Raw genomic sequence first — 57,552 nt, forward strand, 5'->3', positions numbered from 1 at the left:
TTAACGATTCAGATAAATCAGAAGTGCGCTAATATCTGCTGGAGAAACTCCACTAATTCTTGAAGCTTGTCCAATGGAACGAGGGTTCCGATAACCCAGTTTCTCTCTTGCTTCGTATGATAGAGCTACGATTCTTCCATAATCAAAATTATCTGGAATCCCAATGTTTTCAAGACGTGAAATTTTAGCGGCCATGTTCTTTTCACGTTCTATATAGCCTTTATATTTAATTTGGATAGACACTTGCTCAAGTTCTTCTTCGTTTATAGAATGCAAATTTCTATAATCTTGGAAAATAGAAAGATGATAAAAGTCTTTTATGGAAATTTCTGGTCTTGAAAGTAATGAAGATAATCGAATAGGTTGAGAAAGTAGTGTACTTCCTTTTTTTTCTAAAATTAGATTTCCGACATCAGGATGTAAATTTGTCTCGTACAGAAAATTCACGCAATCTTTTATCAATTTTAACTTTTTTTTAAGTTTTTTAATCCTATCTTCTTTAGATAATCCTAATTTATACCCGTAGTGGGTAAGCCGTTCGTCTGCATTATCTTGCCTTAGCAATATTCGATGCTCAGCCCTAGAAGTAAACATTCTATAAGGTTCTTCAGTCCCTTTAGTTACTAAATCATCAATTAATACTCCTATATAAGCTTCATGTCTATGTAAAATAAATGGTTCTTTTTTATTTATTTTTAAATGGGCATTTATCCCAGCTATAATCCCTTGTGCTGCTGCCTCTTCATAACCTGTAGTTCCGTTAATTTGTCCAGCAAAGAATAAATTTTTTATAAGTTTCGTTTCTAGAGAATGATTTAATTGTATTGGTGGAAAGTAATCATATTCTATAGCATAACCTAATTTTAATATCTTTACACGTTCAAATCCAGGAATTTTTCTCAATGCTTGGAACTGAATCTCTTGAGGTAGAGAAGTAGAAAACCCATTAACATACATTTCTGTTGTATTCCAACCTTCTGGTTCTACAAATATTTGATGATGATGACGTTCAGAAAACCGATAAATTTTATCTTCAATAGAAGGACAATAACGAGGTCCTATTCCGTGGATAGATCTATTGAATATAGGTGAACGTTTAAAACCTGAACGTAATATATCATGAACTACATCAGTGGTATGAGTAATATAACAACTACGTTGCTTTTTTAAAGCAGGAGTATTGATATAAGAAAATTTTTTAGGGTTTTCATCACCTATTTGTTCATTCATCTTTGAATAATCCAATGACCTTCCATCTACTCTAGGAGAAGTGCCTGTTTTCATTCGTCCTGTTAAAAAACCTAAATATCTGAGTTGTTCAGTTAGTCCGGTAGAAAATTTATCCGAGATTCGTCCCCCCCGATATTGTTTTTCTCCTATATAAATCATCCCGTTAAGGAATGTACCGCTAGCAAGTATTACGGCCCTACTTGGAATCTCTATTCCGAGTGCTGTTTTAACACCTCGGATACTTTTTTTTTGGATCAAAAGTTCTGTAACAGAATCTTGAAGAAAGTCGACTTTTGGGAAACTCTCTAATTTTAAACGCCATGTTTCAGAAAAACGCATCCTATCTAACTGTGCTCTTGGGCTCCACATAGCAGGACCTTTTGATCGGTTAAGCATTCTGAATTGAATCATGGTTTCGTCTGTAATAATACCAGAATAACCACCTAAGGCATCTATTTCACGAATCATTTGTCCTTTAGCTATACCTCCCATAGCTGGATTACAGGATAGATATCCAATGGTTTGTAGATTCATGGTAATCAAAAGAACAGAAGATCCCATTCGTGATGCCGCAGCAGTTGCTTCAGCACCAGCATGGCCGCCACCTATTATAATAATATCATAAATAGTGGAAAACACTCTTTGTATAATTAAAACCTATAAGTAGAGTAAATTTAAATAAAAGTCTTCTTTTGCATGAAGAATCAACCTCTCTTTATACAGATTATCTTTGTAACCTAATAAATGCAAAATAGCATGAGCCATTACCCTATAAAGCTCTATATAAAAATATTGCTTCCATTTTAAAGCATTATATTTGACTCTTTCTATACTAATGAATATATCTCCGTATATTTTTTTTTTTTTAACGAAATCGAATGTAATAACATCAGTGTAAAAATCTTTATTCAGATAACTGTTATTTATTTTTAATAAATATTGATCATTGCAAAATATAAAATTTATATTTCCAATATATGCATTTTCCTTTTGGATTATATTTTTTACCCATTTTTTTATTTTTTTTCTATTATAAATCTTAAAATTGGTCTCCGAAAAATAATGGATCATCGTAGTATAGCGACTTTACTAATAGAAAGAAAAAGAAATCCTTACGACTGAACTCAATGAAGGATATATAAAGGAGTTAGGATAATCATTTCTATTGATTGTGGTATTAAGGATATCGATAAAGCAAAGACCTTATTATCTGTCGTTCAAAATTCTTCCAAGGGTGTGTTTTAAGCTTATTCAAGCTAATTAAACTACTATCCCAGAAGACAAGAGGCTTCAATCGAAAGCAGAAGGGAATAAAGGATTGAATTTATATAAAGCACTGCAAAGATGTATATTATCACCTGTACCTATTTTTTTATAAAATTTAGATGAACGGTACACTATAACGCTTGTTATTGAGGCACAGAGCGGGATCGAACCGCTATAAAAGGTTTTGCAGACCTTTGCCTAGCCATTCGGCCACAGTGCCTGGGCAGTTATAAGGATAATATAACATTATATTTTACAATGTAAATCTCCACTAAGCAGGATGTCCAGTGACATAGGATGGTTCTTCTGTGCAAGAGAAATTTGATCATGAAATAGCATGTCATAAGTAGGACGTTCTTCTTTATAAAAGACACCAAAAGGACGAGGAAATTTTTCATATCCTGGGGTACCAAAGAATCTCGTTAAAATCTCTGCTTTCGTACGATCATTTTCATCATGTGTCCAAATATCTGAAAAACTATAAGAACTTTCTTGTAGTGAAATTACCTTCGGATATATCCCGTCTAGACGTATGCCATATTGTTTTTTCGACCCGAATCTCATCAATTCACCTTGCTTTAGGTAAAGTGTCTGATTAACTTTTTTACTTTTTTCAGTAAAATTTTCAAAAACTCCATCATTAAAGACATTGCAATTTTGATATATTTCTAAAAAAGAGGTTCCTCTGTGCTCTTGTGCTCTTAGTAACATCTCACGTAAATGTTTAGGATCTCTATCCGTAGTTCTTGCTATAAAGCTAGCTCCTGCTCCTAATACCAAACTCAACGGATTGAATGGATTATCAATGGTACCTAATGGAGAAGATTTTGTCTTAAACCCTAACTTTGAAGTAGGTGAATGTTGTCCCTTAGTTAGACCATAAATCTCATTATTAAATAACAGAATATTTACATCTAAATTCCGACGAAGTAGATGAATCAGGTGATTTCCTCCTATAGAAAGTCCATCCCCATCTCCTGTAATAATCCACACATTTAAATCAGGATTTGCTAGTTTAATACCTGTAGCTAAAGCAGGCGCTCGTCCATGAATACCATGAAGACCAAAAGTATCCATATAGTATGGAAAACGTGAAGAACAACCTATCCCTGATACAAAAACTATTTTTTCCTTAGGAAAGCCTATTTCAGGTAAAATAGTTTGGACCTGTTTTAAAATCGAGTAGTTTCCACAGCCAGGACACCATTTAATATCTTGGTCCGAAGAAAAATTTTTTTTATTATATGAATCCACTTTTTTTTATGATTTGCACGTGACAAGCATTATAACGAACTAGGGCTAGGCTAAGTTAAGCTAAGCGCGTAGTTGCTCCAGTAAATTCGTACTTATCTAGCTATATTGTTATTTTGATCATCACAAGATAAATACTACATTTGTAAGAGAGAATTAAGTATCTTCAGTAGCTCAGTTGGTTAGAGCACCTGACTGTTAATCAGGTAGTCGCTGGTTCGAGTCCAGCCTGGAGAGCGATTAAGAACCGTACGGGGTGTAGCTCAGTTTGGGTAGAGTGCGCGCCTGGGAGGTGTGTGGTCGCTGGTTCGAATCCAGTCACCCCGACTTACAGACTACATAAACGCTCTTTATCAAAAAGCTTTAAAGGTCTATCCCATTGTTTTTGTCGTTAGCATGGATAGCCGCCTTGTCTCTTTATTATTCATAGGCTAATTTTTTAACGAATATTCTTATAGTTTCTCCCTCAAAATCTACCATGTCTCCTAAGTTATAATCTAAGGATAGAGAGACGGAAAGAGTTTCTTCGCAAATATACTCTCTGTGTAATTTTATAACTTTTTCTAGTTCAGGAGAAGCTCCAATAGATAAAATCATTTTATCAGTTATCCCTAACTCTTTCTTTTTACGGATATTCTGTATTCTATTGATCAATTCTCTAGCTATTCCCTCATAACGTAAGACGTTATCTATTTCTAGGTCTAGAACAACAGTTATCTCCTTGTCGGAGGCTATTAACCAATTTTTAGATGTCTTTATTACAATATTCACCTCTTTTAGAGTGATCTTTTCTTTAAGACCTTCTATTTCTATAATAGAATGGCCATCTTTTTCCATATGATCAATTTGCTGTGGAGTAAATTTTTTAAGAATATCATAAATAATCCGTGTCCGTTTCCCAAATCTAGGACCTAACATCTTAAAATTAGGCTTGATTTCACGAATAAAAAATTTACTGTAAGCTTTGTGGGTTAAAAATTGAATTTCCTTAACATTTACTTCCTGTTTAATAATCTCGGATAGACTAAAAATCTCTTTTTCAAAAGAAGAAACAAAAATAATTAATTTTCTAAGAGGTTGTCTAACCTTTATGTTCTTTTTTTTTCTAAAAGAGAGAACTATTGAAGTGACGCGTTGTGCCAAATGCATACAATTTTTTATCCGGTTGTCGATAATTTTTTCATCATATTTAGGAAAATAAGCCAAATGTACACTTTCAAAAAAAGATTTTTGAGTTGTATATACTAAATTCATGTAAAGTTGATCAGAAAAAAAAGGTGCTATAGGAGAACTCATTATGGATATTGTAAGCAAACAATCGTATAACGTCTGATAAGCAGACACTTTATCTTTAGAATATTTTTCCTTCCAAAATCTCCGACGACTAATCCGAATGTACCAATTACTCAAATCGTCAATTACAAATTGAGAGATAATTCTAGTAGCACGAGTAGTATTATAGGTATCATAATAAATTTCTACCTTCTTAATTAACTGGTGTAATTCTGAAAGAACCCATCTGTCCATCTCAGGACGTTCTTCTATAGGAAGAAAATTTTCTTTATAACAAAATCCATCGATATTGGCATACATTGCAAAGAATGCATAAGTATTATAAAGAGTTCCAAAAAATTTTCTACGTACTTCATCAATCCCGTATATATCGAATTTAAGATTTTCCCAAGGTTGTACCTTTGAAAGCATATACCAACGGGTAGCATCAGGACCATACAAGTCTAAGACTTCAAAAGGATTCACAGTGTTTCCCTTGCTTTTGGACATTTTATGTCCGTTTTTATCGAGTACTAAACCAATAGCCACTACATTTTTATAAGCTACTGACTTCAAAAGCATAGAAGAAATAGCATGTAAAGTGTAAAACCAACCCCGAGTCTGGTCAACCCCTTCCGCTATAAAATTTGCCGGAAAAAACTTTCCTTTATCTATTTTTTCCTTATTTTCAAAAGGATAATGCCATTGTGCAAATGGCATAGCTCCTGAATCAAACCACACATCAATTAAGTCAGACTCTCTTCGCATAGGAGTACCCCTAGTAGAAACTAAAATAATATCATCCACCCATGGTTTATGCACATCAACTTTTTGGTAATTTTCATTGCTCATATCTCCAGGGACAAAATCTTTGAGAGGATTTTCTTTCATGAATCCAGCCTTAATTGATTTTTCTATTTCAACCCTCAATTCTTCAAACGATCCTATAATTCTTTCTTCTTTATGTGTACGCCATATCGGTAGCGGAACTCCCCAATATCTTGTACGGGAAAGATTCCAATCGTTAAGGTTTTCAAGCCAGTGATTGAACCGACTAGTTCCAGTAGAAGTAGGAACCCAATGAATATTCTTATTGAGGTAAATCATATCATATTTAGCGGCAGTAGTTTTAATACACCAAGTATCTAAAGGATAATAAAGTATAGGTTTGTCTGTACGCCAACAATGTGGATAATAGTGTTGATATTTCTCAATTTTAAAAACTTTCCCTTCCTTTTGCAATAAGGCAGACAATTCTACGTCAACTGAAAATTCAGGAAATTTTTCCGTATTGTAGTATTCATTGCGAACATATTTTCCAGCAAATGGTTTAGGTAGACGTTGAATAAAACGTCCTTGTACATCTACCAAGGGTAGAGCTTGTTTTTTTACAGAATCCCATACTAACATAGGAGGTATTTCATTTTTCTTAGCTACTTCAGCGTCATCAACACCAAAAGTGGGCGCAATATGTACAAGACCAGTACCGGTATCAGTAGTAACAAAATCTCCGGAAATAACTTTAAAGGCATTTTTTTTCCTTTCGGAGGGAATTACCCAAGGTAATAACTGTTCGTAACGGCTTCCTACAATACTTTTTCCTGAAAAAGTATTTATTATTTTATAGGGTATTTTATGATCTCCTTTTTGAAAGACTTCTAATGAAACGTTGTCTGATACCGGAAAGTATTTATCAGAAAGTATTTGACTAATCAAAACCTTGGCTAATATAACATACATCCTTTCAAAGGAATAGGAATTAAATGTATCTATCACTAAATATTCTATATACGGACCAATAGTCAGAGCAGTATTTGAAGGAAGAGTCCAAGGGGTAGTAGTCCATGCTAAGAAATAGACATTTCTTGGAAGTACTTTGAAAAAAGTAGGAAGACTCTCTTTTATAGCTTTAAACTGTACCACAATCGTGGTATCAGTTATTTCTTTATAAGTACCAGGGAGATTAAGTTCATGTGTGCTCAATCCAGTTCCTGCAGCCGGAGAATATGGTTGTACAGTGTATCCCTTATATAATAATTTTTTTTTATAGAATTGCTTCAAAATCCACCATAGACTTTCTATATATTTTGAGTGATAAGTCATATACGGAGTTTTATGATCTATCCAATATCCTATTTTCTCAGTAAATTTTTTCCAAATCCTCGTGTAACGCATCACATATATAAGACAAGTCTGATTATATTCTTCTACACTAATTTTTTTACCGATATCTTCTTTTGTAATATTAAGTTCTTTTTCTACGCTAAGTTCAATGGGTAATCCATGTGCGTCCCAACCGGATTTCCGGTATACTTTTTCTCCTTTTAAAGTATGATATCTACAAAATACGTCTTTTATAGTTCGAACCATTACATGGTGAATACCAGGATATCCGTTAGCTGAGGGTGGCCCTTCATAAAAGACATAGACATTTCTTCCCTCACGGGATATAATGCTTTTCTCAAAAATATTGTTTTTTTTCCATAAATTGGCTATTTCGGAAGCCCATTGATTCAGATTAAATTTATTATATTCTTTAAATGTTTTATACATAACAAAAAAGATCATTATTGAAATGAAGAATAATAATTCTATTAGGGATACATCTATTTAGATCTGGCGAATCGCTAAAACATCATTCGCTCACGGACTTTATAGTATTTATTAGCCAGCAGCTACCTATGGCTCCTGTAACCCGATAGCTATAGACAATCTTATCTTGCTTACTAAAAACAGGTTCTCTGATGGCGATTATACTTAATATCGAAACTGCAACTAGAAATTGTTCTGTATCTATAGTTAAGAATGGCATTTTCCAAATTTTAGTTGAAGAAAATTCTAAATTTTATTCGCATTCTGAAAATATCCATAAATTTATTGATTATGTCTTTAAAAAGTCTGCTATAAGTATTTATGAACTCAATGCTGTTTCTGTTAGTAAAGGTCCTGGTTCTTATACTGGTCTTAGAACAGGAGTTTCCGCGGCTAAAGGTTTGTGTTATGGTTTAAATATTCCCCTAATAGCTATAGATACTTTAACGATTATGGTACATGGGTTCAATGCTAATCAAGGAATATTGATTCCTATGATAGATTCACAAAGAAACGAGGTTTACACTGCAATTTTTAATAAAAAAAAGATGACAACTATTGAGGCGAAAATTCTTGATGAGGACAGCTTTATAGAATATACAAAAAATAAAATTTATATATTTGGAGACGGCGCACAAAAAGCTAGAAAGTTGTTAAAAATATCGGCGTATTATAGGCCAGAATTTTTTCCATCTGCAAAATACATGAGCTCTCTTTCCGAAGACCGTTTTCAGCAACATAAATTTGAGAATATTGAATCTTTTGAACCTTTTTATTTAAAAGATTTTTTGGTAAAACCTATAAAAGTAGAGTAACTATTCTATTTCATCGTCGTCACGAAAGAAGGATCTTCAATATACTTTTATTCCATCCAATTTAACACCTTTAGCGTTTTCATTATCAATAAAGTATACTTGGAAACGCACATCATGAATAGAAGCAACTTTTATTATAAGCGGTTAAGACATATTTTTCATAAATAAATTAATGGGGGTTCATTAACGAGCATGAGGACATCATTTACTAGAGACTGCATAGGAGGATGAAAAGCCTATATAGATACAGAAGTTCTATTCGTGGAGGGAATTAATTACGAATATATAAAATATGAGGATCAAAATTCTAGAAGGACTCTAAAACCATCGGGTTCTGCTTTTGTAGAACGTAAAAAATAACTTTTTTTAGGAACACTTAAATTAGAATGAAAAATGTGGATAGCGGATAAAAAGTCATCACATGTAGACATATATATTCCTTAAAAAAATATTAATAGAGCGAAACCCGTTTGTTAAGTCATCGTTAGATTATTAAATTGGTATACGAAATATTAGGATGATAAGAAAACTGAATAGACGGTTGTTTGACTAAAAAAATTCCTTTGGAAAGAACGGAGAAAAGATCTGCGTAACAACTTTTACTATTGATCCTCTCAAGATTTTTAGAAACACTGTTAAATTGGGATACATATTGCTTACGTTTCTTATTATATAAAAGAAGGTAGTCTTCTTGATAAAGAAGCTTAGAATCGCGCTATATCAGTTTATTTAGTAGACCTATGCGTCCTCAGTGATTGGAAAAACAGTTATTTGTTATGATTATCGTTTTACTTATGAAGAAGTTAAAAAATGTATTTCGTTTTCTATAGGAATTTTTTATAAAGAAATTACTAAACTTCACCGATTAGCTAAAAGATTAAGAAATGAACGTGTCAAAAATGGTTTTATCAATTGTAAATAGAATTTCTAAACTTAAATAAACAAAGTAAAAAATTATTAATCAATTTATAAAACCTTTAGGCTATAAGCTTAATTGAAAAAAATAGGAATTCTATAATTATGCGTATTATGAGTAAAGCAAAATATTCGACTCAGAATATTGGAGGAGGTATTATGATATAATTTCTCATCGTCGGAGACAAATGTGTTTCTGTTAGTAATAGAGAATATTTAGCTACTGAAGCAGAACGTGATTCAATAAAGTATATGCAAATAAAATACATCGAACAGTTTATTGGTTGAAGTTTTTATAGGATGATATCTGGAGTTCCTAAATGGGAATTTATGTAGAATTACCTCTTTGAAGGATGATGTATATGTTTTTAAAGAAGAAAAGTATTGCATAGAAGGAAAAAAGACACAACGGAGATATTGCATTGTGTCAAAGTAAAAATATTCTCTATAGAGAGAAAACATTTTATTTTTATATTAGAAAAATTCTATCTGATAATGTCAAACAAATCTATAATGTCAAACAAATCGATTTTGTTCTCTACAAGAAACAGTAAAGATTTATCTAAGAAAATTTCTTCATTATATGGTGAATCATTAGGAGATATTAATTTGATTGAGTTTGAAGACGGGGAGTATGAGCCATCGTTAGTACAATCAGTTCGGGGAATGCGCGTTTTTCTTATTGGTTCAACGGTGCCTCCGGCAGATAATTTAATGGAACTTCTCTTAATGTGCGATGCCGCTAATCGTGCATTAGCTAAGGAGATTATATTAGTAATTCCTTATTTCGGTTGGGCTCGTCAAGACCGGAAAAACAAATCTCGTTCTCCTATAGGAGCTAAACTCGTTACTAATCTTATAGAAGCCTCAGGAGCTACACGAGTAATAACTATGGATTTACATGCCGAGCAAATCCTTGGTTTTTTTAAAATTCCTATAGATCATTTATATGCCTCTAAGATTTTTCTTAAATATGTCAAAGATCTTAATTTACAAAATATTACTATAGCTACTCCAGATATAGGAGGAGCTAATAGAATAAAAAACTATGCGAATGATTTGAATGCTGACCGGGTAATCTGTTATAAGGAAAGAACAAAGTCCAATAAGATTGCCAGCATCCACCTCATTGGGGAGGTGAAAGGTAGACATGTCATATTAATTGATGATATAGTAGATACGGCAGAAACTATAACTATGGCAGCTGACTTGATAAAAGAACAAGGTGCAAATAGCGTACGTGCTCTAGCTACTCATCCAGTCCTTTCAGGAAATTCTTATGAAAGAATAATCTCTTCTTGTCTTGAAGAGTTAGTAGTTACTGATAGTCTCTCTATTAAGAGAATTTCTTCATGTAAGATAAAAGTTCTATCTTGCGCTGCTCTTTTTGCCGATGCAATATCTTATACACAATAAATAATCTATTATTTTTCATATGAAATCTATAACCATCCAAGGTGAAAAAAGAAACAACGTAGGAAAAAAATTCACTAGATCCTTACGTAAGATTGGTAAGGTTCCTTGTGTTGTGTATAGTAATGGAGAAACTTTTCATTTTTCCACTCCTCTATCCATATTAAAACATATTGTTAATACACCTGATACATATACAGTAATCATTGAATGGAAAGAGGGAGGAAGAATTGAAACAATTCTTCAGGATGTTCAATTTCATCCGATATCCGATATGATCTTACATGCAGATTTTCTTAAACTACAAGAGAACAAACCTATCGTTGTAGAGATACCAGTAAAAATCATAGGAAGATCTATAGCACAAGGTGGACAACTGTATATAACTATGAGAAAACTTAAGATCAGAACTCTTTTAAAAAATTTGACTGATTATATAGAAATTGACATTACCTCTATAGGTATAGGGGGAAAAATATTGGTGAAAGACATCCTAACAGATAGGTATAGGATTCAACATCCTAATGATACGCTAATATTATCTATAAAATCCTCACGGGAAGCCGAAAAGATTTCTAAGACTGAGGAAACAAAATCAAATAATGAATGAGGCACAGTAGTGGGAAGTAACTAGATATCACTGCGCATATGGCTCTACATTAGACGTTAACCTTGCGCCTAAAAAAATATTCTCCAAACCTTTCTTTAATGACTAATTTTTTTTATATAATTTGTTGGTTAGGGAACATTCCGAATGTTCTATTTATAATAATAGCTTTCTCTATGTTAATTTTTTGGCTATACCAAATCGCAAAATTTGGACAAGAAGATAAAAAAATGGAATATTAAATCTCTGTATATGCATCCTATTATTGCTATAGTAGGTCGGACTAATGTTGGAAAATCTACTCTTTTCAACCGGTTTTTAGGAAGTCGTGACGCCATTATAGATTCTATTAGTGGGGTAACACGAGATAGACATTATGGGATTTTAGAATGGAACGGACGTCTATTTACTGTTATAGACACGGGGGGTTATATTACTGATTCTAAAAATAAATTTTTAGAAGAAATACAAAAACAGGTCGTTATAGCTGTAAAAGAATCTGATATAGTTCTTTTTATGGTAGATGTTAAATCAGGGATTATGAACGAAGATTATCAGTTAGCTCAATTATTACGTGAATCTCATAAACCAATTCTTTTAGTTGTTAATAAAGTAGATAGCGTTAAATATATCCCGAAGACTCTAGAGTTTTATGCTCTTGGATTCGAATGTTATTATTGTATTTCAGCGATTAGTGGTAGTGGTAGTGGTGAACTCTTAGATAAACTTGGAACTATGCTTCAAAAAAGCTATACAAAGGAATCCTGTTTGGAAACACTCCCAAAAATAGCTATAGTAGGACGACCTAACGTTGGAAAATCTACTCTTATTAATACCTTATTAGGAGAGGAACGTCATGTGGTTACCGAGATTTCTGGAACAACACGTGATGCTATCCAAGTTCACTATTCCCGTTTTGGTATCAAATGCATATTAATAGATACTGCTGGGATTCGTAAAAAATCTAAAGTTAGAGAAAATATAGAATTTTATTCTGTAATACGGGCTATCCGTGCGATCGAAAATTCTGATGTTTGTTTCCTGATGATAGATGCTCAAAGAGGATGGGAAGTACAGGATATGAATATTTTTCGTTTTATTGAAAAAAATAAAAAGGGAATAGTTATTCTAGTAAATAAATGGGATATGATCGAAAAAGATCATTATACACTGAGTGTGTATGAAAAGATAATTAAAAACAAAATTGCCCCGTTTAATGATGTCCCTATTTTATTTATTTCATCTATTACAAAACAAAGAATTTCAAAAACTCTTGAAACCGCGTTGAAAGTATATAAGAATCGGGGTAAAAAAATAAAAACCAAATGTTTAAACGAATTAATATTACCCATCATTCATGCTACGCCTCCCTCTACCATTCGAGGTAAACATCTAAATATAAAGTATTGTACTCAGTTACCTACTAAGACCCCGAAATTTTATTTTTTCACTAATAAACCAAAAGATATAAAAGAAAATTATAAACGTTTTATAGAAAATAAGTTACGACAACAAATTGATTTTAAAGGAGTTCCCTTGACTATTTATTTTAGAAATAATTAAGGGTTAAGTTTCGATTAGTCTAAGACTTAAAATCATTATATGATTGAAAACAAATATAGGCAATGTAAAAGAGCTGTTCTCATCGGTCTTATTACTACAGAACAAGGAAAAAATAAATCTAAAGAATATTTGGATGAACTTAACTTATTGGCAGAAACGGCAAAGATAGAGGTTTGTGCTATTTTCTTTCAAAGAGTATGTAGGTCAGATACAAAAACATTTAGGTCAGATACAAAAACATTTAGGTCAGATACAAAAACATTTAGGTCAGATACAAAAACATTTATAGGGTATGGAAAATTGCAAGACATCGTTGTATACGTAAAAACACATTCCATAGATACTATCATTTTTGATGATGAACTCTCTCCTAGACAACTAAAAAATATTAGAAAATATATTGAATGTACTATTATTGATCGTACACAACTCATTCTAGATATTTTTTATAACCGTGCAAAGACTTACTATGCTCGTACTCAAGTCGAAATGGCACAATATCAATATCTTTTACCTCGGTTGACACGAATGTGGACTCATCTAGAAAGACAGCGTGGTGGTATAGGATTTCGTGGTCCAGGAGAAACCGAACTAGAAACTGATAGGAGAATCCTACGTGATCGTATAGGATCCCTTAGGAGAAGACTCCTTAGTATTGACACCCAAATGTCTATTCAAAGAAAACATAGGAATAAATTTATTAGGGTAGCTATTATAGGATATACTAATGTTGGAAAATCTACCTTAATGAATATTCTGAGTAAGTCTACTGTTTTCATTGAAAATAAACTTTTTGCCACAGTAGATACTACTGTAAGAAAAACAGTAATTGGGAATATTCCCCTTTTAATAACCGATACAGTAGGTTTCATACGAAAATTACCCACCCTACTTATAAAATCTTTCAAATCGACACTAGATGAAGTAAGAGAATCCGATATTTTACTTCATGTTATAGATATTTCTCATGAGAGTTTCGAAGAACATATCCATATAGTACGAGATACCTTATCTGAAATAGGAATAATTGATAAACCAGTTCTAATGGTCTTTAACAAGATTGATACTGTAAATAATCTTACATTCCAAGAGTGGAAACATAATTCCTGTATGAAATATTCTAATAAAACTGTATTTCTTTCTGCTAAGATGGGGATAGGTATTTCAGAATTGAAACAGATGCTTTTTAATCAGATAAAAATATTGCATCAGAAACGCTAGATATTACTAGTAATATTATAATGTTATCTAATCGATGTTTTCACTGTAATAAAGAAGTTGTCGACAAAATCAAAGTTGATGAGAAAGTTTTCTGTTGTAAGGGGTGTAAAAGCGTATACGAAATTTTACATAAATACAGATTAGAGAAATTCTATGAACTTAATCAGTCTCCAGGAATTTCTCCTGATGAAAAAAATATTTATAATTTTTATTTTCTTGATACCCATCAAATTAGAGAAAAATTAGTCGATTTTGATGATGATAAAAATACATCAGTCCGATTTTTTATTCCGACAATTCATTGTAGTTCTTGTATATGGCTTTTGGAAAATCTTCCTAAAGTCCAACCGAATATTATTCATTCAACAGTAGATTTTGGTACACGTACCATACAAGTAATTTTTAAAAAGAAAAAACTCAAATTAAGTGAATTAGCCTATTTTCTCAACAGTATGGGATATAAGCCAATACTCTCTCTTGAGAGTGTTGAAAAAAAAGAAACTTTTTATTCCCGTCACTTTTTTTGTAAAGTGGTGGTATCTTTTTTTTGCTTTGCTAACACAATGTTATTAGCTTTTCCAGAATATTTGTGGTCAAATGAAGACCTTTGGCTTGAAAAAAAGCAGCATTTTTTTCATTTATTAATGTTCTTTCTTTCTTTCCCGGTAATATTCTATTCAGCTACGGATTTTTTCAAAACTGCCTATCATGCTGTTGTCCTACAAAAAAAAATACATATCGATCTTCCTATTTCCTTGGGCATACTATCGCTTTTTTTTAGAAGTATTTATGAAGTATTGACAGGTTTTGGTTCGGGATATTTCGACAGTCTGAGTGGACTGGTATTTTTCATGTTGCTTGGACGTGTTTTTCAGATGATAACTTATCGTTATCTAGCTTTTGACAGAGATTATAAATCATTTTATCCGATTGCTGTTATCCGATGTCATAATGGTAAAGAAGAAAACATTTTGCTCTCCAATTTAAAAATAGGAGATAGAATTCTTATCCGTAATGAGGAAATTGTCCCAGCAGATTCCATACTTATAAGAGGTTCAGCTATCATAGATAACAGTTTTATTACTGGAGAAACGAGGTTGAGATCAAGAAAAGTTGGAGAACGGATTTATGCAGGTGGTCGTCAACGTGGAGAAATTATTGAAATTGAAGTTGTTAAAAAGATAGAACAAAGTCGATTAACAAGGTTGTGGAGAAATCAAGTATTTAAGACCTCTAAAGTATATCTAGATAATTTAGTAAATACCTGGAGCTCTTATTTTACATTAGCTGTTCTAGGGATTGCTGCTGGGACAGGAATCTATTGGTATTATACTAATCCCGAAAATCTGTTTCAGTCTGTTTGCACGGTTCTGATTGTAGCTTGTCCTTGTGCATTAGCAATTTCGACTCCTTTTACTCTTGGGAATATAATGAGGATTCTTTCCCTCGACGGGTTTTATGTGAAGGATATACATACAATCGAACGGATAGCTTCAATTGAAGAATTGGTTTTTGATAAAACAGGGACATTAACTGAAAGCGAAGGAACTAATATAGATTATAGTGGTACACCTCTTGATAAAGGTAAACGTATCTCTATAGCTTCTTTGCTTAGACATTCAAAACATCCTCTAAGTTGTTCGATATATAAACATATAAACGAAAAAGATGTATATCAAATACACGATTTTAAAGAAATTCCAGGAAATGGGTTACAAGCTTATGTAAATGATAATCTTGTCAAAGTAGGATCAGACGATTATGTAGGTGTTTTAAATAAAAGGACACAAGTATTTTTCTCTATAAATGAAAAAATTTGGGGATCTTTTGTATTCTATCATCGTTATAGGTTGTGTATAAAAGAGGTATTTTGGGATCTTAAGAGTTATAAACTTTCGATTCTTTCTGGAGATAATAATGCTGAAAAAACCTTTTTACAATCGTTGTTACCTGTAGGGAGTGAAATGCTTTTCTGGCAGAATCCACAACAAAAACTAGATTACATCAGTGGCTTACAAAAAAGCGGAAAACGTGTCATGATGTTTGGAGATGGACTGAACGATGCAGGGGCACTCAAGAAGAGTGATGTAGGTGTAGCAGTTGTGGAGCACGTAAATAGTTTTTACCCCAATTGTGATGTACTTATGCAAGCTAATAAATTCGATCGGATTCCTTATTTGATGAAACTATCTAGAACAAGCCTGAAATTGGTGATAAGTTCTTTTCTTATTAGCTTATTTTATAATCTTATAGGATTATCTTTTGCTGTAACTGGAACTCTTAAACCCGTAATCGCCGCTATCTTGATGCCATTTAGTTCTATGTCTATAGTAATGTTTTCCACATTTTCGACCTGGATATATGCGTGGTGGTTAAAGAGGTTTTGGAAGAAGATATAGTATTATATGGACGTGTTGATTTTAATGATATTAGTTAGCGTATCCTTAGGTCTAATTTTTCTTGTTCTTTTCATTATTAGTGTAATAAAGGGCCAATTTTCCGAAGATGAATCTCCTGCTATCCGACTTCTTATGGACGATTTTGCTTCTGAGGATGGGAAAGAAATCGAATGAAAATTCAGAAATTTTATTATGATAATCGCATAGTAAAGGCCTTTCTTTATGCTACTGGTTTTTGGATGTTTGTAGGATTCATAGCAGGTTTAATTATTGCCTTAATGTTATTTTATCCTCAGCTTCCTGAATTTGTTTTAAAAGAACATCTTAAGAATTCTTTCGGGATGTTAGGTTATGGACGTTGGAGAATGCTTCATACTAATACCGTTGTTTTTGCTTTTGTAGGAAATCTAATTTTTACAGGCTCTTACTATTCTTTACAACGTTTATTGAAAACAAGAATGTTCAGCGATGCGCTAAGTTGGATTCATTTTTATGGATGGCAACTTATGATTGGACTCACCTGGATTACTTATCTCCTGGGAATAAATACCAGTAAAGAATATGCTGAACACGAATGGCCTTTAGACATCCTAATTGCTATAGTATGGTGTATTTACGGAGTAAATCTTATTGGTACACTCTTAAGAAGAAGAGTACAACATATGTACGTTTCAATATGGTTTTTCCTGGGGACTTGGGTAGCTGTTCTCGTATTGCACATTTTTAATAATATTGGGATTCCTATCGCTCTGAACTCTCTTAAGAGCTATTCGATTTATGCCGGAGTCCAGGATGCATTGGTCCAATGGTGGTATGGTCACAATGCTGTTGCTTTTATTTTGACCACGCCTATACTTGGGTTGATGTATTATTTTATCCCTAAAGCTTCGGGAAAGCCTGTTTTCTCTTATAAATTATCTATTATTCATTTTTGGTCCCTAATTTTCGTTTATATATGGGCAGGTCCTCATCATTTAATATATACCTCTCTGCCCGGTTGGGCACAGATGCTGGGAACAATTTTTTCCATTATGTTAATCGCACCATCTTGGGGAGGTATGCTCAATGGTTTGCTCACGCTGCGTGGTGCATGGGATAAAGTCAGAGAGAATCCAATCCTAAAATTTTTTGTCGTATCAGTTACTTGCTATGGAATGGCTACTTTCGAAGGTCCCATGCTGGCTACTAAGACATTAAATTCCATCGTACATTTTTCAGACTGGATAATTTCACATGTCCATATAGGAGCTTTGGGATGGAACGGATTTATGGCATTTGGAGTTATCTATTGGCTAGTTAAGCGATTATGGAATACTAGATTATATTCGACAACATTAGCGAATATACATTTCTGGATTGGGACTATTGGGATAATTTTTTATGTCATTCCGCTTTATTGTGGAGCTGTTATACAAGCTACTATGTGGAAAGAATTCAATCCGGACGGAACACTTGTGCACAAAAATTTTCTTGATACTGTAACAGCTATAGTTCCTTTTTACAAACTTCGGTTTATAGGTGGAATACTGTATTTTACAGGAGTTGTCATAATGGCTTATAATATTTATAGGACTATCCGAATAGGACGATTTATTGCAAATGAACCCGCATCAGCTGTTTCTTTCAGAGATAATTTCAACAAAATAAACTTTAAAAATCAGACATGGTTGGAACAAAAACCAATTCAGTTTACTATATTATCTCTCATTGTAGTATCTATTGGAAGCATAGTAGAAATCATCCCTCCGTTAATAATTAAATCTAATAGATCGATAATATCAAGTGTTAAACCTTATAGTCCTCTAGAATTAGAGGGGAGAGATATTTATATCCGTGAAGGTTGTAATGCATGTCATTCACAGATAGTTAGACCCTTCAGAGATGAAGTAGTACGTTATGGTGAATATTCTAAAGCCGGAGAGTTTGTTTACGATCATCCTTTTCTTTGGGGTTCCAAACGTACAGGTCCCGATTTAGTAAGAGAAGGAGGTAAGAATCCCAGTTCTTGGCATTTAAAACATATGTATAACCCTAGATCTACTTCTCCTGGATCTATTATGCCTCGATATCCTTGGTTGATTTTCCGTAAGTTAAATACGGAATCTACTATAAATAAGATGCGGACGATGATAAAACTAGGTGTCCCATATACTGCTAAAGATATTACACAATCGCAGAAAAATATGGCTGCACAGGCAGCTAAAATTGTGACAAATATTTACAATGAATCTCCTGAGATTAAACCTAAAATTTTATATCAAAAGAAAAAAGAAGGAAAAAGTTTTATCCCTCTTGAAAATAGGGAGATAATAGCTTTAATTGCCTATTTGCAGAAAATAGGAACGGATATTAAATCCATAGAAAGATGATAGAATTTTTTCTTACAGGAGTTCCTTATGCAGATTTACTCCAATCCTTCGTCTTAGTATTGTTCTTTTTAGTTTTTTGTTTAACTGTATTTATAGTTTATCGAAAACCTAAGAATTATTACAAGGATATAAACAATCTCCCTATTGAGGAGAATGAAACAAATCTATAGTGAAACCTAGATTGCCCGCTTTTATAAGCATCCCTTTTGGGATTTCTATTATAGCTTTCGTCTTTTATGTTTTTTCCTCCGGAAATCTTTCATGGCATCCTATTTCATTGTCCACTATCATAATTTCTATAATATTACTTGTGATTTTGGAAGAGATAAACAAATTAATTTCCAATAAAAAGATTTCTTTTCTCCCCAAAGAAGAACGAAAAAGACTTATAGAAAAAAATCAATTCAATTTTTGGGGAAGAATTTATAGAAGTGGATTTCTAGAATCGAAAGATGACGGACCTGTCATAGACCATGGATTTGATGAAATATTAGAACTCGATAATAATATTCCATCATGGTGGGTTCAGTTGTTCTATATCACTATTATATATGCAGCCATTTATTTTCTGGCTTATATATTTACTGATTTTTCTCATCCTGAGAAGGAATATGATTTTTTTTACAAAAAGCAATTATCAGAAATCCAATCCTATGAAAAAAAACGTCCTCAAGCTACTTTAGAAACTTCTCTATTTGATGAGAATCTGATAGAAGAAGGAAAGAACCTTTTTAAGGAAAATTGTGCTACTTGTCATGAAGCTGACGGCACAGGGAACATAGGGCCTAATCTAACCGACGATTACTGGATTAATAAAGAAGAAAAAAGTTTATATAAAAATATTTTTCATATTATCTGGTACGGAAGTAAAAATAATCCAACTATGAGAGATTTCGGAGCATCTGGAGAGATAAAAGGTAATGATATACAAAAAATTGCTAGTTATGTTTACTTTATAAATAAAAACCGGAACAAATCCACTATCGGAAAATCTCCTCAAGGAAAAAAAGTTATTTGGGAAGAAGACTGATAAAAATTGTAATCATTTATTCCGGTTAAATTTTTGAAACAAAAATGAAGGTGCGGATTCATTGGGGAATTGGTTTATCTATTGCTTTGATATGCTTTATGATTTTCATAATATATATTTCCTTTATAAGAAAAAACGTAGAGAGTGAACTCGTTTCAGATAGGTATTACGAAGATGAAATGAAATATCAAGAAATTATCGATGAACGAAATAATGCCAATGCTTTAGATGAAACAGTTTCAATAAAAGTATTACCAATAGGTATCAAAATTTGTTTTCCAAAAAAATTCAGTTATGAAAATACCATGGGGCAATTAAATTTGATGAGACCTTCAAACAAAGGTTTGGATGTCCAAAGATCCTTGGATATGAATATATATGGTGAAGTACTCATTCCGAGAAAAATGCTACAAAAAGGATGTTACATACTCATTATGAGATGGGAATCTAAAGGAAAAAAATACTTTGTTGAAAAAAATATTATATGGAAAATATAATGAGCATTGGTTCTATAGCTGGGGTTAACAAAATTCTTTCTATTGTCCTAGGTTCCATGGTGGAAATTTTCATCCGAAAGGACATTCTTTTTTATGAAAAAGTTAGAGGACTCTTTAGAATATCACAGTTCTTTTCCAGCAGGAAACACAAATCTCTTCGAGTAGCAACGTAACTTCTGTACTTGGTCTCGGAGCGTTAGCTTTTCAAAATAATTGATGTATTTGATATAGAAATTTATTCAAAGGCTATTCAGCACCAGAAGCATTTTAAATAGAACGCTGTCTTAACCTGACGATTAACATGGGACCGCAATAATTTCAGGTCATGGTGCTCAGCTATTTACTGGACACGTATTTATAAAAAGTTAGGAATTCCCCACTGCGATCATTCGTCAACAAGAATTCTCCTATTAGGACTTTGGAAGAAGCTGTTGCAGATGTCTTTATAAGTCTTTCCTATCCCTGAGATTAATTATGATCTAGCCAACTAGATGTTATGCTATTGTAGATCAGGGAAACAACGTATTAGGATTTCCAGATCTAGCAAAACTAGCTAAATCTTCTGAGCAAGTTTGTACTGCTTACAACAACAAAAAAAAATATTTGTTTTGGCATACCCAAACCTTTGGATAAGCGATTGATTACTGCTATTGAATCGGCTAGGAAAAGAATTGTTGATTGGGAAGCTTATAAAAAACAACTTATTAATAGATATTCAAGTACCAGATATCATCGTCATTTATATTCCCCAAATAAATTCTATTAATGATTTTTAAAAAAATACTTGAACAAGTTACGATATTATTTGCCGGTAATTCTGGTGATGGGATACAATTCATCGGTAGACAATTTACTAACACTTCAGCTTTTCTAGGAAATAATCTTAGTACTTTATCCGATTTTCCTGCTGAAATACGTGCTCCTCGTGATACCCTTGCCGGTATTTCAGGTTTTCAAATCCACTTTGGGAGTGTAGAAATAACATCTCCAGGCGATTTCTTTGACGTCCTAGTTGTAATGAATGCAGCAGCGTTAAAGAAGAATTTTCCATTTCTTAAAAAAGGGGGAAAAATTATAGCCAATACTATGGGATTTACTTCAAAAAGTCTGCAATTAGCAGGTTATACCCCAGATGTTGATCCATTGAAAGAATTATATGATTATGATGTATACCCACTTGATATGATAGGACATAGTCATAAACTACTCCAAAATTTTAACATAAGTCAGAAAGATAAGGAAGTGGCTAAAAATATGTTTGCATTGGGTTTTATCTATTGGCTCTATAGTCGTCCTTTAGGATATACTGAATATTGTCTTAAACAGATCTTTAAAAAGAATACTAAACTTCTACAAGCTAATTTAAATGTATTGAGGGCGGGTTATAATTTCGGAGAAATAAGTGAAACCGAACGTTTTATAGTAAAATCATCTAATCGTCCTTCAGGGATTTATAGAAATGTTACTGGAAACCAATCTATAACATTAGGATTAGCTACTGCAGCTATCCAAGCTGGTCTCAATCTATTTTATGCGGGATATCCTATAACTCCTGCTTCAGATTTGCTTAATTATTTTGCCTCTTACAAAAACTTGGGGATAAAAAGTTTTCAGGCAGAAGATGAGATTTCTGCAATTACTTCAGCTATTGGGGCTTCATATGCAGGGGATTTAGGGGTAACTGGAACTTCAGGTCCTGGAATGGCTTTAAAACAGGAAGGATTAGGTTTAGCATTTATGCTGGAATTACCTTTAGTAATTATCAATGTACAACGTGGGGGTCCTTCTACCGGGTTACCTACTAAAACTGAACAATCTGATCTTCTTCAAGCGATTTATGGATGTCATGGTGAAGTATCGATTCCTGTGTTAGCTCCTTCTTCTCCTTCACGTGCTTTTACAGTAGCTTTTTACGCGGCAAAAATTGCTATAGAACATATGACTCCAGTCATTTTACTTAGCGATGGTTATCTTGCTAATGGTTCAGAACTTTGGCGTTTTCCAAAAACCTATCAATTGGATACTATATGTCCACCTTTTTTAAAAAATTCAAAAAACTATAGTCCTTACCAACGTGATGAAATTGGGGTAAGGCGTTGGGTTAAACCAGGGTTGGCAGGATATGAACACCGAATAGGTGGCCTAGAAAAAGAAGATGAAACAGGAAATATATCATATGATCCTAAAAATCATGAAAAAATGGTGAAGTTAAGACAAAAGAAGATTGATTTTATTAAAAAAAAATGGCCTAAACCAAGGATCGATTCTGGTAAAAAAACTGGAAAGCTTCTGATATTGAGTTGGGGTTCTACTTACGGAATTGTTCGTGCTGCAATAAAAATCCTTTTATCTGAAGGAAAATCAGTCTCACACTCCCATCTAGAATATATTTATCCCCTGCCTAACGGCCTAGATACTATTTTGCAAAATTTTAAAAAAGTGCTGATTCCTGAACTTAATAATGGTCAACTGATTCATATTATTCGGGATCAATTTTTAATTGATGCTATTCCGTTTTCTAAAATACAGGGGATTCCATTTACCATTTTTGAAATTGTTGAAAAAGTGCGAGAGATTATATAAGGAGATATTATTGTTTGACTTTCTTCCAGCTATCTTTAAGCGTTACAGTTCTATTAAAAATAATTCTTTCTTTATAAGTATCTGGATCCACGCAAAAATAACCTAATCTTTGAAATTGAAAAATATTACCTTTTTTTGCTTCTCTTAAAGAAGGTTCTCCATAGCCTTGAACAACCTTTAAAGAATTCGGATTGATAAAATCCATAAAATCTCGTTCTTTATTCCCGTCTGGGAATGGGACAGAAAATAAACGATCATATAATCTTACCTCGACTTTTATTGAATGTTCAGACGATACCCAATGTAACGTTCCTTTTATTTTTCGTAAACTTTCTTTGGTATTGCTACCTGAGAGACTTTTATAATCATAAAAAGAGTGAACTTCTATAATTTTACCTTCATAATCTTTTATCACGCTAATTCCTTTAATAATATAAGCGTTTTTAAGACGAACTTCTCCCCCAAGACATAACCTAAAGAACTTTTTAGACCCTACTTCCATAAAATCCTCTCTCTCAATATAGAGTCTTTTTGAAAAAGGAAGATTTCGTATTCCATATTTTGGAGGATAATTTTCAATAACGAGTTTGATAGGATCAAGTATAACCATTACCCGTGGTGCCGTTTTATTAAGTTGTTTGCGTATGCTAAATTCAAGTAAAGAAATGTCAACTACATTATCCCTTTTAGTAACACCTATTTTATTACAAAATTCTCGTATAGCTTCTGGAGAATAACCACGACGACGGAACCCGCTAAGAGTTGGCAAGCGAGGATCATTCCATCCTTGAACATATTTTTTTTCTATAAGACGTTGTAATTTACGTTTACTCATAATGGTATAACTAAGATTAAGTCTTGAAAATTCACATTGTCTAGGTTTTATTTTACCGTCTTCATATATTTGATCAAGATACCAATTATATAAAGGGCGATGGTTTTCAAACTCTATTGAACAAAGTGAATGCGATATCTGTTCAATATAATCTGATTGACCATGCGTCCAATCATAAGTAGGGTAAATACACCATTTTTTACCTATACGGTGATGAGATTTTTTTAAGATTCTATACATAATAGGATCACGAAGATTCATATTTGGAGAGTTCATATCAATTTTTGCACGTAATACATACTGACCCTCTTCAAATTCTCCAGCTCGCATTCGTTCTAACAACTCTATATTTTCTTTTATAGATCTTCTCCTATAAGGACTTTCTATGCCAGCTTCAAAAGGTGTTTTTCTTTGTGCTAGGATGACTTCTTGAGATTGTTCATCTACATAAGCTTTTCCTTTCCAGATGAGTTTTTTAGCCCATTGATAAAGTTGTTCAAAATAATCAGATGCATAACATTCTTTATCCCATTTGAAACCCAACCAAAGAATATCTTTTTTTATCGAATTTACATAATTTTGACCTTCTTTAGTTGGATTTGTATCGTCAAACCGTAAATTTATAGACGTCCCGTATTTTCTACTTAGTTCAAAATTGAGACAAATTGCTTTAGCATGACCTATATGTAAATAACCATTAGGTTCAGGTGGAAAACGAAATCGTAAATTCTCTCTAGAAACAGATTTTTTAAGATCATTTTCAATAATTTCTTCAATAAAATGCGAAGGAACATGTTCATTCATATTGAATTTAGATTTTATTATTTATAGTTAATAGTTATAAATATAAACATGGGTATATTTATTGTGGAGTTGGCGGGATTCGAACCCGCGTCCATACAAGTAATTTGTAAGATTTCTACATACTTATCTCCTCTTGGAAACCTACAATAGAAGAGGAGCATTCTATTGAGGAATTATCCTTTTAAATGAAAATTTCAGAAAGTTTTCAAAGGAACTAACTTTCCTAGCTTTATTTTACGGTACCTCTTAATCAGAAATTATAAAGCGTAATTTCTGAGAGATATCTTGCTTCGGCAGATTATGCCGACGTGGCTTTAAATTTTTACTTAAGCAGCAAGAGCATAGTTTTCTTCGCCGGTTATATTTTGTGACGCTAGATTTTCGTGTTTACCTCACGTTACACGGTATGCTTACTTACTTATTTAGCTTGCTGTCAAAACCATTTCAACCCCTTTATTATATATAAATATAAATCTTTTTTTTTTCAAGATGTTTTTTAATAATCCCTATATTAGGCAGTGCTGCTATGGATCTCGTTCCTGAGGATAAGGAGGCTATAAATGGTATATTTCGTCATTCCACTCTTAACGAGGCCTATAAATATATCTTGGTTCCTCGTTATAAAGGTTTCCTACATATGAAAGATATTGTAAATTATCCTAACGCTTGGGATATAGTGAAAGCAGGAGTAGACGTTATTACTTTGTATTCTTCCCATGGTCATCCTAATAAAGAAAAGTAGGTAGACCACCAGCTATTCTAAGCTTACGGAGTAATTAAATTTTCTAAATGCTGGGTTGCAGGATGCGAAAATGAGTTTTGCAAGCAGATGATCTTTTTAAAATTAAGACAATGGGTAGAAGCTCTGTCGGCTATAGCTGCCAATAGAAATGTGTACCCGTAGTTAGGAATTTGTTGAGAATAATGCATTTAAACAATTATATGACGTTTAAGTGAAGAATATTTTCTATAATGTACCAACAAAAAGAAATCTACACTAGTCGAATTTCATCATATACTCGATGAATTTGACAGCGCTATCACATCCAAGAGTTATTTTTCGGTTGGATCAACCAGTTCTCTGAAAGAAAGAATGAAAGAAAGAAAGAAAGAATGAATGAATGAATGAATTATTTTCGTATAAAGTTTTTCTGCATGGGAGCAAAACCGTCTCATGCAAAGAAGTATCGATTCAAAATTATTATTTCCATAAAGCGCTGGATTAGATGCTTTTGAAGGCGTGATTCCAAAACGTTACAAAATACCTTTGCAACTCCAAAAAAGCATTGCTCCTGTTACTTACACTTTTTTTAATAAAGAAATTTAGAATCAAATCTTAGTTTTTCAATGACATAAAAAATTATAATAATTGATCAAGAACGAATATTGGACGGAGAAAAAAAAATAATTAGCCAAAAACTATTATTTACAATCCATTTCTGGAGTAACATATTGTTGCAAGAAATTCTAGATCACGTGCTATAGCATGATCTATCAAACAGATAAAGAAATGAGACATTTTGTTAAGAAACTTTTTTTCTATCGCTTTTTTACTAGGTACAGGAAGCAGCTAATAAAGGGTGGACGAAAAATAATGTTCGTTCGATATTCCTTGATGAAGATCCATTGGTTATTTTAAGTTGGTCGCTTTATCGCGTTTTACGCGTTTTATTAAATGAGGAAAGTCCGTACATCAGAGAGCAACACAAATGGGTAATTCCCTTCCCCTGCAAAGTGAGGACTAGTGCAACAGAAAGAAAGTACAGTTTGGCTGTAGTGAAATCAGGGAAACTCTGTGCGATGAAATGCCGTGTATACCGACGTTAAAGATCTGCTCGATTGTAGTTGGGGGGTAGGCAGTTTGAGATAGATGGGAACATTTATCCGAGATAAATGATAAAGGTTCCTCTAAAAAAAAGGGGTATACAGAATACGGCTTACAGGCCAACTTTTTCATAAATTCCATGGGTTTCACAAAATCTATCATTTACTGTTAGGCTACGAGATCAACCCAGAAGTTCTTCATCAGAGAATTTTAGCTGCTTCTAAAGATTCCCAAACTAAATGTCCTGTTTATAAAAATTTGGTACGGAGATAAACAGGTCCTTTGTGTTTAGGCTATGTAGCGGCATCTGTTTGATTATAGTCACAAGTATTAATTACTTGACGATATCTTCAAGACTTTGATCTTACTCCAAGAGTAAGACCTGCAGCACATATTTGATACCCGTGCAGGAGAAAAAAATGTTAGAGAGTCCAGCATAAAAGAATCGCTTGGATCAGCGATTTGATTCAAGGACAATACCATGTATTTATTACAATACAGACCTGTTTCTATCTGACCTTGCTTCTGGTTATAATCTATAGTAGCTTATCTCCGTGACCAGCAGCATACCTTGTACTAAAGAACCTGATGCTACTCGTATTACAGGGAACCCTTCATGAGTACTTGGACGCCAATGAAAGATCTTCACCCAGGAGCTCCTAAGGAGGATGTACGCAGACGGACTCTTGGTTAAAATTATAACTTATTTTAAATATTCCATTGGGAATTCAACTATACCACGGGGTTCTATTTTAACAATGCGATTGCAAACAGTTTGAATTAATTCTTGATCTTTTGAAGTAATCAAAATAGTACCTTTAAAACTTTTTAAAGAATTGTTAAGCGAGGTTATAGACTCAAGATCTAAATGGTTGGTAGGTTCATAAAACATCAAGACATTAGCTTTAAGTAGCATCATTTTAGAAAACATGCAACGCATCTTCTCACCTCCTGAAAGAACATGGGTTTTTTTTAGTGTTTCATCTCCGCTGAAAAGCATTTTTCCTAAAAATCCTCGGATATATTCCTCACAATTTTCTTCTTCCTTTTCTACATATTGTCGAAGCCAGTCAATCATATTAAGATTATTTTGAAAAAATTCTTCGTAACTACTAGGAAGATATGCTTGTTTTGTGGTAATTCCCCATGAAAAATTTCCACTTTCAGGACGAAGTTTTCCTGCGAGGGTTTTATAAAGAATAGATGGAGCTTTGCTATTATCCGAAAGAATAGCAATTTTATCTCCACGATTCACCTTTACTGATAGGTTTTGAAAAATAATATTCCCTTCAAAAGATTGAGAGAGATTTTTTATCTCTAATATTTTATTTCCAGCTTCACGTTCTTGTTCAAAAATGATAGCAGGATATTTTCTTGATGAAGGTTTAATTTCATTGAAATTGAGTTTATCTAGCATTTTCTTTCGTGCAGTTGCTTGTCTAGCTTTAGCTACATTCGAACTGAATCTTTGGATAAATTCTTGTAATTCTTTACGTTTTTCTTCAGTTTTTTTATTATGTTGCATTTGTTGTTGAATAGCAAGCTGACTCGCTTGATACCAAAATGTATAATTTCCAGTAAATAACTTAATTTGGCCAAAATCCAAATCGCAAATATGAGTACATACTGAATCTAGAAAGTGACGATCATGAGAAACTACAATAACAGTATTTTCATAGTTAGACAAAAAATCTTCGAACCAATTAATAGTATCAACATCAAGATCGTTAGTAGGTTCATCCAATATTAGAATATCAGGATTCCCAAAAATAGCTTGAGCCAATAAGACACGGACTTTATCTTTTCCATTAAGATGTTTTACTTTTTTAAGATGTTCTTCTTCTTTGACACCTAAGCTGGAGAGTAAATTAGCGGCATCGGATTCTGTGTTCCATCCTCCCATTTCCTCGTATAACAATCCTAATTCTCCTGCTTTAATTCCATCTTTTTCGGAAAAATTATCTTTCTTATAAAGAAAATCCATTTCCTGTTTAATGTCATAAAGTTTTTTATTACCTATGATCACTGTTTCTAGGACTGTGTAATTATCAAAAACGGAGTGGTCTTGTTTCAATACCGACAACCGTTTTCCAGGTTCAATGTGAATTTTTCCGGAGGTGTAATCTTGTTCACCAGAAAGAATTTTTAAAAAAGTAGATTTTCCTGCACCATTTGCTCCTATAATTCCATAGCAATTTCCTTTAGTAAATTTAATATTTACCTCTTCAAAAAGGATTTTGTTTCCAAATTGTAAAGAAAGATTTGATACTGTAAGCATTACTAAACAAGGATTTTTTTTATAAAAGCTGTTTACAAAGTTATTGAATAAATTTTGTGATGAAAACAAAAATTGAAAATAGAAAATATCGGGTTGAATACGAGATTTTAGATGAATATACGTCTGGAATACAGTTATTAGGAACAGAAATAAAATCAATTAGACGGAATAATGTTTCTATTTCTGAGAGTTTCTGTCAAATGAAAAATAAAGAGCTTTACGTTATAAATATGTATATTTCAAAATACGAATGGGGCACACATATTAATCATGATGTTAGAAGAGAGAGAAAGCTTCTCTTAAAGAGATCAGAGTTAAAAAAACTTGAACGGAAACTAAAGGAGTCTAATTTAACTATAATACCTAAAAGACTTTTTATCAACGATAAAGGACGTGCTAAGCTTAAAATTTGTTTAGCAAAAGGAAGAAAATATTATGATAAACGCAATATTATCATGAAAAGAGAAATGGGGAGACGGAGGGCTATTGCTTTAAAATATAGATGATCTTATTCAATTTGAAAATATTATAGAGGTATATATACTTATTTCATACAGTAAAATTAAAGGTATGGTAGCAATAAACATGCTTATTATATCTGAAGGAGTGATAGCAGATGCTATCACTAGCATAATTAAAAAAGCGTGTTTTCTGTATGTTTTCAAAAATGTTGGAGTAATTAGACCGATTTGGGTTAAAAAAAATACCAATAATGGAAATAAAAAAATACATCCCATAAAAAAAGTAGTATCTATTACAATAGAAATATAATTTGACATATCAAAAATGTTTTCAGGTAAATAACTTAGACGAAAGCTATGGCTAAATTGTATAGTAAGAGGACACAAAATAAAATAGCCAAAAAGAATACCACATAAAAATAAAACTAAAGCAGACAATATAATTCCTTGAGAATAATTTCTTTCTTGTTCCGAAAGTCCAGGACGGATAAAACTCCAAATTTCATAAAAAATATAAGGAAGAGCTAGGATGATTCCCCCGATAAAACTTACCCATAAATAAGTATTAAATTGTCCTAAAAGTTTAGTGTTTTGGATCTGGAGATTCAGAGATAAAATCATTGGATTATTTTTATGAATAACCCGGACAATTTTATTGAATAGACGATAACTAATAAAATTAGCTCTAGCTGGAGCAAATAAAATATAATCAAAAACAATTTTTTTGTTTATTATAACCAAAGCAAAACCAACAATGATGCTTAGTAAAGCTCTAAAAACATGTTTTCGTAATTCTTCAAGATGTTCCATAAATGGCATCTTTTCGTTAGAAGAAAAATATTCCATGAGACGGTCAGTTGGGAGAATTATTTCCGGAGTGGGCTTTAGAACTGGATTAGGGTACATTAAATAAAAAAAAGACGGCGTTTGGAAGTCTTCAATACCTTCACCTACCTACTTTTTATAATCGACAAAGGAATTTTGGATCTATAAATGGCTGTCTTAAGAGTAGCCTGCTACTAGGAGACCCCCGGATTGACATTCATTGACTTTTGTAACCCTCTCATTTAGTGGAAAAAAAATCATTTATTTTATTATCTGGAACTATTTTTTCTTCAAAAACATAAGTTCTTGATTTGATTGACTTTATCATACGTATAACTTTTGTCATTTTTTTAGATCCATTATTTTGGAACCCCGGGGGTTTTTTTGTTTTTGCCATTTTATTTAATTTCTTTATGAATAGTGTATTTTCTTAGAATAGAGTTATATTTTCTTAATTCTATTCTATTAGGCGTATTTTTTTTATTTTTGGTACTAAAATAACGAGATATCCCTTTTTTTCCACTTTTCTTATGTTCAGTACACTCCAGAATTATTTGTATTCTATTTCCTTTTTTTCCCATTTTTGATTTTATTTTATTAGTCTTTTTTTCCTCGAACGTTTCAGTGCCTCTTCAATTCCTATAGTATTCACAGTTCTAATTCCAGCTGCAGAGATTTTTAACAAAATCCATCTATTTTCTTTAGGAAGAAAGAATCTTTTTTTTATCAGATTAATATTAAAACGACGTTTAATTTTATTATTAGCATGAGAAACTTTGTTCCCTATTAGAACTTTTTTCCCGGTTATTTGACAAATTTTTGACATTTGAAAGAGGTTTTTTATTTCGGATTATTTAAATAACAGCTGCATAAGCTTTTTAATGAATAAATTCCATTATGCAAGATCAAAAAATAGATTATTATTTACTTATAGGGACTATAATTTCAATCTTAATAGTCTTTTTTTGTTTAAAAAAGCCTTTCAATGAAATTGGGTCGAAAAATATACAGTTATCAAATAATATTAATAAAACTATTTTATTCTCTCCCAAGAAATATGGGGAAACGATTTTAGAAAATGATCTTATTAGGGTAAAAATATCTAATCTTGGTGGGAATATTAGTGAGATCTTTCTAAAGAAGTATAAGACTTATAACGATAAAATCTTACGTTTAGTAAAGACGAAAAGTTTCACTTTTGGTCTAAATCTTATAACTCTTTCGGGAAAAAAAGTTGATAGTAATGATTGGTTATTTACCCCTAATCTGCAAGAAACTCCCTATCAATACATCTTAACTATGAAAACAATTTTTCCTCCCGGAGGTGAATTAAATTATATTTATTCATTACCGAAAGAAAAATCATATGAGGTAAATTTTTCCATTACTAGTCGAGGTCTTTGTTCTTTCGCAATAAATAATGCTATTTTTTTTAATTGTAAACAGAAATTAATTGGGTTGGAAAAAAATTACAGTTATGAAAATAATTATGCACAAATGTGTTATTCTTATGGAAAGAATAAAAAAATAAAATCTTTAAGTGAAATAAGACCAGATCAAAATATAGTAAAAAAAATAAATTGGATAGCTAATAAACAACAATTTTTTACAACTATATTTTTTCCTAAAAATACTTTTCAAACAACGAAAATTCAATCAAAAAGACTTACATCACCATTTTATATTAAATGGGGTTCTATGTTTTCTCCATTAGAATTAGTTGATAATGAACTTAATTGGAAGGCAAAGTGGGATTTTGTTCCATTAAAGTATAATCTTCTTAAGAAGTATGGGGATAATTTTGAAGATATTATCCCATTTGGGTGGAGGATTTTTAGATCTATTAATAAAAACTTTTTTTTAAAACTTTTACAATTTTTAGAAAAAACAAAGTTGAATTATGGAGTAATTATTATATTAATGACTATTATAGTCAAACTTATATTATTCCCCATTACTTATTGGCAATGTAAATTCATTGCTATAATGAAAATGAGACGTTCTGATATAGAAGAACTGAATGAAAAACTGAAAGATGCAGATCCTTTCCAAAAGCAACAAGCTACTATAGAATTTTATAAACAAATAGGAATAAATCCAATGTCTGTATTTTTCCCAGCAATTTTCCAAATACCAATTTTTTATGCACTGTTTAAATTTTTTCCAAATATTATTAATCTTCGAGGAAAATCATTTCTTTGGGCTTATGATTTAACTTATTACGATTCAGTATTTCATCTTCCTTTGACTATACCGATTTATGGAAATCATGTTAGTTTATTTACTTTATTTTATATATTTGCGTTTATATTGTATACAAAGTTTAGTCATATAAATAATTACGGAAATAATAATCGGCTTCTGAAATATTTCATGCCAATAATAATGCTTTTATTTATTAATAATTATGCTTCCGGACTTTCATTATATTATTTTATATCAAATATTTTGAATCTTATTATTCTGTTTCTAATTAAGAAAAAAAAAATAACAAAATATATATTGCGTAATAATTAGGCGTAATAATTAAGGGAATAATATTATGAATCAAAACAATAAACCCAATAAACCCAATAAACCCAATAAACCCAATAAACCCAATAAACCCAATAAACCCAATAAACTTAATAACCCCAATAACCCCACAGATTTGTTTTTTATATCATGTTTCCTGATTATTTTGGGAATATTTATTTTTCAATCTTTTGTCTTTAAAAGACAACAGATTTCTCAAGATTTTTTTTTTCAAATCCTTTCTGAAAAAAGAGTTCATAAAATAATTATAACAAATCACTCTAAAGCCAGAATATGGGTTTATAAAACAAATATAAAAAATATAAAAAATCAAAAAGATCTTTTATATCCGTATTTTGATCATTATGAATTAACTATAAATAATTTTACTTTTTTTTCTCAAAAGATTGAAGAATATAAATATCTCTATAAATTAAATCTCATTCTTCTTTCAACGAATCAAAACGAATCTAATTTGAGCAAAACTGTCATTGAATCCGGATTATTTTTTTTCCTCTTTGTCATATTCTGGGGATTCATATTATCTCGTCTAAACGGAGGTTATGGAAAACATATATTTAATATTGGAAAGTCTAAAGCTAAACTTTTTGACGAAACCGATAATGTTAAAATTACTTTCCGAGACGTCGCTGGGTTGGAAGGAGCAAAGGAAGAAATCCAAGAAATTGTTGACTTTCTAAAAAATCCGAATAAATATACTAATTTAGGTGGGAAAATTCCTAAAGGTGCGCTATTAGTGGGACCTCCAGGAACTGGTAAAACTCTTTTAGCTAAAGCTGTTGCCGGAGAAGCTAAAGTCCCGTTCTTTTCTCTTTCGGGATCTGATTTCGTAGAAATGTTTGTTGGAGTAGGTGCTTCTCGCGTCAGAGATCTTTTTAACCAAGCTAAGGAAAAATCTCCTTCCATTATTTTTATTGATGAAATCGATGCTATAGGACGTTCTAGGGTAACAAATAATATTAATGGAGCTAATGAAGAACGTGAAAATACCCTGAATCAGCTACTAACGGAAATGGATGGTTTTGATACCAATACTAATGTTATAGTGATGTCAGCCACCAACCGTTCAGAGATTCTTGATCAGGCACTTTTACGTCCTGGACGTTTTGATAGGACTATTTTTATAGATCTTCCAGAACTAAATGAAAGAAAAGAAATTTTTTTAGTACATATTCAAAAATTAAAAATTGCAGCAGATATAGATATTGAATTTTTATCTCGTCAAACTTCTGGGTTTAGTGGTGCTGATATAGCGAATATATGTAATGAATCTGCTATTATAGCAGCTAGGAAAAACAAATCAAAAATAGAATATCAAGATTTTTTAAGTGCTATAGATAGAATTATTGGAGGATTTGAAAAGAAAAATAAAGTAATAAAGTTAGCAGAAAAAGAAAGAATAGCTTATCATGAAGCTGGGCATGCTGCTATTAGTTGGTTAATTGAACATGCGGCTCCTCTGGTAAAAGTTACTATTGTTCCTAGGGGAAAATCTTTAGGAGCCGCTTGGTATCTTCCAGAAGAACGTCAATTAACTACTTTTGAACAGATGCAAGATGAAATTTGTGCCATGTTAGGAGGACGGGCAGCTGAACAAGTAATATTGAAAACGATTTCGACAGGTGCTTTAAACGATTTAGAACGTGTAACTAAACAAGCACAATCTATGGTAACAATTTTTGGATTAAATAAACGTATTGGGAATATTTCTTATTATGACTCTACAGTTCAAACCGAATATGCAAAACCCTATAGTGAAAATACTGCCAGAATTATTGATGAAGAAATTTCTAAAATTATTGAAGAACAATATCAACGGGCATATAAATTATTAGCTAATAATCGTGTCAAACTTCAACAATTAGCTCAGAAATTACTTGAGAAAGAAGTGATCTTTAAAGAAGATCTTGAGGAAATTTTTGGAAACAGACCTTTTCCATAAAAAATTTATTTAACTTCTTCAAAATCTACATCTTGAACATTTTCATTTTGACTCTTAGTATTAGATGCGTAAGTATTTTTTACGCTATTTTTTTTAGCAGTATACAATTCTTGTGAAATACTGGTCCAAATCTCGGTTAAAATTTTTGTCGTCCTGTCTATTTCAGAGAAATTTTTTGAAGCACGAGCATTTTTCAGCTGTTGTAAAATCTCTTCGATTTTTTTCTTATTCTCTTTTGAGAATTTGTTTTCGGATTCTTTAATCTGTTTTTCAGTTTGAAAAATTAATCCATCCGTAGCATTTAACTTATCAATTTCTTCTTTATATTTTCTGTCTTTATCAGCATTTTCTTGGGCTTCTCGTTTCATTTTTTCAATTTCTTCTTGACTTAATCCTGAAGAAGCTTCAATCCGAATTGATTGTTCTCTATTAGTACCTTTATCTTTAGCTGAAACGTTTAAAATCCCATTGGCATCAATATCAAAAGTTACTTCGATTTGAGGTATTCCTCTAGGAGCTGGTGGTATATTAATTAAATCGAAACGGCCAATTTCTTTATTATCTTTGAAAAGAGATCGTTCACCTTGTCCTACTCGAATAGTTACAGCTGGTTGATTGTCAGAAGCCGTAGAAAATGTTTCTGATTTTTTTGTTGGGATAGTTGTATTAGATTCTATTAATTTAGTAAATATTCCCCCTAAAGTTTCTATACCTAAAGAAAGTGGGGTAACATCCAGTAGAAGCACATCTTTAATATCTCCAACAAGAACTCCACCTTGAATAGCTGCGCCTATAGCTACAACTTCGTCAGGATTAACACCTTTTGAAGGTTTTTTTCCAAATAATTTTTCTACTGAAGCTTGAATTTTTGGAATTCGTGTAGAACCACCTACTAAAATGACTTCATCAATATCTTTAATTGCATCTAATCCAGCGGATTCTAATGCTTTTTTGCAAGGTTCCATTGAACGACGAATAAGACCATCTGAAAGTTGTTCAAATTGAGCTCTAGTAATAGTTTGGACTAAATGTTTTGGTCCAGAAGAAGTAGCGGTAATATAAGGTAAATTAATTTCAGTTTTTAGTCCTGAGGAAAGTTCTATTTTTGCTTTTTCAGCTGCTTCTTTTAAACGTTGATGAGCCATAGGATCTTGTCGAAGGTCAATACCTTCTTGAGATTGGAAACTCTTTACCAAGAAATTAATAATAATATCGTCAAAATCATCTCCTCCTAAATTGGTATCCCCATTTGTAGAAAGTACTTCAAATACGCCATCACCTAATTCTAGAATAGAAATATCGAAAGTACCTCCTCCTAAATCATATACTGCGATTTTTTTATCATGTTTCTTTTTATCTAAGCCGTAAGCTAATGCTGCTGCAGTAGGTTCATTAATTATGCGTTCTACTTTCAATCCTGCAATTTCTCCAGATTCTTTAGTAGCTTGTCTTTGTGAATCATTAAAATATGCAGGGACCGTGATAACGGCACGAGTCACTTTCTGTCCAAGATAATCTTCAGCAGTTTTCTTCATTTTTTGTAAAATCATTGCTGAAATTTCTTGTGGAGTATAAATTTTTTTATCTATATCGACTCTTGGAGTATTATTAGGACCTTGTATAACCTTATATGGCACCCGATTTATTTCAGTAGAAATCTCCGAAAATTTTGTTCCCATAAACCGTTTTATTGAAAAAATCGTTTTTTTAGAATTAGTAACAGCTTGTCTTTTAGCTGGATCTCCTATTTTTATTTCTCCTTCTTCAACAAAGGCTACCATAGATGGAGTAGTTCTTTTTCCTTCAGAATTAGGAATTACTATAGGATCATTACCTTCCATTACAGCAACACAGGAATTGGTTGTTCCTAAATCGATACCAATAATTTTATTCATTTTGGAAAATTTTTAAAAATAGAAAACAAGCATTGTGCCATTAATTTGGGTTTTATCTTATTGTGTGTTTATTTGAGAATGTCATTCTCAATGACTTTATGTCATTTATCATATTTTGGTGTTTAATTTTGTTAATTAAAACGAAAATGCTATATATACTCATGCTTTTCTTTGTAAACAATGATTTTATTTTTAATATACTGTGGACAGTTTAAGCTTTAAAACAAATTCCGGCTCAAAATATTATCTAAGCAAACGTTGGTTACTTATTGATGCAACAGATCAAAGTTTAGGAAGACTTGCTTCGACTATTGCTAAAATAATAATAGGAAAACATAAAATTATTTTTACACCTCACATAAATTGTGGTGACCATATTATCGTGATTAATGCTGAAAAAATCAGTTTAAAAGGGAATAATTGGAAAAATAGAAAATACATCAGTTATACTGGTTACCCTGGGGGGAAAAAATGTATAAGCGTTTTTGAACAATTCAATAAAAATCCGATTGTGATTTTAGAAAAAGCTGTTAAAGGAATGTTACCTAAAACTAGGTTAGGGAATCAACTTTATAAAAACTTACATGTTTATGTAGGTAAAAACCATAAACATGTGTCTCAAACACCTATAGTATTGAATATTAATTAATTTGATATGGAAGTTTTACATATAATAGGAAGAAGAAAAACTTCAATAGCTCGGTTGTATTTATCCCCAGGATGTGGTCAAATAGTTATTAATCAAAGAAATTATAAAAAATATTTTCCACAAAAGTTATTAATATATAAAATTTTACACCCGTTTTCACTTACTAATAATATAGATAAATTCGATTTAAAAATTCGTGTTTTAGGAGGAGGTCTAAACGGACAGGCTGAAGCTATTCAGTTGGCTATTTCTCGTGCTCTTTGTAAGATCAATTCAGAAAATAGAAGAATTTTAAAACCTTTAGGATTACTGACACGTGATCCACGTGGGGTAGAACGTAAAAAATTTGGAAGAAAAAAAGCTAGAAAGAAATCACAGTTCTCAAAACGTTAATTTTTTTATTATTTTAAATAAATAAATGTAGAATGTCGAAATCGAAAATAAATATAAAAGAATTATTATCTACTGATGTCCATTTTGGACATTCTTCACGGAAATGGTGTGCTCATATGAGTCCATATATCTACATGAAACAAAATGGAATTTATCTTATAGATCTTTATAAAACTATAGAAAAGTTACAGGAAGCTTGTAAAGCTATACAGAATATTGTTTATTCAGGTAAAAAAATACTCTTTGTAGCCACAAAAAAACAAGCTAAAGACATAGTCTCAGAAGTTTCGAGAAAGCATAATATGCCTTATATTACAGAACGTTGGTTAGGAGGTTTACTGACAAATTTTAGAACTATTCGTAAAACAGTTAAAAAACTTAATCTTATTGACAAAAAAAAGAAAAGTGGGGCTTACGAATCTCTTTCAAAAAAAGAATTATTAATGATAAATCGGTCTCAAAAAAAGCTTGAAAAATATATAGGATCTATATCAGGAATGACGCGATTACCATTTGCCATTTTTATTATAGATATCTCTCGAGAAAAAATTGCTCTTAAAGAAGCTAAGAAACTTAATATTACCACGTTTGCTATGGTAGATACTGATTCGAATCCAAAATTAGTAGATTATTTTATTCCTTCTAATGATGATTCTTCAAAATCTATATCAATTATTTTAAAATATATAAGTGAAGCTATAGCTATAGGAATTTCTTCGAGACAAAAAGAACGAGAAAACAATGTATAGAATAACTGCTAATCAAATAAAGAATCTTAGGAAAAAAACTGGTTCTGGAATAATGGATTGCAAAAAAGCGCTTATAGAATCTAAGGGAGATTTTCAAAAAGCTATTGAAATCTTACGAATAAATGGAAAACAAATTGCTCTGAGTCTTTCTCATCGCGAGACTAATGAAGGAGTTCTTATTGCAAAAGTAAATAGAGAAGAAACACAAGGAGTAATTATCGGATTAAGTTGTGAAACTGATTTCGTAGCCCAAAATAGTGATTTTATTCAATTAGCTAATAAATTTGCAGAAATAGCGATTTCATGTATAAATAAAGATGATTTATTAAATAAATTTATAGGTAATCTTCCGATTAAGGAAAAACTTATAGAACAAACTGGGGTAATAGGAGAAAAAATTGATTTATGTTTTTTTGAAAAACTGTCAGCTTCTTTTGTATCTTTTTATGTTCATAATGGTAATAAAATAGCTAGTTTAGTAGGATTATCATCTGCCCCTAAAGGCGTTCAAGAAGTAGCTAAAAATTTAGCTATGCAAGTAGCAGCTATGAATCCCATAGCTTTAAATAAAAAAAAGTTATCTCCTGAGATCCTTCATAAAGAAAAAGAAATTGCAAAAGAACAATCAAGAAAAGAAGGAAAACCTGAAAATATGATAGAAAAAATTTCTCAAGGAAAATTAAATAAATTTTTGGCTGAAAATTTACTTCTGGACCAAAAATTTATAAAAAATAATAAATTATCTGTAATAGAATATGTAAAAAAATTTAATTCTAATATTCAAATTACTGATTATAAAAGATTATCTTTTTAAGGTGGTAAAATCTTATTTTGTCCTTATAACGGGATCCTGTAAAAGCTCTAATCCTTACTCTTCCTCCTAATGTTGTCCCATGAACTCTCTCTAATTAAAGAAAGTGCTCAATTGGTTTCCAAAACATTAGGAATGTTAACTTCAGAAATCCAACCAGAGGAATTTATTCGGGATCATGGCGGTATTCCAGCTTTTCTAGGACTTTATAATTTTCCCAATACATTATGCTCCAAATGAACAAATAGTTCATGGGATTCCCAATAAAAAACCTTTATCTGAAGGAGATATTGTGTCTATAGATTGTGGGGTCCTAATGAATGGATATTATGGGTATCATGCTTATACTTTTGCAGTAGGTGAAATATCTGAAGACCGAAAAAAACTCATAGAGGTTACTAAAAATTCTCTATCCCGTGGGATATATTCTTGTCGAATAGGGAATAGGACAGGAGAAATTGGATATGCCGAAAAAATCTACATGATCTGGGAAAAAATTATTAGAAGGAATGGTCCTAGCTATTGAACCTCAGATAATTAAAAAAGATGTACCGCAGATAATAAGCCTTCAGTTCATTTTGAACATAATGTAGCCTAAATGGAAACCCAATTTTACTTTCTACATATAAATTTATATATCAAACGCTTAATATTCATTCTGATGAAGAGGAACCTTTTATTATTAAGGACTATTAAACGGATTCTGCTCTAACTCTAGAATCAGTATCAATTATGAATTGATTTTTAAAATAAAAAAAATATTATGCCAACAATCCAACAGTTAATAAGAAAGAAAAGAGAAATTTTTAAGAAAAAAAGCAAATCTCCGGCTTTAAATTCTTGTCCTCAACGGAGAGGAGTCTGTATACGAGTTTATACTACTACTCCTAAAAAACCTAATTCGGCAATGCGGAAAGTGGCTAGAGTCCGTTTAACTAATGGAAAAGAGGTTAATGCCTATATTCCTGGCGAGGGTCATAATTTACAAGAACACTCTATCGTTTTAGTTCGTGGTGGAAGAGTTAAAGATTTGCCTGGTGTACGTTATCATATATTACGAGGTGCTATAGATACTGCTGGAGTCAAAGATAGAAAACAAGCACGTAGTAAATATGGAACTAAATCTGACAAAAATGAATTGAATCTTAAAAAGAAATAAAAGATGAAAAAAGGAAACCTGAAAAAAAGATCTTTATTACCTGATCCAAAATTTAACGACCCTTTAGTTAGTCGTTTTGTTAATAATTTAATGAAAAATGGGAAGAAAAATCTCGCATATAATATATTTTATGGTGCGATGAAAATTGTAAAAGAACGGAATGAAAATAAAGATAAAAATGAGCTCGAAATTTGGAAACAAGCACTGACCAATATTATGCCTCATGTAGAAGTTAGGAGTAGGAGAGTAGGAGGATCTACTTTTCAGATTCCGAGACAAATTAGTCCATATAGAAAAATATCAATAGCTATGAAATGGCTTATCTGTTACTCACGAAAAAGAAATGAAAAAAGTATGTCTGATAATCTTGCAGCAGAAATTATTGCCGCATCTAAGGAAGAAGGATTAGCCGTAAAGAAACGTATTGATACTCATAAAATGGCCGAATCTAATAAAGCTTTCTCACATTTTAGGTTCTAATGAAAGATCTTAAATTTACTAGGAATATAGGTATAGCAGCACATATAGACGCGGGAAAAACTACTACGACAGAACGTATACTTTTTTATACTGGGATCAACCATAAAATAGGTGAAGTCCATGATGGGGCTTCTACTATGGATTGGATGGCTCAAGAACAAGAGAGAGGTATTACTATTACTTCAGCTGCTACGAGATGTGAATGGAAATATTGTAATAATAAATATGATATAAATCTTATAGATACACCAGGTCACGTGGATTTTACCGTAGAAGTAGAACGTTCCTTAAGAGTCTTAGATGGAATGGTTACTATTTTTAGTGCGGTAGATGGAGTAGAACCACAATCAGAAACTGTATGGCGTCAAGCAGAAAAATATAAAGTACCAAGAATAGGTTTCGTCAATAAGATGGATAGACGAGGTGCAGATTTTTTCAATGTTTGTTCTCAGGTAAAAAAAATATTAGGTGGGAATCCTTTGCCTCTGCAAGTTCCTATAGGTAGCGAAGAAAGTTTTAAAGGTGTTGTGGATCTGATTTCTAATAAAGCTATAATCTGGAGTGAAGATGATTATGGGATGACTTATAAAAATATCCCTATTCCCAACAATCTTGAAAAAATAGTAGCTGACTATCGTGGAAAACTTATTGAAGCTATCGCGGAATACGATGATATTTTGATGGACAAATTTTTTGAAAATCCTAATTCGATTTCAGAAAATGAGTTGATTGAAGATTTGAGAAAAGCTACTATTCAAATGAAGATTGTTCCTATGCTTTGTGGATCATCATTTAAAAATAAAGGGGTCCAGTCTATTTTAGATGCTGTTTGTCAATATCTTCCATCTCCTTTAGATGTGGAACATATTATAGGAAATAATCTTAAAACAAAATCACCAGAAAAAATAATCCCATCTGATAATGAACCATTTACAGCTTTAGCTTTTAAAATTTCTACTGATCCTTTTGTAGGGAAGTTAGCTTTTTTTCGGGTCTATTCTGGAAAGCTTGATGCAGGTTCTTATGTTTTAAATACTCGTTCCAATAATAGAGAACGTATTTCTCGTCTATATCAAATGCATGCTAATAAACAAAACCCGATTAATAGTATTAAATCAGGAGATATTGGAGCTGCTGTCGGATTTAAAGATATAAAAACTGGAGATACTCTTTGTGATGAGAATAGGCCGATCCTTTTGGAAAGTATATCTTTTCCTGATCCAGTAATCGGGTTTTCCATAGAACCTAAATATAAAAATGATATTGATAAAATGAGTTTTGCTCTTTCCAGACTAGTTGAAGAAGATCCGACTCTTCAAGTTAGGATAGATAATTCCAGTGGACAAACGATTTTATCAGGAATGGGAGAGCTTCATTTAGAAATCATTATTGATAGGATGAAAAGGGAATTTCAAGTAGAAGTCAATCAAGGAAAACCTCAAGTCGAGTACAAAGAATCATTTACTACAGAATATCAACATAGAGAGGTTTATAAAAAACAAACTGGAGGGAGGGGGAAATTTGCTGATATTATATTTAAAATTGGTCCTACTAATAAGAATTCGTTCGAATTTGTTAATTCTGTAAAAGGAGGAAATATTCCTAAGGAGTTTATTCCATCTATAGAAAAAGGTTTTAAAGAAGCTATGAAAACAGGTCCTTTAGCAGGTTATGAAATAGATGCGATGAAAATAACTTTAATAGATGGAACGTATCATACTGTTGATTCTGATCAATTATCATTTGAACTAGCAGCTAAGATAGGTTTTAAAGAAGCTGCAAAAAAAGCAAATCCAGTTCTATTAGAACCTATTATGAAAATTGAAATAGTTACTTCAGAAGAAAATCTGGGAAATATAGTAAGTGATTTAAACCGACGTCGTGGTATTTTGCAAGGTGTAGATGATCGGAACAATTCTAAAATAATTAGAGCACAGGTTCCTTTAACTGAAATGTTTGGATATGTAACTACTTTACGAACACTTTCATCAGGAAGAGCTACTTCTTCAATGGAATTTTCTCATTACGAATCTGCTCCTAAAAACGTTGCTGAATCTATTATTTTTAGGGTAAAAGGAGATCCTCATAAAAATGAATCATAAAATTAGAATCAAATTAAAATCTTACGATCAGAATTTAGTAGATAAATCTGCGGAAAAAATAGTCAAATCTGTGAAACCAACAGGGGCTTTTGTTAACGGACCCATATGTTTGCCAACACAAAAAAAAATTTTTACTATTTTACGTTCCCCACATGTTAATAAAAAGTCGAGGGATCAGTACGAATTACGTATTCATAAAAGATTATTAGATATTTATAGTCTTTCTTCTAAAACTATAGATGTGCTAATGAAACTCGAAATTCCTAGTGGTGTAGAAATTGAAATAAAAGGATAATTTATTATGTCATGTCTTATCGGAAAAAAAATTGGAATGACGAGTCTTTTTGATGAAGATGGAAAACATGTTTCTTGCACTGTTATTCAGGCAGGGCCATGTTCAGTTATACAAATTAAAACCTTTGAAAAAGATGGTTATTCATCTGTACAACTAGGTTTCGATAATCAACTAGAAAAAAATGTCTCGAAACCTCTGTATGGTCATTTTAAAAAAGCTGGAGTGTATCCGAAAAAAAAGATTCTGGAATTTTCTGGCGAATTTGTGAATCATATAAAATTAGGTGATGAAATCAGGATCAATTTATTCTCAGAAGGAGAATTTGTCGATGTCACAGGTTTATCTAAAGGTCGTGGGTTTCAGGGTGTAGTCAAGAGACATCATTTTTCTGGAGTTGGAGAACGAACTCATGGTCAACATAATAGGTTAAGATCTCCAGGTTCTATTGGAGCAGGATCTGATCCTTCTAGAGTATTTAAAGGAACAAAAATGGGAGGTCGAATGGGATATAAAAATGTTACTGTTAAAAATCTTAAAGTCCTAAAAATAGTTCTTGAACGGAATCTGATTGTTTTAAAAGGGTCTGTTCCTGGTAATAACAATACATATCTAGCAATTAAAAAATGGAAATAGCCGTCTTAAATATTAAAGGAGAATCTACCGGTCGTAATATTTTATTAGATCCCTCTCTTTTTAAGATAGATTATAATGATCATTTAATATATTTTGATCTTAAAAGATATTTAGCTTCACAACGTCAAGGAACAAATCAAACTAAGGAGAGGAGCAAATTATCAGGAAGCACTAGAAAACTTCATCGTCAAAAAGGGACAGGTAGTTCAAGAAAGGGAGATATTCATAATCCAATATTTCGTGGTGGGGCTAGAGTCTTTGGACCTCGTCCAAGATCGTTTCATCAAAAATTGAATAAACTTGCCAAAAGTTTAGTTAAAAAATCTATACTTAGTCAAAAAGTCAAAGATAATGCTATTAAAGTCGTAGAAGATTTTTCTTTTGAAAAGCCTAATACGAAAAAATTTTTAAGTCTATTACGTTCTTTTAAATTAGAAAATAAAAAAATACTCTTTGTATTAAAAACCCCAGATAAAAAATTATATCTTTCGGCAAGAAATTTACAAGGAAAAAAAATTATAACTGTTAACGAAATAAATAGCTATGATTTACTGAATTCAGTGAAATTAATTTGTTTCGAAAGTGCTTTTTGTAAAATTCAGGAAAATTTAAAAAAAGTAATATAAACATGGATTTGTTAAAGCCAATTCTTACTGAAAAAACTAGTGCTGCTGTTAAGTTGCACAATGTTTACGTTTTTTTAGTAAATATCCGTCATAATAAATCTGATATAAAAAAAATAATTGAAAATAGATATTCTGTATCTGTAAAAAATGTCCGGATTATAGTGTGTGCACCTAAACGGTTTAAATCTAAAAAAATTAAAAAAGCTCTCGTAGAATTTAAAAAAGGACAATCGATAGATTTTTCTAATCTCGATTGTTATCATAATATTCAGTAATTATGTCAGTGAAAAAATTAAAACCTATAACACCTGGACAGAGATTTAGAATTGTAAATAGTTTTAAGGAAATTACTAAAACTATTCCTTGCAAAATTTTAACTAAAGGAAAATCTTCTTCTGGAGGTAGAAATAATACTGGAAAAATGACTGTCCGTTATATTGGAAAGGGTCATAAAAGAAAATATCGAATTATCGATTTCAAAAGAGATAAAAGAGAGATATTTGCCGTAGTGAAATCTATAGAATATGATCCTAATCGTTCAGCGTTTATCTCTCTTCTTCATTATTACGATGGAGAAAAGCGGTATATTATTGCCCAAAATGGACTTAAAGTTGGACAGAAAATTATTTCTGGAAAATCAGTACTTCCTGAAATAGGAAATGCTACTTTTTTAAGTGAGATACCGTTAGGGACGATTATTTCTTGTATTGAAGTGAAACCAGGGAAAGGGGCCAAAATTGCTCGGAGTGCTGGTTCTTATGCGCAAATATCTGATAGAGATAATAAATATGCTATAATTAAACTACCTTCAGGTAAAACAAAGATCCTATTGGCTACTTGTATGGCTACTATAGGTTCAGTATCAAATTCAGATCATCAATTAGAAATATCTGGGAAGGCTGGAAGGAACCGTTGGTTAGGAAGAAGGCCTAGGACCAGAGCAGTTGCTATGAATCCTGTAGATCATGCTATGGGGGGTGGTGAAGGGAAAGCATCCGGGGGTCATCCCAGAAGCAGGAAAGGGATTCTTTCTAAGGGATATAAGACAACCAGAAAGGTAGATAGAATTTCTAACAAATATATTAAAAGGAAATAAATTATGACACGTTCCTTAAAAAAAGGTCCATTTATCCACTATAAATTATATAAAAAGGTTACAAAAAGGTCTCATTCGATTAAAAATAAAAAACCCGTTATAAAAACTTGGTCTCGAAATTCTGTTATTTCTCCAGATTTTGTTGGAAAAATTATAGCCGTTCATAATGGAAAACAATTTATACCAGTATCTATTACAGAAAATATGGTAGGTCACAAACTAGGAGAATTCTCTCCAACACGGATTTTTAGTGGACATGCTGGGGCTAAGAAAAAAAGAAAATAAATTTTAGCATTATGGGATCAAGAAAAAGAATAAGTGCTATATCTAAAATCCGTACCGTTTTTGCATGTTTAAATAACGTCCCTATTTCAGCTCGAAAAATGAGACTAATAGCTAATTTAATCCGTAATCTTTCAACCCAGAAGGCCCTAGAAGTAGTTAAATTTAATAAAAAACATGCCTCTATTTATTTTGAAAAGCTGATTCTTTCTGCTATGGCTAACTGGATAAATAATAACCCATCTCTTGGGAAAGAGCAATTATATATTAGTAGAATCTATGTAGATAGTGCTCATATGCTCAAAAGAGTTCGTGCTGCTCCTCAGGGTAGAGGTCATAAAATTAGAAAAAGATATAACCATGTCAGTATTTTTTTGGATCGTAAAAATAATGGAGAATAATGGGACAAAAAACAAATCCGATAGCTAATCGACTAGGTATTATAAGAGGTTGGGATTCTAACTGGTATGGAGGAAAAAATTACAAAAATAGAATCAAAGAAGATTACCATATCCGTCAATATATTGAAGCACACTTTTCAAAGTCTAGTATATCTCATATTTATATAGAAAGTACTTTAAAAATGATCATTCTTACTATTACTTCATCTCGTCCAGGTATTATTATTGGAAAAGGAGGAAAAGAAATAGATAAACTAAAAGAGTCATTAAAAAAAATGACTGAGAAAGATGTTAATATTAATATATATGATATCCGTAATTCTTCTTTGGATGCTCGGTTGGTCGCCAAAAATTTATCCCAACAAATTTCCAATCGAATTTCCTATAAGAAGGCTATAAAGGTAGCTATTTATGATGCTAAACGTCTGGATGTTGAAGGGATCAAAATACAGATATCTGGGAGGTTAAATGGTGCAGAAATGTCCAGAACTGAATCTTATAAAGAGGGTCGGATTCCTCTTTCTACCCTTCGTGCTTACATAGATTATGCTATAGATTTTGCTCAGACTTCTTATGGAATAATTGGAATAAAAGTTTGGATTATGAAAGGAGAAATTTATGAAAAAAAAACAGATCTATCTCCATTAATAGGATTGAAAAAACAACAAAGACCCAAATCAAAAAAATATGTTACAACCTAAAATAACAAAATATAGAAAACAACAGAAAGGTCGCATAAAAGGAAAATCGAGTCGAAATTGTACCCTTTCTTTTGGAATTTTCGGGTTAAAAACATTAGAGTCAAGTTTGATAACAGACCGTCAGATAGAAGCTTCTAGGATAGCAGCTACTCGGTATATGAAAAGAGAAGGAAGATTATGGATTAATATTTTTCCTGATAAACCAATAACTAGGAAACCTCAAGAAGTTAGAATGGGGAAAGGAAAAGGTTCAGTAGAATTTTGGGCAGTGCCTGTAAAATCAGGTTGTATTTTATTGGAAATTAGTGAAGTCACATTATTAATAGCTAGAGAAGCTTTACGGTTGGCAGCAACAAAGTTACCAGTAAAGACTAAATTTATAGTCGCCAATAATTTTGATGTATTATAAGAATGAAAGCATCTGAAATAAGAAATGAGGAAAAAAATTTTAATAATCAAATTAAGAATTACTAGAAAAATTAGAGCTAGGAGGAAAAAAAAGACAGAAAATTTGTTATGAAAAGGAATTTAAGAAAAGAAAAAATAGGAGTTGTTATTAGTAATAAAATGAATAAAACTATTATTGTCAAAGAAATCAGACGTGTAAAACATCCTTCTTATAGAAAAGCTATATCTAGGATAAAAAAATATGCAGCACATGACGAATATAATATTTGCAATGAGGGAGATCTTGTTCAATTAATGGAAACACGTCCACTTAGTAAAAGTAAGCGTTGGAGATTGGTTAGAATAATAGAAGAAGTCAAATAGTTATTAGATGTTACAGCAAGAATCCATCCTGAAAGTTGTCGATAATACAGGGGTGAAAGAGGTATTACTTATTCGTATACTTGGTGGTACTAAAAAGCGGTATGCCTCGATAGGAGATAGGATCGTAGTATCTTTTAAAAAAGTTATTTATTCAGGTGAGATAAAAAAAGGGCTGGTCTCTAAAGCTGTAGTTGTCCGTACAAAAAAACCAGTTCGTCGAGAAGACGGTTCTTATATTTCATTTGATGATAATGCTTGTGTCCTTCTCAATACTTCAGGAGAAATTAGAGGTACTCGTATTTTTGGACCTATTCCTCGTGAACTCCGTTCACATAATAAATATATGAAAATTATATCATTAGCATCTGAAGTTCTTTAGATTATGAAATCAAAAATAAAAAAAGGAGATAAAATCATAGTTTTAAGCGGAAATTATAAAGGGGTTAAAGGAAGAGTAATAGCTGTTTTTCCTCAAAACAAAACCGCTATTGTAAAAGGTGTTAATCTTATAAAACAACATATTAAACCCCATGATCACAATACCAAAGGGGAGATTATTAAAAGAGAATCTCCTATATCTTTATCAAAGATTTCTGTAGTTGATCCAGATAGCGGAAAACCTACCCGTATTGGATTTCATCTAAAAGATGGAAAGAAGTTTCGGATAGCTAAGCGTTCTGGAAAAATATTATGATGTATTTCCCTAGAATAAAAAGTTTATATAAAAAGAAAACTTCTCTGATAATGGAAGAATTCAAATATTCTTCGCCTATGCAAGTTCCGAGACTTCAAAAAATTATTCTTAGCCAAGGAATAGGAGATGCGGTATCTGATAAAAAACTTATAAAGTATGCTATTGAAGAAATGAGTGCTATTGCTGGTCAAAAAGCAGTCCCTTGTCTATCAAGAAAAGATGAATCCGGTTTTAAACTCCGTAAGGGAATTCCAGTGGGAATTAAGGTAACTCTTAGAAGAGATAGAATGTTTGAATTTTTAGATCGGTTAATCACTGTCGCTCTTCCTAGAGTCCGAGATTTTAATGGAATTAATTTTAAAAGTTTCGATGGTCACGGGAACTACAATCTGGGTATATCAGAACAAATTATATTTCCAGAAATTTCGATAGAAAAAATTAAAAAAATTTCAGGAATGGATATTACTTTTGTTACCTCAGCTAAAAGTGATGAAGAGGCGTTTTCATTACTAAGATATCTTGGATTGCCTTTTAAAAAAAAATAAATAAAAATGGCTAAAAAATCTCTTCAATCTAGAGAACGTAATAGATTAAAATTATATCAAAAATATGCTGAAAAACGGAATCAGCTAAAAAAATCTGGGAATTATGAGGGTTTGCAAAAACTTCCAAGAAATTCTTCTAGAGTTAGATTGCATAATCGTTGTGAATTTACAGGACGGCCTAAAGGATACATGCGTTTATTTGGAGTATCTCGGATTTTTTTTAGAGAACTTGTAAATATGGGTTTAATTCCAGGTATAAAAAAATCTAGTTGGTAATTAAAAAAACATAAAATATGTACACAGATCCTATAGCAGATTTTTTAACACGAATTCGGAATGCTTTAAATGCTGAACATAGGATAGTGGAAATTCCTTCTTCAAAATTAAAAAAAGAGATCACAAAAATATTATTTGATCAAGGATTAATATTAAGTTATAAATTTGAAGAAAATTCCACTAAGAAAAATATTAAAATTGCTTTAAAATATGACCGGAAAACACGAAAACCAGTAATTAAGTCTATTAAGCGTTTAAGCAAACCAGGATTAAGAAAATACAGTTCATCTACTAATTTACCCCGTGTATTAAATGGGTTAGGAATTGCAATAATTTCGACCTCTAAAGGCGTCATGACAGATAAACAGGCTAGAGCAAAACATGTTGGAGGAGAAGTTATATGTCATGTATATTAAAAATGTTATTTATGTTAAGAATTCGAAATTTTACTCTTTCGATACCTAAAGGGGTTTCAGTAGAATTAAAAAACAATAATCTTATAGAAGTATTAGGAAATCTAGGAAAATTACAACAAGTATTCTCTTCACGAATTAAAATAGAATATAATGGAGAAAAACTCTTAGTGAAGAGAACTTCAGATAACAAGGAAGATCGAGCAATACATGGTCTTTATTGCTCAATTATTAAAAATATGTTTATTGGAGTCACCATGGGATTTTCTAAGGAATTGGAATTAGTAGGAATAGGATACAGAGCTTTTCATAAAAATCAACGATTAGAATTAAATTTAGGTTTTTCTCACAATATTATAATGGAACTTCCTATAGAAATTAAACTACAGACCCAATCTGAAAAAGGAAAAAATCCATTAATTATTCTTAAATCCTGTGATAAGCAACTATTAGGTCTTGTTGCTGCTAAAATTTATTCTATTAGAAAACCAGACCCTTATAAAGGAAAAGGAGTCAGATACGTAGGAAAATATATAAGAAGAAAAGCAGGAAAATCAGCTTAAAAATGTATAAAAAAAAGAATAAAATTTTTGGGACTTCAGAAAGGCCCCGTCTATCAATATATAGAAGTAATAAAGATATTTGTGCTCAAGTCATTGATGATTTTAAAGGTATTACGTTATCTTCAGCAACAAGTAAGGAAACAAATTTTAAAATAAAAGTAAGTAAAACTAAAAAAGCTACTTTGGTTGGTAAAAGATTAGGAGAAAAAACTCTTAAGTTAGGTATAAGTCGTGTCGTCTTTGATAGAAATGGTTATCTCTATCACGGCCGAGTCAAAGCCTTAGCTGAAGCAGCTCGAAAAGAAGGATTAGAATTTTAACCAAAAATGGAAAAAACAGTTCTTAATAAAAAAATTTCTAGACTTGTTGAAGTAGATAGAGTAGTAAAAGTAACCAAAGGAGGAAGAGGATTTAGTTATCGGGCTCTTGTAGTAGTGGGGAATGAAACTGGGATAGCCGGGTACGGTACTGGAAAATCTAAAGATATTTCTGAAGCTATTGCAAAAGCGGAAGCTAATGCAAAAAAAAATCTTTTTCAAATTCCTGCTGTTAATGGTAGTATTCCTCATGAACAAGAATCTCGTTATTCAGGGGCTTGTGTTTTTATGAAACCTGCTTCTCAAGGAACAGGACTTATTGCTGGTGGGGCTGTGCGCGCTGTATTAGAAGTAGTTGGGATTAAAAACGTCCTGTCAAAATCTAAAGGTTCTACTAATGCACACAATGTAGTAAAAGCAACGTTTAAAGCATTATCAAATATGCGTGATCTAAAAAATATTGCGAGAGAAAGAGGTGTTTCTATACAAAAAGTTTTAAAAGGTTAAAACAAATGAATAAAATTAAAATTACGCAAGTCAAAAGTCTTATCAAATGCTCTAAGAATAAAAAAAAAACTATTAAAGCCTTAGGGTTAAGAAAAATTAATCATCAGGTAGAGCATCTTTATACTCCTCAAATCCTGGGAATGATACGTAAAGTCAGGCATCTTCTCAAAATAGAAACAGATGAAATTTGTCAAAAATTGTAAACGTCTTGGTAGAGGGCAAGCTTCTGGAAAAGGAGGAACTTCAACACGAGGACATAAAGGAGCAAAATCACGTTCAGGAAATTCTACTAAATTTGGATTTGAAGGTGGTCAAATGCCTCTACAGCGCCGGATCCCTAAATTTGGATTTAAAAATATTCATCGGAAATGTTATGTTGGTATTAATATAGATGTCTTACAAAATTTAGTAGATAAGGGAAAAATTAAAACCGAAGTGAATCCAATAATTTTACAAAAACTCGGTTTAGTATCTAAAAATAAATTAGTCAAAATATTGGGTCGTGGAAAATTAACATCTCAAATAAATTTTTCAGCTTTAAAATTTAGCAAAAGTGCTCTAAAAGCAATACAAAAGGTTGGAGGGAAAATTTTTTAGTCCTCTAAAAAATCTTTGGAAAGTAGAAGAATTGCGTCACAGAATTATTGTTACGATTTTTTTTTTTATTAGTCTACCGTTTAGGATCTTATGTTCCTTTAGTAGGAATTAATTCGAGAGAGATAGGTGACTTTATAGAAAATCTGAATCCAAGTACCAAGAACATTATGCAGGTTCTTTCTTCATTTACTGGCGGTGCTTTTACCCATGCTTCAGTCTTAGCTCTTGGAATCATGCCTTATATCTCAGCCTCTATTGTTATCCAACTTATGGAAATTCTTTTTCCATCTCTAAAAAGAGAAGGGAGAAAAAAAATTAATTATCTTACTAAATGGCTGACTATAGGTCTTTGCCTTATTCAGGCCCCAGCATATATTGCAGCACTTACTACTCAATTCTTACCATTTTCTGATATTCCTAAAGCTTATCTATTAGATATAACAAGTTCCCAGGGAAAATTGTTTTTCTGGTTAATGTCTATTTTATTACTTACTACAGGAACATTATTTTCTATGTGGCTTGGAGAAAATATTTCCAATAAAGGAATTGGAAATGGGATTTCATTAATTATTATGATAGGTATCATAGTACGTTTTCCAGAATCCATAGTTATGGAAATCCTAAATAGAATGGAAGTAGGTCACGTTGGTCTATTTTTATTATTTTTTGAATTTATAATTTGGTTTTTTATAATACTATTTTGTATATTTGTTATACAATCCGTGAGAAAAATTCCTCTTCAATATGTCAAATATATCCAAGCAAAATATATTCAAAATTATTATTTTTCAATAAAACCGTCAATTCGACAATATATTCCGTTAAGTGTTCTAACGGTAGGAGTTATGCCTATTATATTGGCCCATGCCATTATGTTATTGCCAGTAATTTTATTTACTCATATTAGAAATGAAGAATTCAAACAAATTGTAGAAATTTTCCAAGATCTTTATGGAGTTTGGTATAATATAGTATTTGTTTTTCTTATCATATCCTTTACATTTTTTTATACCACAATTACTATTCCTGTAAATAAAATGGCGGATGATCTTAAAACAAATGGAGCATATATTCCAGGCGTCAACCCAGGTCAGGACACGATTGATTATATAGATAATATTTTGGATCAAATAACTTTTTTAGGAGCGATTTTACTTGCAATAATTGCCGTATTGCCCGCTATTGTGGTAAGAATAGGAGTTACTAAGGGATTTTCTTTATTTTACGGAGGTACATCATTATTAATTATTATAGGAGTAGTACTAGACATATCTCAACAAATAAACGCTTATTTGCTTAATATTCATTATGACGGAATGATGCAAGGAAAAAGATCTCTGATAACAAAAAATAAATAATGTCTAATAAAAAAGAATCTTTTATAGAGCAAGATGCTGAAATTATAGAAGCGTTGCCTAATGCAATGTTCCGCGCTCGGTTAGAGAACGGACATATTCTTAAAGTTTATATCTCTGGAAAAATTAGAAAGAATTATATCAAAATTCTTCCTGGAGATAAAGTTAGGATGGAAATTTCTCCTTATGACCTAACTAAAGGTAGAGTTATTTATAGATATTAGAATTTATAACAGCAATGAAAGTGAAAACCTCTTTAAAAAAAAGAAGTGTTGATTCTAAAATAGTAAGACGGAAGGGAGGACGTTTATATGTAATAGATAAAAAAAATCCCAAATTTAAACAAAGACAGGCATAGTATATGGCAAGACTTTCAGGAGTAGACTTACCTAAAAACAAAAGGGGGGTAATAGGACTAACGTATATTTACGGTATAGGAAAAAGTACTGCGAAAAAAATACTTTCCCAAGTCGGAGTCAATCCAGATAAAAAAATAAAAGATTGGAGTGATGAAGAAATTAATGACATCCGTAAAGTTCTTCTCGAAAGTGTAAAAACTGAAGGAGAACTTAAATCGGAATCCCAGATGAACATTAAACGGTTAATGGATATAGGTTGCTATAGAGGGATTCGTCATCGAATTGGGTTACCATTAAGGGGACAGAAAACTAAAAATAATTCTAGGACCAGAAAAGGGGTAAAAAAAACAGTAGCTAATAAGAAAAAAATTATTAAATAAATGAAAACACATGGAAAAAAGCAACAAAAAGTTGAAGTTGATATTATAGGTATAGCACATATCAATTCTTCTTTCAATAACATTATCATTACTTTAACAAATAAAAAAGGAGAGGTTATATGTTCTTGTTCTGCAGGGGAAATAGGATTTAAAGGTTCTAAAAAGAATACTCCTTATGCTGCTCAAATAACTGCTGAGAAAGTAGCTGAAAAGGGTTTTAATGCTGGACTTCGAAAAGTAGATGTTATTATAAAAGGATGTGGAATTGGTAGAGAATCAGCTATTCGTTCTTTGAATAAGGTCATTTCCGTTGTTAGTCTTACAGATCGTACTCCATTGCCTCACAACGGATGTAGACCTCCTAAACGTAGAAGAGCTTAATTTAAAAAAAAAAAAATAATTATGGCAAAATATATCGGACCTAAAACTAAAATTGCCCGTAAATTTGGCGAAAAGATCTTTGGTAAAGACAAATATTTTGACAGGAAAAAATATATTTATAATCAACACGGAAGTTATCATAGACGAGGAAAAAAATCTGGATATGCTCTTCAACTTTTAGAAAAACAGAAACTAAAGTATATATATGGGGTTTTGGAACGTCAATGTAGAAGAATGTTTAAAAAAGCATTAAGTATGAAAAAAAATACTGGGGAAGTATTTTTACAGTTATTTGAATCTCGTTTAGATAATGTGGTTTATAGATTAGGGATCTCTCTATCTCGTTCAGGAGCACGACAATTAGTATTACATGGACATATAACTGTCAACCAAAACAAAGTAAATATTCCTTCTTATTTATTAAAACCAGGAGATATTGTAGAAATTAGAAAAAAATCTCAAAATAATCCAAATATTCAACATGTTTTGAATTCCCATAACTCGTCTGGTCAAATAGTTGATTGGTTGGTATGGGATCAAGAAAAAATGCGTGGAACTTTTAAAAGTCTTCCTGAAAGAGAAAAGATTCCAGAGAATATTAATGAACGAATAATAGTTGAATGGTATTCAAAATATAAATAAAGATGACGATTGTAAATATTATACAACCTGAAAGAGTTCTCATAAAGAGTGAAACTTTGTATTCAGGCATTTTCGAAATTAACCCTTTGGAACCTGGTTTTGGAGTTACTATAGGGAATAGCCTAAGACGAATTCTTCTTTCTTCTTTAGAAGGTTTTGCTATTACTTCAGTAAAAATTGAAGGAGTCAATCATGAATTTTCGACAATAAAAGGAGTAATAGAAGATGTGACAGACATTATTCTTAATTGTAAAAAAATACGATTCAAAAAATCTAGTGATTTAAAAAGCACTAAAGAAGAAGTAACGGTTTGTATAACAGATAAAGAGAAAATTACAGCGGGAGATTTTGGACAATTTATTTCTGGATTTCAAGTATTGAACCCAGATCTTATTATATGCAATAAAAACAAATCTATTCCTTTTAATATTTTCTTTATTATAGAAAAAGGTCGTGGATATGTACCTGCTGAAGCAAATAAAAAATATGAATCTACCATAGGAACTATTGCGATTGATTCTATATTTACACCAATAAAAAATGTAAAATATACTGTGGAAAATTGTAGGTTTGAACCAAAAACAGATTATGAAAAACTTTCTATAGAAATTCAAACAGATGGTTCTATCTCACCTAAAGAGGCTTTGATAGAAGCTTCTAAAATTCTAATAAATCACTTTATGTTATTTAATGAGAATAATATTTCTACCGAGAGTCCAAATCTTACAGAACTTTCTGAATATACTGTATATTTTGAAAAATTGTTGAATTCTAATCTGTCCGAACTTGGCCTATCGGTAAGAGCACAAAACTGCTTAAAATCAGCAGAAATTTTTACGTTAAGACAACTAATAAGTAAAACCGAAACAGATCTAAAAAAATTGAAACATTTTGGAATAAAAACTTTGAATGAGATAAATATATTTTTAGAAAAAAAAGGTTTGGGTAGAGTTAAAAAATAATTCAATATGAGGACGATATCTTATACTATGGAAGGTCAATATGAACCCATAGAATTACGTTATGGAGGTCCACTGGGAAAAGAAGTGTTCAGAGAAAATGTGAATAGAATACTTTCTCAAGAACTGATTGGCGATAAGGCATTGCTAGGAATTTCTTTAGCTAAAGTATTAGTCGGGTTTCACGCTTGGACTCTACCCATGCTCCTCAATGGACATCAAGAATTAGCAGGTGATGAGGTAGCTTCTCAAGATGCATTATTACAAGCTGCTGAAGAACATTTTAAAGGAAGCGAAGGGATGCAACTGAAAGATATTACTTATTTATGCGAAAATTCTCACTCTATTGAAGACGTAATGGATCAATTAGTAGGGTACGCGAATTCGATGTGCGTATCCACGACGATTATCTCTCATAGTGAAACCGCTGTAGAACGTATGGCCAATAATAAACTTTTGCGAATTGAAGCTGCCTCTCAATGGAAAGCTTTCTACTCACCCTATTTACGATGATACACAGAAAAAAGATAAATCATCTTGGGAGAACGTCATCACATCGAAAAGCTATGTTGTCGAATATGGCCTGTTCTCTTATTCTTAAAAAAAGAATAAGTACCACTTTAGCTAAGGCGAAAGCATTACAACGTTTTATAGAGCCTCTTCTTACCAAGAGCAAAACATCTAGTACACATTCTAGACGCATAGTATTTTCATATTTACAAAATAAGTCCGCTGTTGTAGATATTTTTCTTACAGTGGCTCCTCAAATATTAGAGCGTCCTGGAGGTTATACCAGAATTATTAAAACTGGATTTCGATTGGGTGACGGTTCAGAAATGGCACTAATAGAATTAGTGGATTTTAACCCATGGTATACTAAAAAAAAATAATAGTAAGTGTTCAAGCATTTGGGATCGCTAGCTGGGGTTCTCATAATCGCGTACACGGGAAGTTATGCTATACAATATTCCGTCCTCACAGATTTCTCTATAAGCCTAGGACGAAAATCTAGGATAAAAAGGCTCTTTGAAAATCACTACGAGGTGAGAAATAGCCGCATCTGCAAATTAATTTAATCGATAAATTTTCTTTACAAAGCATTATGGAAATATTAACTCGTTACAAACCTCAAAATATTGAGAAACAAATATATAATTTTTGGCTTCAAAAAGATTTTTTTCATTCGATTCCTGATGAAAGGCCTTCTTATACTGTGGTAATTCCTCCACCAAATATTACTGGTATACTTCATATGGGGCACATGTTGAATAACACGTTCCAAGATGTACTTGTCCGTCGTTCTCGGATGATAGGTTACAATACGTGTTGGGTTCCAGGAACAGATCATGCTTCCATAGCCACTGAGGCTAAAATAGTATCTCATCTCAAAGAAAAAAAACTGACGAAATCAAAAATCGGTCGAGAAGCTTTTCTAAAATTAGCTTGGGAGTGGACTCATAAACATAGAGAGACCATATTGAATCAACTTAAAAAGCTTGGATGCTCTTGTAATTGGAAATATACAAGATTTACCATGGAGAAATCGCTATCAAATTCTGTTATTCGTTGTTTTATTGATTTATATAGACGCGGATTGATTTATAGGGAATACAGAATGGTAAATTGGGATACTGAGGCGAAAACCACTATATCAGATGAAGAGGTAATATATAAAGAATGTAAAGGAAGACTTTATTATGTAAAGTATCCTATTTTAGGTAAAAAAGAATATTTAATTATTGCCACTACTCGTCCAGAAACCTTGTTGGGTGATACGGCTGTTTGTGTTCATCCATCTGATGACCGTTTCTCCCATCTAAAAATTGGAGAAAGTATTTTGGTTCCCATTATTCAACGTATAGTACCACTTATAAAGGATGAATATGTGGATAAAGAATTTGGAAGCGGCTGTCTTAAAATGACTCCTTCTCACGACGTTAATGACCAAATTTTAGCTAAAAAATATCATCTAGAATTTATAGATATTCTTAAT

Annotated in this window: 64 protein-coding genes, 3 tRNA genes, 2 other RNA genes and 3 pseudogenes (1 of these 72 only partly in view); 59 read left to right on the plus strand and 13 right to left on the minus strand. The window is 31.8% G+C overall.

Going from position 1 to position 57,552, the window contains the following annotated elements:
* From mnmG to FNIIJ_RS00020, 4 genes are all read right to left on the minus strand, one after another.
* Positions 1–1,869 (minus strand): tRNA uridine-5-carboxymethylaminomethyl(34) synthesis enzyme MnmG, encoded by a 1,869-nt coding sequence (gene mnmG / locus FNIIJ_RS00005; protein WP_038436029.1) that lies wholly within the window; start codon positions 1,867–1,869, stop codon positions 1–3.
* A gap of 18 nt (positions 1,870–1,887) precedes the next feature.
* Positions 1,888–2,301, minus strand: a complete 414-nt coding sequence (gene ybeY, locus FNIIJ_RS00010) for an rRNA maturation RNase YbeY (RefSeq protein WP_038436030.1) — start codon at positions 2,299–2,301, stop codon at positions 1,888–1,890.
* Positions 2,302–2,645: 344 nt separating this feature from the next.
* Positions 2,646–2,716, minus strand: a tRNA-Cys gene (locus FNIIJ_RS00015).
* A 26-nt stretch (positions 2,717–2,742) separates the two neighbouring features.
* Entirely contained in the window at positions 2,743–3,750 is a 1,008-nt protein-coding gene (locus FNIIJ_RS00020; RefSeq protein ID WP_038436031.1) for a 2-oxoacid:ferredoxin oxidoreductase subunit beta, read from the minus strand.
* A gap of 160 nt (positions 3,751–3,910) precedes the next feature.
* Between FNIIJ_RS00020 and FNIIJ_RS00025 the strand changes: the two genes are divergently transcribed.
* Both FNIIJ_RS00025 and FNIIJ_RS00030 read left to right on the plus strand, forming a co-directional pair.
* Positions 3,911–3,984: transfer RNA gene (locus tag FNIIJ_RS00025), tRNA-Asn, on the plus strand.
* Between the two features lie 15 nt (positions 3,985–3,999).
* Positions 4,000–4,074, plus strand: a tRNA-Pro gene (locus FNIIJ_RS00030).
* A gap of 93 nt (positions 4,075–4,167) precedes the next feature.
* Here FNIIJ_RS00030 and ileS read toward each other — a convergent pair.
* Positions 4,168–7,572 carry an isoleucine--tRNA ligase gene (gene ileS, locus FNIIJ_RS00035; protein WP_038436032.1) on the minus strand — a complete coding sequence of 1,135 codons (3,405 nt, stop codon included), beginning with the start codon at positions 7,570–7,572 and terminating at the stop codon, positions 4,168–4,170.
* Between the two features lie 191 nt (positions 7,573–7,763).
* On the opposite strand from ileS, the gene tsaB reads away from it, so the two are divergent.
* From tsaB to FNIIJ_RS00090, 14 genes are all read left to right on the plus strand, one after another.
* A complete protein-coding gene (tsaB, locus tag FNIIJ_RS00040) occupies positions 7,764–8,426 on the plus strand; it encodes a tRNA (adenosine(37)-N6)-threonylcarbamoyltransferase complex dimerization subunit type 1 TsaB (protein ID WP_038436033.1) in 663 nt (220 codons plus the stop codon).
* 751 nt (positions 8,427–9,177) lie between these two features.
* Positions 9,178–9,348: a hypothetical protein gene (locus FNIIJ_RS01770; RefSeq protein ID WP_158499128.1), complete on the plus strand. Its 171-nt coding sequence runs from the start codon at positions 9,178–9,180 to the stop codon at positions 9,346–9,348.
* Positions 9,349–9,854: 506 nt separating this feature from the next.
* Entirely contained in the window at positions 9,855–10,757 is a 903-nt protein-coding gene (locus tag FNIIJ_RS00045; protein ID WP_038436297.1) for a ribose-phosphate pyrophosphokinase, read from the plus strand.
* 19 nt (positions 10,758–10,776) lie between these two features.
* The gene (locus tag FNIIJ_RS00050) at positions 10,777–11,364 is read left to right on the plus strand and encodes a 50S ribosomal protein L25 (protein ID WP_038436034.1); all 588 of its coding nucleotides are present in this window, start codon (positions 10,777–10,779) and stop codon (positions 11,362–11,364) included.
* Positions 11,365–11,462: 98 nt separating this feature from the next.
* Positions 11,463–11,603 carry a DUF6341 family protein gene (locus tag FNIIJ_RS01870; protein ID WP_394332480.1) on the plus strand — a complete coding sequence of 47 codons (141 nt, stop codon included), beginning with the start codon at positions 11,463–11,465 and terminating at the stop codon, positions 11,601–11,603.
* 10 nt (positions 11,604–11,613) lie between these two features.
* Positions 11,614–12,924 (plus strand): ribosome biogenesis GTPase Der, encoded by a 1,311-nt coding sequence (gene der / locus FNIIJ_RS00055; protein WP_038436035.1) that lies wholly within the window; start codon positions 11,614–11,616, stop codon positions 12,922–12,924.
* Positions 12,925–12,963: 39 nt separating this feature from the next.
* Positions 12,964–14,145 (plus strand): GTPase HflX, encoded by a 1,182-nt coding sequence (hflX, locus tag FNIIJ_RS00060; RefSeq protein WP_051673225.1) that lies wholly within the window; start codon positions 12,964–12,966, stop codon positions 14,143–14,145.
* Between the two features lie 20 nt (positions 14,146–14,165).
* On the plus strand, positions 14,166–16,544 hold the full coding sequence (locus tag FNIIJ_RS00065; protein ID WP_038436036.1) for a heavy metal translocating P-type ATPase: 2,379 nt from the start codon (positions 14,166–14,168) through the stop codon (positions 16,542–16,544).
* Between the two features lie 6 nt (positions 16,545–16,550).
* Positions 16,551–16,718, plus strand: a complete 168-nt coding sequence (ccoS, locus tag FNIIJ_RS01555) for a cbb3-type cytochrome oxidase assembly protein CcoS (RefSeq protein ID WP_051673226.1) — start codon at positions 16,551–16,553, stop codon at positions 16,716–16,718.
* Positions 16,715–18,913 carry a cytochrome-c oxidase, cbb3-type subunit I gene (gene ccoN, locus FNIIJ_RS00070; protein ID WP_038436037.1) on the plus strand — a complete coding sequence of 733 codons (2,199 nt, stop codon included), beginning with the start codon at positions 16,715–16,717 and terminating at the stop codon, positions 18,911–18,913. The genes ccoS and ccoN overlap by 4 nt, the downstream gene beginning before the upstream one ends.
* Before the next feature lie 277 nt (positions 18,914–19,190).
* On the plus strand, positions 19,191–19,943 hold the full coding sequence (locus FNIIJ_RS00075) for a cbb3-type cytochrome c oxidase N-terminal domain-containing protein (protein ID WP_316929436.1): 753 nt from the start codon (positions 19,191–19,193) through the stop codon (positions 19,941–19,943).
* A 44-nt stretch (positions 19,944–19,987) separates the two neighbouring features.
* Positions 19,988–20,440: a FixH family protein gene (locus FNIIJ_RS00080; RefSeq protein WP_038436039.1), complete on the plus strand. Its 453-nt coding sequence runs from the start codon at positions 19,988–19,990 to the stop codon at positions 20,438–20,440.
* A gap of 625 nt (positions 20,441–21,065) precedes the next feature.
* A complete protein-coding gene (locus tag FNIIJ_RS01775) occupies positions 21,066–21,206 on the plus strand; it encodes a hypothetical protein (RefSeq protein WP_158499129.1) in 141 nt (46 codons plus the stop codon).
* Positions 21,206–23,023, plus strand: a complete 1,818-nt coding sequence (locus FNIIJ_RS00090) for a 2-oxoacid:acceptor oxidoreductase subunit alpha (protein ID WP_038436041.1) — start codon at positions 21,206–21,208, stop codon at positions 23,021–23,023. The genes FNIIJ_RS01775 and FNIIJ_RS00090 overlap by 1 nt, the downstream gene beginning before the upstream one ends.
* A 7-nt stretch (positions 23,024–23,030) precedes the next feature.
* On the opposite strand, the gene FNIIJ_RS00095 is transcribed toward FNIIJ_RS00090, so the two are convergent.
* Positions 23,031–24,662 carry a glutamine--tRNA ligase/YqeY domain fusion protein gene (locus FNIIJ_RS00095; RefSeq protein WP_038436042.1) on the minus strand — a complete coding sequence of 544 codons (1,632 nt, stop codon included), beginning with the start codon at positions 24,660–24,662 and terminating at the stop codon, positions 23,031–23,033.
* 61 nt (positions 24,663–24,723) lie between these two features.
* Positions 24,724–25,114, minus strand: a transfer-messenger RNA (tmRNA) gene (gene ssrA, locus FNIIJ_RS01600).
* Positions 25,115–25,188: 74 nt separating this feature from the next.
* Here ssrA and FNIIJ_RS00100 point away from each other — a divergent pair.
* Both FNIIJ_RS00100 and rnpB read left to right on the plus strand, forming a co-directional pair.
* Positions 25,189–25,404, plus strand: coding sequence for a hypothetical protein (locus tag FNIIJ_RS00100; protein WP_038436043.1), 216 nt, complete (start codon positions 25,189–25,191; stop codon positions 25,402–25,404).
* 894 nt (positions 25,405–26,298) lie between these two features.
* Positions 26,299–26,618, plus strand: an RNA gene (gene rnpB, locus FNIIJ_RS01595) — RNase P RNA component class A.
* A gap of 572 nt (positions 26,619–27,190) precedes the next feature.
* Here rnpB and FNIIJ_RS00105 read toward each other — a convergent pair.
* The gene (locus FNIIJ_RS00105) at positions 27,191–28,765 is read right to left on the minus strand and encodes an ABC-F family ATP-binding cassette domain-containing protein (RefSeq protein WP_051673228.1); all 1,575 of its coding nucleotides are present in this window, start codon (positions 28,763–28,765) and stop codon (positions 27,191–27,193) included.
* Positions 28,766–28,824: 59 nt separating this feature from the next.
* Here FNIIJ_RS00105 and smpB point away from each other — a divergent pair, with 59 nt between their 5' ends.
* Entirely contained in the window at positions 28,825–29,271 is a 447-nt protein-coding gene (gene smpB, locus FNIIJ_RS00110) for an SsrA-binding protein SmpB (protein WP_038436044.1), read from the plus strand.
* Between the two features lie 6 nt (positions 29,272–29,277).
* Here smpB and tatC read toward each other — a convergent pair whose 3' ends face one another.
* The 4 genes from tatC to rpmB form a co-directional block, all read right to left on the minus strand.
* Positions 29,278–30,072: a twin-arginine translocase subunit TatC gene (tatC, locus tag FNIIJ_RS00115; protein ID WP_038436045.1), complete on the minus strand. Its 795-nt coding sequence runs from the start codon at positions 30,070–30,072 to the stop codon at positions 29,278–29,280.
* Between the two features lie 217 nt (positions 30,073–30,289).
* On the minus strand, positions 30,290–30,448 hold the full coding sequence (locus FNIIJ_RS01605) for a DUF4295 family protein (protein ID WP_076690894.1): 159 nt from the start codon (positions 30,446–30,448) through the stop codon (positions 30,290–30,292).
* A gap of 1 nt (position 30,449) precedes the next feature.
* Positions 30,450–30,632: a 50S ribosomal protein L33 gene (gene rpmG / locus FNIIJ_RS00120; RefSeq protein WP_038436046.1), complete on the minus strand. Its 183-nt coding sequence runs from the start codon at positions 30,630–30,632 to the stop codon at positions 30,450–30,452.
* Between the two features lie 8 nt (positions 30,633–30,640).
* Positions 30,641–30,877, minus strand: coding sequence for a 50S ribosomal protein L28 (gene rpmB / locus FNIIJ_RS00125; protein ID WP_038436047.1), 237 nt, complete (start codon positions 30,875–30,877; stop codon positions 30,641–30,643).
* Positions 30,878–30,948: 71 nt separating this feature from the next.
* On the opposite strand from rpmB, the gene FNIIJ_RS00130 reads away from it, so the two are divergent.
* Complete coding sequence (locus tag FNIIJ_RS00130) at positions 30,949–32,568, plus strand: YidC/Oxa1 family insertase periplasmic-domain containing protein (RefSeq protein WP_038436048.1); 1,620 nt, start codon at positions 30,949–30,951, stop codon at positions 32,566–32,568.
* A gap of 25 nt (positions 32,569–32,593) precedes the next feature.
* Positions 32,594–34,528 carry an ATP-dependent zinc metalloprotease FtsH gene (gene ftsH / locus FNIIJ_RS00135; protein WP_081823208.1) on the plus strand — a complete coding sequence of 645 codons (1,935 nt, stop codon included), beginning with the start codon at positions 32,594–32,596 and terminating at the stop codon, positions 34,526–34,528.
* A gap of 5 nt (positions 34,529–34,533) precedes the next feature.
* Here the strand turns inward: ftsH and dnaK are convergent, their stop codons facing one another.
* Entirely contained in the window at positions 34,534–36,423 is a 1,890-nt protein-coding gene (dnaK, locus tag FNIIJ_RS00140; protein WP_038436049.1) for a molecular chaperone DnaK, read from the minus strand.
* A gap of 202 nt (positions 36,424–36,625) precedes the next feature.
* On the opposite strand from dnaK, the gene rplM reads away from it, so the two are divergent.
* The 38 genes and pseudogenes from rplM to FNIIJ_RS00330 all read left to right on the plus strand — a co-directional run.
* Positions 36,626–37,072: a 50S ribosomal protein L13 gene (gene rplM / locus FNIIJ_RS00145; RefSeq protein WP_038436050.1), complete on the plus strand. Its 447-nt coding sequence runs from the start codon at positions 36,626–36,628 to the stop codon at positions 37,070–37,072.
* 6 nt (positions 37,073–37,078) lie between these two features.
* Positions 37,079–37,465: a 30S ribosomal protein S9 gene (gene rpsI, locus FNIIJ_RS00150; RefSeq protein WP_038436051.1), complete on the plus strand. Its 387-nt coding sequence runs from the start codon at positions 37,079–37,081 to the stop codon at positions 37,463–37,465.
* A 32-nt stretch (positions 37,466–37,497) separates the two neighbouring features.
* Positions 37,498–38,214, plus strand: a complete 717-nt coding sequence (gene rpsB / locus FNIIJ_RS00155; RefSeq protein ID WP_038436052.1) for a 30S ribosomal protein S2 — start codon at positions 37,498–37,500, stop codon at positions 38,212–38,214.
* Positions 38,207–39,028, plus strand: a complete 822-nt coding sequence (gene tsf / locus FNIIJ_RS00160) for a translation elongation factor Ts (RefSeq protein WP_038436053.1) — start codon at positions 38,207–38,209, stop codon at positions 39,026–39,028. The genes rpsB and tsf overlap by 8 nt, the downstream gene beginning before the upstream one ends.
* Positions 39,029–39,097: 69 nt before the next feature.
* Positions 39,098–39,721: pseudogene (locus tag FNIIJ_RS00165) on the plus strand (M24 family metallopeptidase).
* A gap of 67 nt (positions 39,722–39,788) precedes the next feature.
* The gene (rpsL, locus tag FNIIJ_RS00170; protein ID WP_038436054.1) at positions 39,789–40,184 is read left to right on the plus strand and encodes a 30S ribosomal protein S12; all 396 of its coding nucleotides are present in this window, start codon (positions 39,789–39,791) and stop codon (positions 40,182–40,184) included.
* A gap of 3 nt (positions 40,185–40,187) precedes the next feature.
* Positions 40,188–40,664 (plus strand): 30S ribosomal protein S7, encoded by a 477-nt coding sequence (gene rpsG / locus FNIIJ_RS00175; RefSeq protein WP_038436055.1) that lies wholly within the window; start codon positions 40,188–40,190, stop codon positions 40,662–40,664.
* Positions 40,664–42,766 (plus strand): elongation factor G, encoded by a 2,103-nt coding sequence (fusA, locus tag FNIIJ_RS00180; protein WP_038436056.1) that lies wholly within the window; start codon positions 40,664–40,666, stop codon positions 42,764–42,766. The genes rpsG and fusA overlap by 1 nt, the downstream gene beginning before the upstream one ends.
* Complete coding sequence (gene rpsJ, locus FNIIJ_RS00185; RefSeq protein ID WP_038436057.1) at positions 42,756–43,061, plus strand: 30S ribosomal protein S10; 306 nt, start codon at positions 42,756–42,758, stop codon at positions 43,059–43,061. The genes fusA and rpsJ overlap by 11 nt, the downstream gene beginning before the upstream one ends.
* A 6-nt stretch (positions 43,062–43,067) precedes the next feature.
* Positions 43,068–43,694 (plus strand): 50S ribosomal protein L3, encoded by a 627-nt coding sequence (gene rplC / locus FNIIJ_RS00190; RefSeq protein ID WP_038436058.1) that lies wholly within the window; start codon positions 43,068–43,070, stop codon positions 43,692–43,694.
* Positions 43,685–44,320, plus strand: a complete 636-nt coding sequence (gene rplD, locus FNIIJ_RS00195; RefSeq protein WP_038436059.1) for a 50S ribosomal protein L4 — start codon at positions 43,685–43,687, stop codon at positions 44,318–44,320. Before rplC ends, rplD begins: the two co-directional genes overlap by 10 nt.
* 2 nt (positions 44,321–44,322) lie before the next feature.
* A complete protein-coding gene (locus tag FNIIJ_RS00200) occupies positions 44,323–44,595 on the plus strand; it encodes a 50S ribosomal protein L23 (RefSeq protein WP_038436060.1) in 273 nt (90 codons plus the stop codon).
* A 2-nt stretch (positions 44,596–44,597) separates the two neighbouring features.
* Positions 44,598–45,416 (plus strand): 50S ribosomal protein L2, encoded by an 819-nt coding sequence (gene rplB / locus FNIIJ_RS00205; protein ID WP_038436061.1) that lies wholly within the window; start codon positions 44,598–44,600, stop codon positions 45,414–45,416.
* A gap of 3 nt (positions 45,417–45,419) precedes the next feature.
* The gene (gene rpsS / locus FNIIJ_RS00210) at positions 45,420–45,701 is read left to right on the plus strand and encodes a 30S ribosomal protein S19 (RefSeq protein ID WP_038436062.1); all 282 of its coding nucleotides are present in this window, start codon (positions 45,420–45,422) and stop codon (positions 45,699–45,701) included.
* Positions 45,702–45,712: 11 nt separating this feature from the next.
* Positions 45,713–46,099, plus strand: a complete 387-nt coding sequence (gene rplV / locus FNIIJ_RS00215) for a 50S ribosomal protein L22 (protein ID WP_038436063.1) — start codon at positions 45,713–45,715, stop codon at positions 46,097–46,099.
* Positions 46,099–46,800: a 30S ribosomal protein S3 gene (gene rpsC, locus FNIIJ_RS00220; protein ID WP_038436064.1), complete on the plus strand. Its 702-nt coding sequence runs from the start codon at positions 46,099–46,101 to the stop codon at positions 46,798–46,800. Before rplV ends, rpsC begins: the two co-directional genes overlap by 1 nt.
* Entirely contained in the window at positions 46,787–47,209 is a 423-nt protein-coding gene (rplP, locus tag FNIIJ_RS00225) for a 50S ribosomal protein L16 (protein WP_038436065.1), read from the plus strand. Before rpsC ends, rplP begins: the two co-directional genes overlap by 14 nt.
* Before the next feature lie 107 nt (positions 47,210–47,316).
* The gene (gene rpsQ / locus FNIIJ_RS00230; RefSeq protein ID WP_038436066.1) at positions 47,317–47,571 is read left to right on the plus strand and encodes a 30S ribosomal protein S17; all 255 of its coding nucleotides are present in this window, start codon (positions 47,317–47,319) and stop codon (positions 47,569–47,571) included.
* A gap of 7 nt (positions 47,572–47,578) precedes the next feature.
* Positions 47,579–47,950: a 50S ribosomal protein L14 gene (gene rplN, locus FNIIJ_RS00235; protein WP_038436067.1), complete on the plus strand. Its 372-nt coding sequence runs from the start codon at positions 47,579–47,581 to the stop codon at positions 47,948–47,950.
* 3 nt (positions 47,951–47,953) lie between these two features.
* Positions 47,954–48,265, plus strand: a complete 312-nt coding sequence (gene rplX / locus FNIIJ_RS00240; protein ID WP_038436068.1) for a 50S ribosomal protein L24 — start codon at positions 47,954–47,956, stop codon at positions 48,263–48,265.
* Positions 48,262–48,810, plus strand: coding sequence for a 50S ribosomal protein L5 (gene rplE, locus FNIIJ_RS00245; RefSeq protein ID WP_038436069.1), 549 nt, complete (start codon positions 48,262–48,264; stop codon positions 48,808–48,810). Before rplX ends, rplE begins: the two co-directional genes overlap by 4 nt.
* 6 nt (positions 48,811–48,816) lie before the next feature.
* The gene (gene rpsN / locus FNIIJ_RS00250; protein ID WP_038436070.1) at positions 48,817–49,086 is read left to right on the plus strand and encodes a 30S ribosomal protein S14; all 270 of its coding nucleotides are present in this window, start codon (positions 48,817–48,819) and stop codon (positions 49,084–49,086) included.
* Positions 49,087–49,103: 17 nt separating this feature from the next.
* A complete protein-coding gene (gene rpsH / locus FNIIJ_RS00255) occupies positions 49,104–49,502 on the plus strand; it encodes a 30S ribosomal protein S8 (RefSeq protein ID WP_038436071.1) in 399 nt (132 codons plus the stop codon).
* Positions 49,503–49,513: 11 nt separating this feature from the next.
* Entirely contained in the window at positions 49,514–50,062 is a 549-nt protein-coding gene (rplF, locus tag FNIIJ_RS00260) for a 50S ribosomal protein L6 (RefSeq protein WP_038436072.1), read from the plus strand.
* A 2-nt stretch (positions 50,063–50,064) separates the two neighbouring features.
* Positions 50,065–50,382, plus strand: a complete 318-nt coding sequence (rplR, locus tag FNIIJ_RS00265) for a 50S ribosomal protein L18 (protein ID WP_051673229.1) — start codon at positions 50,065–50,067, stop codon at positions 50,380–50,382.
* Between the two features lie 6 nt (positions 50,383–50,388).
* Positions 50,389–50,886, plus strand: a complete 498-nt coding sequence (rpsE, locus tag FNIIJ_RS00270) for a 30S ribosomal protein S5 (RefSeq protein WP_038436074.1) — start codon at positions 50,389–50,391, stop codon at positions 50,884–50,886.
* Between the two features lie 5 nt (positions 50,887–50,891).
* Entirely contained in the window at positions 50,892–51,089 is a 198-nt protein-coding gene (gene rpmD / locus FNIIJ_RS00275; protein ID WP_038436075.1) for a 50S ribosomal protein L30, read from the plus strand.
* Complete coding sequence (rplO, locus tag FNIIJ_RS00280) at positions 51,067–51,483, plus strand: 50S ribosomal protein L15 (RefSeq protein WP_038436076.1); 417 nt, start codon at positions 51,067–51,069, stop codon at positions 51,481–51,483. The genes rpmD and rplO overlap by 23 nt, the downstream gene beginning before the upstream one ends.
* Positions 51,464–52,841: pseudogene (gene secY / locus FNIIJ_RS00285) on the plus strand (preprotein translocase subunit SecY). Before rplO ends, secY begins: the two are co-directional and overlap by 20 nt.
* Complete coding sequence (infA, locus tag FNIIJ_RS00290; protein ID WP_038436077.1) at positions 52,841–53,062, plus strand: translation initiation factor IF-1; 222 nt, start codon at positions 52,841–52,843, stop codon at positions 53,060–53,062. Before secY ends, infA begins: the two are co-directional and overlap by 1 nt.
* A gap of 14 nt (positions 53,063–53,076) precedes the next feature.
* Entirely contained in the window at positions 53,077–53,196 is a 120-nt protein-coding gene (rpmJ, locus tag FNIIJ_RS00295; RefSeq protein ID WP_038436078.1) for a 50S ribosomal protein L36, read from the plus strand.
* Between the two features lie 3 nt (positions 53,197–53,199).
* Entirely contained in the window at positions 53,200–53,577 is a 378-nt protein-coding gene (gene rpsM / locus FNIIJ_RS00300) for a 30S ribosomal protein S13 (protein ID WP_038436079.1), read from the plus strand.
* Entirely contained in the window at positions 53,578–53,958 is a 381-nt protein-coding gene (gene rpsK / locus FNIIJ_RS00305; protein ID WP_038436080.1) for a 30S ribosomal protein S11, read from the plus strand. It abuts the gene before it with no gap.
* A 21-nt stretch (positions 53,959–53,979) separates the two neighbouring features.
* On the plus strand, positions 53,980–54,600 hold the full coding sequence (rpsD, locus tag FNIIJ_RS00310) for a 30S ribosomal protein S4 (RefSeq protein WP_038436081.1): 621 nt from the start codon (positions 53,980–53,982) through the stop codon (positions 54,598–54,600).
* A gap of 2 nt (positions 54,601–54,602) precedes the next feature.
* Positions 54,603–55,562 carry a DNA-directed RNA polymerase subunit alpha gene (locus tag FNIIJ_RS00315; protein ID WP_038436082.1) on the plus strand — a complete coding sequence of 320 codons (960 nt, stop codon included), beginning with the start codon at positions 54,603–54,605 and terminating at the stop codon, positions 55,560–55,562.
* 27 nt (positions 55,563–55,589) lie between these two features.
* Positions 55,590–56,072 carry a hypothetical protein gene (locus FNIIJ_RS00320; protein WP_158499130.1) on the plus strand — a complete coding sequence of 161 codons (483 nt, stop codon included), beginning with the start codon at positions 55,590–55,592 and terminating at the stop codon, positions 56,070–56,072.
* Positions 56,069–56,434 (plus strand): annotated as a pseudogene (gene rplQ / locus FNIIJ_RS00325) (50S ribosomal protein L17); the annotation flags it as partial. The gene FNIIJ_RS00320 and the pseudogene rplQ, both read left to right, overlap by 4 nt.
* A gap of 227 nt (positions 56,435–56,661) precedes the next feature.
* On the plus strand, positions 56,662–57,552 hold the 5' portion of the coding sequence (locus tag FNIIJ_RS00330) for a valine--tRNA ligase (RefSeq protein WP_038436084.1). Its footprint extends 1,749 nt past the window's final position; only the first 891 of its 2,640 coding nucleotides appear in the window; it begins with the start codon at positions 56,662–56,664; its stop codon lies beyond the right edge, outside the window.

The sequence above is a fragment of the Candidatus Walczuchella monophlebidarum genome (assembly GCF_000709555.1).
In the GTDB taxonomy this organism is placed as follows: domain Bacteria; phylum Bacteroidota; class Bacteroidia; order Flavobacteriales; family Blattabacteriaceae; genus Walczuchella; species Walczuchella monophlebidarum.

Coding starts and splice junctions, on each gene's coding strand:
- ybeY (WP_038436030.1), bottom strand. CDS start 2,301: ATGATCCATTATTTTTCGGAGACCAATTTTAAGATTTATAATAGAAAA.
- ileS (WP_038436032.1), bottom strand. CDS start 7,572: ATGTATAAAACATTTAAAGAATATAATAAATTTAATCTGAATCAATGG.
- tsaB (WP_038436033.1), top strand. CDS start 7,764: ATGGCGATTATACTTAATATCGAAACTGCAACTAGAAATTGTTCTGTA.
- FNIIJ_RS00045 (WP_038436297.1), top strand. CDS start 9,855: ATGTCAAACAAATCGATTTTGTTCTCTACAAGAAACAGTAAAGATTTA.
- FNIIJ_RS00050 (WP_038436034.1), top strand. CDS start 10,777: ATGAAATCTATAACCATCCAAGGTGAAAAAAGAAACAACGTAGGAAAA.
- FNIIJ_RS01870 (WP_394332480.1), top strand. CDS start 11,463: ATGACTAATTTTTTTTATATAATTTGTTGGTTAGGGAACATTCCGAAT.
- der (WP_038436035.1), top strand. CDS start 11,614: ATGCATCCTATTATTGCTATAGTAGGTCGGACTAATGTTGGAAAATCT.
- hflX (WP_051673225.1), top strand. CDS start 12,964: ATGATTGAAAACAAATATAGGCAATGTAAAAGAGCTGTTCTCATCGGT.
- FNIIJ_RS00065 (WP_038436036.1), top strand. CDS start 14,166: ATGTTATCTAATCGATGTTTTCACTGTAATAAAGAAGTTGTCGACAAA.
- ccoS (WP_051673226.1), top strand. CDS start 16,551: ATGGACGTGTTGATTTTAATGATATTAGTTAGCGTATCCTTAGGTCTA.
- ccoN (WP_038436037.1), top strand. CDS start 16,715: ATGAAAATTCAGAAATTTTATTATGATAATCGCATAGTAAAGGCCTTT.
- FNIIJ_RS00080 (WP_038436039.1), top strand. CDS start 19,988: ATGAAGGTGCGGATTCATTGGGGAATTGGTTTATCTATTGCTTTGATA.
- FNIIJ_RS00090 (WP_038436041.1), top strand. CDS start 21,206: ATGATTTTTAAAAAAATACTTGAACAAGTTACGATATTATTTGCCGGT.
- FNIIJ_RS00095 (WP_038436042.1), bottom strand. CDS start 24,662: ATGAATGAACATGTTCCTTCGCATTTTATTGAAGAAATTATTGAAAAT.
- FNIIJ_RS00100 (WP_038436043.1), top strand. CDS start 25,189: ATGGATCTCGTTCCTGAGGATAAGGAGGCTATAAATGGTATATTTCGT.
- FNIIJ_RS00105 (WP_051673228.1), bottom strand. CDS start 28,765: ATGCTTACAGTATCAAATCTTTCTTTACAATTTGGAAACAAAATCCTT.
- smpB (WP_038436044.1), top strand. CDS start 28,825: ATGAAAACAAAAATTGAAAATAGAAAATATCGGGTTGAATACGAGATT.
- tatC (WP_038436045.1), bottom strand. CDS start 30,072: ATGGAATATTTTTCTTCTAACGAAAAGATGCCATTTATGGAACATCTT.
- FNIIJ_RS01605 (WP_076690894.1), bottom strand. CDS start 30,448: ATGGCAAAAACAAAAAAACCCCCGGGGTTCCAAAATAATGGATCTAAA.
- rpmG (WP_038436046.1), bottom strand. CDS start 30,632: ATGGGAAAAAAAGGAAATAGAATACAAATAATTCTGGAGTGTACTGAA.
- rpmB (WP_038436047.1), bottom strand. CDS start 30,877: ATGTCAAAAATTTGTCAAATAACCGGGAAAAAAGTTCTAATAGGGAAC.
- FNIIJ_RS00130 (WP_038436048.1), top strand. CDS start 30,949: ATGCAAGATCAAAAAATAGATTATTATTTACTTATAGGGACTATAATT.
- ftsH (WP_081823208.1), top strand. CDS start 32,594: ATGAATCAAAACAATAAACCCAATAAACCCAATAAACCCAATAAACCC.
- dnaK (WP_038436049.1), bottom strand. CDS start 36,423: ATGAATAAAATTATTGGTATCGATTTAGGAACAACCAATTCCTGTGTT.
- rpsI (WP_038436051.1), top strand. CDS start 37,079: ATGGAAGTTTTACATATAATAGGAAGAAGAAAAACTTCAATAGCTCGG.
- rpsB (WP_038436052.1), top strand. CDS start 37,498: ATGTCGAAATCGAAAATAAATATAAAAGAATTATTATCTACTGATGTC.
- tsf (WP_038436053.1), top strand. CDS start 38,207: ATGTATAGAATAACTGCTAATCAAATAAAGAATCTTAGGAAAAAAACT.
- rpsL (WP_038436054.1), top strand. CDS start 39,789: ATGCCAACAATCCAACAGTTAATAAGAAAGAAAAGAGAAATTTTTAAG.
- rpsG (WP_038436055.1), top strand. CDS start 40,188: ATGAAAAAAGGAAACCTGAAAAAAAGATCTTTATTACCTGATCCAAAA.
- fusA (WP_038436056.1), top strand. CDS start 40,664: ATGAAAGATCTTAAATTTACTAGGAATATAGGTATAGCAGCACATATA.
- rpsJ (WP_038436057.1), top strand. CDS start 42,756: ATGAATCATAAAATTAGAATCAAATTAAAATCTTACGATCAGAATTTA.
- rplC (WP_038436058.1), top strand. CDS start 43,068: ATGTCATGTCTTATCGGAAAAAAAATTGGAATGACGAGTCTTTTTGAT.
- rplD (WP_038436059.1), top strand. CDS start 43,685: ATGGAAATAGCCGTCTTAAATATTAAAGGAGAATCTACCGGTCGTAAT.
- FNIIJ_RS00200 (WP_038436060.1), top strand. CDS start 44,323: ATGGATTTGTTAAAGCCAATTCTTACTGAAAAAACTAGTGCTGCTGTT.
- rplB (WP_038436061.1), top strand. CDS start 44,598: ATGTCAGTGAAAAAATTAAAACCTATAACACCTGGACAGAGATTTAGA.
- rpsS (WP_038436062.1), top strand. CDS start 45,420: ATGACACGTTCCTTAAAAAAAGGTCCATTTATCCACTATAAATTATAT.
- rplV (WP_038436063.1), top strand. CDS start 45,713: ATGGGATCAAGAAAAAGAATAAGTGCTATATCTAAAATCCGTACCGTT.
- rpsC (WP_038436064.1), top strand. CDS start 46,099: ATGGGACAAAAAACAAATCCGATAGCTAATCGACTAGGTATTATAAGA.
- rplP (WP_038436065.1), top strand. CDS start 46,787: ATGTTACAACCTAAAATAACAAAATATAGAAAACAACAGAAAGGTCGC.
- rpsQ (WP_038436066.1), top strand. CDS start 47,317: ATGAAAAGGAATTTAAGAAAAGAAAAAATAGGAGTTGTTATTAGTAAT.
- rplN (WP_038436067.1), top strand. CDS start 47,579: ATGTTACAGCAAGAATCCATCCTGAAAGTTGTCGATAATACAGGGGTG.
- rplX (WP_038436068.1), top strand. CDS start 47,954: ATGAAATCAAAAATAAAAAAAGGAGATAAAATCATAGTTTTAAGCGGA.
- rplE (WP_038436069.1), top strand. CDS start 48,262: ATGATGTATTTCCCTAGAATAAAAAGTTTATATAAAAAGAAAACTTCT.
- rpsN (WP_038436070.1), top strand. CDS start 48,817: ATGGCTAAAAAATCTCTTCAATCTAGAGAACGTAATAGATTAAAATTA.
- rpsH (WP_038436071.1), top strand. CDS start 49,104: ATGTACACAGATCCTATAGCAGATTTTTTAACACGAATTCGGAATGCT.
- rplF (WP_038436072.1), top strand. CDS start 49,514: ATGTTAAGAATTCGAAATTTTACTCTTTCGATACCTAAAGGGGTTTCA.
- rplR (WP_051673229.1), top strand. CDS start 50,065: ATGTATAAAAAAAAGAATAAAATTTTTGGGACTTCAGAAAGGCCCCGT.
- rpsE (WP_038436074.1), top strand. CDS start 50,389: ATGGAAAAAACAGTTCTTAATAAAAAAATTTCTAGACTTGTTGAAGTA.
- rpmD (WP_038436075.1), top strand. CDS start 50,892: ATGAATAAAATTAAAATTACGCAAGTCAAAAGTCTTATCAAATGCTCT.
- rplO (WP_038436076.1), top strand. CDS start 51,067: ATGAAATTTGTCAAAAATTGTAAACGTCTTGGTAGAGGGCAAGCTTCT.
- infA (WP_038436077.1), top strand. CDS start 52,841: ATGTCTAATAAAAAAGAATCTTTTATAGAGCAAGATGCTGAAATTATA.
- rpmJ (WP_038436078.1), top strand. CDS start 53,077: ATGAAAGTGAAAACCTCTTTAAAAAAAAGAAGTGTTGATTCTAAAATA.
- rpsM (WP_038436079.1), top strand. CDS start 53,200: ATGGCAAGACTTTCAGGAGTAGACTTACCTAAAAACAAAAGGGGGGTA.
- rpsK (WP_038436080.1), top strand. CDS start 53,578: ATGAAAACACATGGAAAAAAGCAACAAAAAGTTGAAGTTGATATTATA.
- rpsD (WP_038436081.1), top strand. CDS start 53,980: ATGGCAAAATATATCGGACCTAAAACTAAAATTGCCCGTAAATTTGGC.
- FNIIJ_RS00315 (WP_038436082.1), top strand. CDS start 54,603: ATGACGATTGTAAATATTATACAACCTGAAAGAGTTCTCATAAAGAGT.
- FNIIJ_RS00320 (WP_158499130.1), top strand. CDS start 55,590: ATGGAAGGTCAATATGAACCCATAGAATTACGTTATGGAGGTCCACTG.